48 protein-coding genes and 1 pseudogene are annotated in these 47027 nt (G+C 67.7%); 20 read left to right on the forward strand and 29 right to left on the reverse strand.

Annotated features, from left to right (window positions below; genetic code table 11):
• The 6 genes and pseudogenes from ACMZ91_RS17560 to ACMZ91_RS17585 all read right to left on the reverse strand — a co-directional run.
• Positions 1 to 147 (reverse strand): annotated as a pseudogene (locus ACMZ91_RS17560) (hypothetical protein); the annotation flags it as partial.
• A 3-nt stretch (positions 148 to 150) separates the two neighbouring features.
• On the reverse strand, positions 151 to 1497 hold the full coding sequence (locus ACMZ91_RS17565) for a peptidylprolyl isomerase (RefSeq protein WP_032129906.1): 1347 nt from the start codon (positions 1495 to 1497) through the stop codon (positions 151 to 153).
• Positions 1494 to 3995 carry an LPS-assembly protein LptD gene (gene lptD, locus ACMZ91_RS17570; protein WP_080291831.1) on the reverse strand — a complete coding sequence of 834 codons (2502 nt, stop codon included), beginning with the start codon at positions 3993 to 3995 and terminating at the stop codon, positions 1494 to 1496. Before lptD ends, ACMZ91_RS17565 begins: the two co-directional genes overlap by 4 nt.
• 89 nt (positions 3996 to 4084) lie before the next feature.
• Positions 4085 to 5023 (reverse strand): histone deacetylase family protein, encoded by a 939-nt coding sequence (locus ACMZ91_RS17575; RefSeq protein ID WP_049460914.1) that lies wholly within the window; start codon positions 5021 to 5023, stop codon positions 4085 to 4087.
• Positions 5024 to 5032: 9 nt separating this feature from the next.
• Positions 5033 to 5587 carry a cob(I)yrinic acid a,c-diamide adenosyltransferase gene (locus tag ACMZ91_RS17580; RefSeq protein ID WP_049460916.1) on the reverse strand — a complete coding sequence of 185 codons (555 nt, stop codon included), beginning with the start codon at positions 5585 to 5587 and terminating at the stop codon, positions 5033 to 5035.
• Between the two features lie 8 nt (positions 5588 to 5595).
• A complete protein-coding gene (locus ACMZ91_RS17585) occupies positions 5596 to 6180 on the reverse strand; it encodes a hypothetical protein (protein ID WP_019338105.1) in 585 nt (194 codons plus the stop codon).
• A gap of 105 nt (positions 6181 to 6285) precedes the next feature.
• Between ACMZ91_RS17585 and ubiH the strand changes: the two genes are divergently transcribed.
• Positions 6286 to 7494, forward strand: coding sequence for a 2-octaprenyl-6-methoxyphenyl hydroxylase (gene ubiH, locus ACMZ91_RS17590; protein WP_049460918.1), 1209 nt, complete (start codon positions 6286 to 6288; stop codon positions 7492 to 7494).
• Entirely contained in the window at positions 7491 to 8672 is a 1182-nt protein-coding gene (locus ACMZ91_RS17595) for a UbiH/UbiF family hydroxylase (RefSeq protein ID WP_049398145.1), read from the forward strand. Before ubiH ends, ACMZ91_RS17595 begins: the two co-directional genes overlap by 4 nt.
• A gap of 211 nt (positions 8673 to 8883) precedes the next feature.
• Here the strand turns inward: ACMZ91_RS17595 and ACMZ91_RS17600 are convergent, their stop codons facing one another.
• The 6 genes from ACMZ91_RS17600 to ACMZ91_RS17625 form a co-directional block, all read right to left on the reverse strand.
• Entirely contained in the window at positions 8884 to 9279 is a 396-nt protein-coding gene (locus ACMZ91_RS17600; RefSeq protein ID WP_049460920.1) for an EF-hand domain-containing protein, read from the reverse strand.
• A 49-nt stretch (positions 9280 to 9328) separates the two neighbouring features.
• Positions 9329 to 10396: a 23S rRNA (cytidine(2498)-2'-O)-methyltransferase RlmM gene (rlmM, locus tag ACMZ91_RS17605; RefSeq protein WP_049460923.1), complete on the reverse strand. Its 1068-nt coding sequence runs from the start codon at positions 10394 to 10396 to the stop codon at positions 9329 to 9331.
• Positions 10380 to 10940: a nucleoside deaminase gene (locus tag ACMZ91_RS17610; RefSeq protein WP_004154307.1), complete on the reverse strand. Its 561-nt coding sequence runs from the start codon at positions 10938 to 10940 to the stop codon at positions 10380 to 10382. The genes rlmM and ACMZ91_RS17610 overlap by 17 nt, the downstream gene beginning before the upstream one ends.
• A 98-nt stretch (positions 10941 to 11038) precedes the next feature.
• Complete coding sequence (locus ACMZ91_RS17615) at positions 11039 to 11761, reverse strand: DUF6348 family protein (protein ID WP_049460925.1); 723 nt, start codon at positions 11759 to 11761, stop codon at positions 11039 to 11041.
• Between the two features lie 46 nt (positions 11762 to 11807).
• Positions 11808 to 12461, reverse strand: coding sequence for a membrane protein (locus tag ACMZ91_RS17620; protein ID WP_049460927.1), 654 nt, complete (start codon positions 12459 to 12461; stop codon positions 11808 to 11810).
• Positions 12462 to 12504: 43 nt separating this feature from the next.
• On the reverse strand, positions 12505 to 14253 hold the full coding sequence (locus tag ACMZ91_RS17625) for a glutamine--tRNA ligase/YqeY domain fusion protein (RefSeq protein WP_049460929.1): 1749 nt from the start codon (positions 14251 to 14253) through the stop codon (positions 12505 to 12507).
• A 258-nt stretch (positions 14254 to 14511) separates the two neighbouring features.
• Here ACMZ91_RS17625 and ACMZ91_RS17630 point away from each other — a divergent pair, with 258 nt between their 5' ends.
• Both ACMZ91_RS17630 and msrA read left to right on the forward strand, forming a co-directional pair.
• The gene (locus ACMZ91_RS17630; RefSeq protein WP_049460931.1) at positions 14512 to 14775 is read left to right on the forward strand and encodes a putative signal transducing protein; all 264 of its coding nucleotides are present in this window, start codon (positions 14512 to 14514) and stop codon (positions 14773 to 14775) included.
• A gap of 30 nt (positions 14776 to 14805) precedes the next feature.
• On the forward strand, positions 14806 to 15471 hold the full coding sequence (gene msrA / locus ACMZ91_RS17635) for a peptide-methionine (S)-S-oxide reductase MsrA (protein ID WP_049460935.1): 666 nt from the start codon (positions 14806 to 14808) through the stop codon (positions 15469 to 15471).
• Between the two features lie 591 nt (positions 15472 to 16062).
• On the opposite strand, the gene ACMZ91_RS17640 is transcribed toward msrA, so the two are convergent.
• From ACMZ91_RS17640 to ahpC, 5 genes are all read right to left on the reverse strand, one after another.
• Positions 16063 to 17019, reverse strand: coding sequence for a transaldolase (locus ACMZ91_RS17640; RefSeq protein ID WP_049463648.1), 957 nt, complete (start codon positions 17017 to 17019; stop codon positions 16063 to 16065).
• Between the two features lie 50 nt (positions 17020 to 17069).
• Complete coding sequence (rnk, locus tag ACMZ91_RS17645) at positions 17070 to 17474, reverse strand: nucleoside diphosphate kinase regulator (RefSeq protein ID WP_005408156.1); 405 nt, start codon at positions 17472 to 17474, stop codon at positions 17070 to 17072.
• 123 nt (positions 17475 to 17597) lie between these two features.
• Positions 17598 to 18560 carry a LysR substrate-binding domain-containing protein gene (locus tag ACMZ91_RS17650; protein ID WP_032129919.1) on the reverse strand — a complete coding sequence of 321 codons (963 nt, stop codon included), beginning with the start codon at positions 18558 to 18560 and terminating at the stop codon, positions 17598 to 17600.
• Positions 18561 to 18645: 85 nt separating this feature from the next.
• A complete protein-coding gene (ahpF, locus tag ACMZ91_RS17655) occupies positions 18646 to 20238 on the reverse strand; it encodes an alkyl hydroperoxide reductase subunit F (protein ID WP_049463647.1) in 1593 nt (530 codons plus the stop codon).
• A gap of 225 nt (positions 20239 to 20463) precedes the next feature.
• Positions 20464 to 21027 (reverse strand): alkyl hydroperoxide reductase subunit C, encoded by a 564-nt coding sequence (ahpC, locus tag ACMZ91_RS17660; RefSeq protein ID WP_005408159.1) that lies wholly within the window; start codon positions 21025 to 21027, stop codon positions 20464 to 20466.
• A 349-nt stretch (positions 21028 to 21376) separates the two neighbouring features.
• On the opposite strand from ahpC, the gene prmC reads away from it, so the two are divergent.
• Together prmC and pip are read left to right on the forward strand one after the other, a co-directional pair.
• Positions 21377 to 22234 (forward strand): peptide chain release factor N(5)-glutamine methyltransferase, encoded by an 858-nt coding sequence (gene prmC, locus ACMZ91_RS17665; protein ID WP_049463646.1) that lies wholly within the window; start codon positions 21377 to 21379, stop codon positions 22232 to 22234.
• Positions 22235 to 22282: 48 nt separating this feature from the next.
• Positions 22283 to 23224: a prolyl aminopeptidase gene (gene pip, locus ACMZ91_RS17670; protein ID WP_014646006.1), complete on the forward strand. Its 942-nt coding sequence runs from the start codon at positions 22283 to 22285 to the stop codon at positions 23222 to 23224.
• A gap of 197 nt (positions 23225 to 23421) precedes the next feature.
• On the opposite strand, the gene ACMZ91_RS17675 is transcribed toward pip, so the two are convergent.
• Positions 23422 to 24306, reverse strand: coding sequence for a LysR family transcriptional regulator (locus ACMZ91_RS17675; RefSeq protein WP_049463645.1), 885 nt, complete (start codon positions 24304 to 24306; stop codon positions 23422 to 23424).
• 105 nt (positions 24307 to 24411) lie between these two features.
• Between ACMZ91_RS17675 and ACMZ91_RS17680 the strand changes: the two genes are divergently transcribed.
• Together ACMZ91_RS17680 and ACMZ91_RS17685 are read left to right on the forward strand one after the other, a co-directional pair.
• Positions 24412 to 25830 carry an MFS transporter gene (locus ACMZ91_RS17680; RefSeq protein WP_049463643.1) on the forward strand — a complete coding sequence of 473 codons (1419 nt, stop codon included), beginning with the start codon at positions 24412 to 24414 and terminating at the stop codon, positions 25828 to 25830.
• Positions 25827 to 26498 carry a hypothetical protein gene (locus ACMZ91_RS17685; RefSeq protein WP_071229183.1) on the forward strand — a complete coding sequence of 224 codons (672 nt, stop codon included), beginning with the start codon at positions 25827 to 25829 and terminating at the stop codon, positions 26496 to 26498. Before ACMZ91_RS17680 ends, ACMZ91_RS17685 begins: the two co-directional genes overlap by 4 nt.
• 83 nt (positions 26499 to 26581) lie before the next feature.
• Here the strand turns inward: ACMZ91_RS17685 and ACMZ91_RS17690 are convergent, their stop codons facing one another.
• From ACMZ91_RS17690 to ACMZ91_RS17705, 4 genes are read right to left on the reverse strand one after another with little or no spacing between them, the layout of a single operon-like run.
• Positions 26582 to 27379 carry an N-formylglutamate amidohydrolase gene (locus ACMZ91_RS17690; RefSeq protein ID WP_049463512.1) on the reverse strand — a complete coding sequence of 266 codons (798 nt, stop codon included), beginning with the start codon at positions 27377 to 27379 and terminating at the stop codon, positions 26582 to 26584.
• Positions 27372 to 27926: an NUDIX hydrolase gene (locus ACMZ91_RS17695; RefSeq protein ID WP_010481791.1), complete on the reverse strand. Its 555-nt coding sequence runs from the start codon at positions 27924 to 27926 to the stop codon at positions 27372 to 27374. Before ACMZ91_RS17695 ends, ACMZ91_RS17690 begins: the two co-directional genes overlap by 8 nt.
• Entirely contained in the window at positions 27923 to 28873 is a 951-nt protein-coding gene (locus ACMZ91_RS17700; protein ID WP_049463514.1) for a 5'-3' exonuclease, read from the reverse strand. The genes ACMZ91_RS17695 and ACMZ91_RS17700 overlap by 4 nt, the downstream gene beginning before the upstream one ends.
• On the reverse strand, positions 28870 to 29451 hold the full coding sequence (locus ACMZ91_RS17705; protein WP_049399990.1) for a nitroreductase family protein: 582 nt from the start codon (positions 29449 to 29451) through the stop codon (positions 28870 to 28872). Before ACMZ91_RS17705 ends, ACMZ91_RS17700 begins: the two co-directional genes overlap by 4 nt.
• Before the next feature lie 331 nt (positions 29452 to 29782).
• On the opposite strand from ACMZ91_RS17705, the gene pacR reads away from it, so the two are divergent.
• Positions 29783 to 32104, forward strand: coding sequence for a PacR family protein (pacR, locus tag ACMZ91_RS17710; RefSeq protein ID WP_049463516.1), 2322 nt, complete (start codon positions 29783 to 29785; stop codon positions 32102 to 32104).
• Between the two features lie 52 nt (positions 32105 to 32156).
• Positions 32157 to 33236 (forward strand): NAD(P) transhydrogenase subunit alpha, encoded by a 1080-nt coding sequence (locus ACMZ91_RS17715; RefSeq protein WP_032130088.1) that lies wholly within the window; start codon positions 32157 to 32159, stop codon positions 33234 to 33236.
• A gap of 100 nt (positions 33237 to 33336) precedes the next feature.
• On the opposite strand, the gene ACMZ91_RS17720 is transcribed toward ACMZ91_RS17715, so the two are convergent.
• Genes ACMZ91_RS17720 through ACMZ91_RS17730 form a run of 3 tightly spaced genes read right to left on the reverse strand, consistent with a single transcriptional unit; the run spans position 33337 to position 34709 of the window.
• Positions 33337 to 33798 (reverse strand): DUF3106 domain-containing protein, encoded by a 462-nt coding sequence (locus ACMZ91_RS17720; protein ID WP_049463518.1) that lies wholly within the window; start codon positions 33796 to 33798, stop codon positions 33337 to 33339.
• Positions 33799 to 33801: 3 nt separating this feature from the next.
• Complete coding sequence (locus ACMZ91_RS17725; RefSeq protein ID WP_032130086.1) at positions 33802 to 34128, reverse strand: hypothetical protein; 327 nt, start codon at positions 34126 to 34128, stop codon at positions 33802 to 33804.
• Positions 34125 to 34709 (reverse strand): RNA polymerase sigma factor, encoded by a 585-nt coding sequence (locus ACMZ91_RS17730; protein WP_080356593.1) that lies wholly within the window; start codon positions 34707 to 34709, stop codon positions 34125 to 34127. Before ACMZ91_RS17730 ends, ACMZ91_RS17725 begins: the two co-directional genes overlap by 4 nt.
• A 98-nt stretch (positions 34710 to 34807) precedes the next feature.
• Between ACMZ91_RS17730 and ACMZ91_RS17735 the strand changes: the two genes are divergently transcribed.
• Both ACMZ91_RS17735 and ACMZ91_RS17740 read left to right on the forward strand, forming a co-directional pair.
• Positions 34808 to 35128, forward strand: a complete 321-nt coding sequence (locus ACMZ91_RS17735; RefSeq protein ID WP_005408173.1) for an NAD(P) transhydrogenase subunit alpha part 2 — start codon at positions 34808 to 34810, stop codon at positions 35126 to 35128.
• Positions 35125 to 36585, forward strand: a complete 1461-nt coding sequence (locus tag ACMZ91_RS17740; protein WP_005412324.1) for an NAD(P)(+) transhydrogenase (Re/Si-specific) subunit beta — start codon at positions 35125 to 35127, stop codon at positions 36583 to 36585. The genes ACMZ91_RS17735 and ACMZ91_RS17740 overlap by 4 nt, the downstream gene beginning before the upstream one ends.
• Positions 36586 to 36903: 318 nt before the next feature.
• Here the strand turns inward: ACMZ91_RS17740 and ACMZ91_RS17745 are convergent, their stop codons facing one another.
• A complete protein-coding gene (locus tag ACMZ91_RS17745) occupies positions 36904 to 37323 on the reverse strand; it encodes a hypothetical protein (RefSeq protein WP_049463520.1) in 420 nt (139 codons plus the stop codon).
• 122 nt (positions 37324 to 37445) lie between these two features.
• Here ACMZ91_RS17745 and sufT point away from each other — a divergent pair, with 122 nt between their 5' ends.
• From sufT to ACMZ91_RS17775, 6 genes are all read left to right on the forward strand, one after another.
• Positions 37446 to 37997, forward strand: coding sequence for a putative Fe-S cluster assembly protein SufT (gene sufT / locus ACMZ91_RS17750; RefSeq protein ID WP_005415385.1), 552 nt, complete (start codon positions 37446 to 37448; stop codon positions 37995 to 37997).
• Positions 37998 to 38056: 59 nt separating this feature from the next.
• Positions 38057 to 39151, forward strand: a complete 1095-nt coding sequence (locus ACMZ91_RS17755; RefSeq protein ID WP_049463521.1) for a branched-chain amino acid aminotransferase — start codon at positions 38057 to 38059, stop codon at positions 39149 to 39151.
• 174 nt (positions 39152 to 39325) lie between these two features.
• Entirely contained in the window at positions 39326 to 39982 is a 657-nt protein-coding gene (locus tag ACMZ91_RS17760) for a hypothetical protein (protein ID WP_049463522.1), read from the forward strand.
• Positions 39979 to 40314, forward strand: coding sequence for a transcriptional regulator (locus tag ACMZ91_RS17765; RefSeq protein ID WP_012510131.1), 336 nt, complete (start codon positions 39979 to 39981; stop codon positions 40312 to 40314). Before ACMZ91_RS17760 ends, ACMZ91_RS17765 begins: the two co-directional genes overlap by 4 nt.
• A 1-nt stretch (position 40315) precedes the next feature.
• Entirely contained in the window at positions 40316 to 41338 is a 1023-nt protein-coding gene (locus ACMZ91_RS17770) for a M23 family metallopeptidase (protein ID WP_049463523.1), read from the forward strand.
• Positions 41339 to 41716: 378 nt separating this feature from the next.
• On the forward strand, positions 41717 to 43456 hold the full coding sequence (locus ACMZ91_RS17775) for a S8 family peptidase (RefSeq protein WP_004144921.1): 1740 nt from the start codon (positions 41717 to 41719) through the stop codon (positions 43454 to 43456).
• A gap of 120 nt (positions 43457 to 43576) precedes the next feature.
• On the opposite strand, the gene ACMZ91_RS17780 is transcribed toward ACMZ91_RS17775, so the two are convergent.
• The 3 genes from ACMZ91_RS17780 to wrbA form a co-directional block, all read right to left on the reverse strand.
• Positions 43577 to 44062: an asparaginase domain-containing protein gene (locus tag ACMZ91_RS17780; RefSeq protein ID WP_049463528.1), complete on the reverse strand. Its 486-nt coding sequence runs from the start codon at positions 44060 to 44062 to the stop codon at positions 43577 to 43579.
• A gap of 79 nt (positions 44063 to 44141) precedes the next feature.
• A complete protein-coding gene (locus ACMZ91_RS17785) occupies positions 44142 to 44477 on the reverse strand; it encodes a DUF2069 domain-containing protein (protein WP_032130425.1) in 336 nt (111 codons plus the stop codon).
• Positions 44474 to 45067: an NAD(P)H:quinone oxidoreductase gene (gene wrbA / locus ACMZ91_RS17790; protein ID WP_049463524.1), complete on the reverse strand. Its 594-nt coding sequence runs from the start codon at positions 45065 to 45067 to the stop codon at positions 44474 to 44476. The genes ACMZ91_RS17785 and wrbA overlap by 4 nt, the downstream gene beginning before the upstream one ends.
• 77 nt (positions 45068 to 45144) lie before the next feature.
• On the opposite strand from wrbA, the gene ACMZ91_RS17795 reads away from it, so the two are divergent.
• Positions 45145 to 46419: a YihY family inner membrane protein gene (locus tag ACMZ91_RS17795; RefSeq protein WP_032130426.1), complete on the forward strand. Its 1275-nt coding sequence runs from the start codon at positions 45145 to 45147 to the stop codon at positions 46417 to 46419.
• Positions 46416 to 46988 carry a TlpA family protein disulfide reductase gene (locus tag ACMZ91_RS17800; RefSeq protein WP_049463525.1) on the forward strand — a complete coding sequence of 191 codons (573 nt, stop codon included), beginning with the start codon at positions 46416 to 46418 and terminating at the stop codon, positions 46986 to 46988. The genes ACMZ91_RS17795 and ACMZ91_RS17800 overlap by 4 nt, the downstream gene beginning before the upstream one ends.
• Positions 46989 to 47027 lie beyond the last annotated feature (39 nt).

A 47027-nucleotide genomic window follows, 5' to 3' on the forward strand; every position in this document is an offset into this window, starting at 1 on the left:
CCCCCCCCCCCCCCCCCCGCGCAGGGTATCCGGGTCGGCGAAGGCCAGCAGCCGGCAATCTTCACGCGGCTGCTGGACGAGGCGGACACACAGCTCCGGGCCGATCCCGGCGGGCTCGCCCGGTACCAGAGCGAGCTCGGGGCGCATCGGTCAGGACTGCGGCGGCGTGGCGGTGTTTTCCGCGCGGTCGCCGCTGCGGAAGCTGACGTAGGCTTCGCCACGCAGTTCCTGCAGGAAGCGGTTGTACTCGTCTTCCAGCTTGCGGCGGCCGATGGTCTCGCGGACCTGGGCACGCTGGTTGTCAGTGGTCACGTCGGTCTGGCGGGTGCCCACGCGCTGCACGATGTGCCAGCCGGCATCGGTGCGGAACGGCTGGCTGACGCCACCGTCCTGGATGCCGGACACCTGCTGGCCGAACGCCGGACCGAACGCGTCGGCCGGGAACCAGCCCAGATCGCCGCCCTGGCCCTTGCTGTTGTTGTCCTCGGAGGACTCCTTGGCCACGGTCTCGAAGTCCGCGCCACCGGCGATGCGGGCACGCAGGGTATCGATCTTGGCCTTGGCGGCAGCGTCGGTCTGGTGATCGTCCACGCGCACCAGGATGTGGCGGCCGTGGTACTCGGTGACCGTGTGCTCGCCACCGCTGGCGGCGCTGGCATCACGCACTTCCACCAGCTTCAGCAGCTGGAAGCCGCTGGGGCCGCGGATCGGGCCGACCACTTCGCCGGGCTTCATCTTTTCCATCATCTGCGCGAAGGCCTGCGGGATTTCGTCCAGGCTGCGCCAGCCCAGGTCGCCGCCTTCCAGCGCGTTGGGGCTGTCCGAATAACGCACGGCGGCGGCGTTGAAGTCCAGCTCACCCTTGTCCAGCAGGGCCTTCACGCCTTCGGCCTTCTTCTGGCCGGTGGCGATCTGGTCGGCGTTGGAGCCGTCGGGCAGGGCGATCAGGATGTGCGCCAGGTGGTACTGGTTGCCAACCGTGGCCTGCTGCTTCAGGGCGGCGTCGACTTCGCCCTCGCTGACGCTGATGCGGCTCTGCGCGAAGCTCTGGCGCAGGCGCTGCACGGTGATTTCATCGCGCACTGAAGCGCGGAAATCGTTGAAGTCGATGCCGTCGTGGGCCAGGCGCTGGCGCAGTGCATCCAGGTTCGAGCCGTTCTGCTGAGCGATGGCATTCATCGCCTGGTTCAGCTCCTGGTCGCTGACGCGGATGCCGCTGCCCTGTGCGCGGGCCACCTGCAGCTTGACCAGCACCAGGCGCTCGAGCACCTGGCGGCTGAGTACGTCTTCCGGCGGCAGCTGGTTTTCACGGCCGGCGTACTGCGCCTTGATGTTGGCGATCGCACGCTGGAGCTCGCTCTGCAGGATCACGTCCTCGTCGACGACGGCGGCGATGCGGTCCAACGGCTGCGCCTCCTGCGCGAGCACCTGCAGGGGGGCGGACACGCTGGACACCGCCAGCAGGGAGGCGAGAAGAACGGGGAAGCGCTTGGTCATGGGATCTGATTCGGATCGTAGTCATCCCGGGTCGCCCCGGTGTTGCTGGGCGGCACGAGATAGAGGTCGTCGCGGTTGTAGCCGAGGATAGCACGGCGCAGCGTACGGTCCGTGTCCTGGCCGATGGAGCTGAGGCCCTTGAGGACGAACTCCAGCTGGATGGAATTGTTCATGTCGCCTTCGCGGTTGCGCACGTAGCGGCGGGCCACTGCACGCACGGCCAGGCAGCAGCTGTCCCACTGCACGCCGGCGATGATCTCCAGCGGTTCCTTGTCCTGCAGCGAGTAGTAATACCGGCCCACCAGGCTCCAGCGCGCATTCAGCGGGTACAGGAACGACAGGTCGGCCTGCTCCAGCAGGGTCCGGTCATGCTTGTTGGCGGTTGCCGGGGCGCCGGCATTGATGCGGTAGCGGTAGCTGAGGTTGATCACGCCATCGTTGGGCATCAGATAACGGGCGCGGACGCTGGCCAGATCCTCGCGCTTGTACTTCGGGTCCCACTGGTAGGTGGCGCCCAGGGTCCAGCGGTCGTTGATCATGTAGTTGCCGTCGGCGATCCACGCCGACTTGCCCTTCTCCACCGGCGCGCCGCCCGGCGTGGTGCTCACCCGCGATTCGTCGAAGTACTGGATCTGGCCGATCGCGGCCGAGAAGCGTTCCTTGCCGGTGGTCTGGTCGATGAAGCGGGTGCCCAGTGCCAGGGTCAGCTGGTTGGCATCGTTCTGGCGGTCGGCGCCGGTATAGCGCGAGTCGCGGAACAGCTGGCCCCAGCTGAAGGTGAAGTCACGGGTGTCGAAGATCGGCAGCTCGTCCTGGTTGCGGTAGGGGGTGCGCAGGTAGAACAGGCGCGGCTCCAGGGTCTGCAGGAATGACTTGCCTCCGATCGACGTCTCGCGATCGAAGAACAGGCCGGCATCAAGGCTGCCGATCGGCAGGCTGCGGCTGGGCGAGGTATTGCCGCGCAGCTGTTCCGGAGTGGCCGTGGCCGGGTCGATGCCCTGCGAGCGCAGGATCTGGGCCTGGATGCCCCTTACCCCATCCACTAGACCACGGTCCAGTTGATAGGCGGTGTAGCGGTAGGCCAGGGTAGGGGTCACATACCAAGCTGCGCCACTGATCGGGAACGACACATACGGCTTCACGTCCAGTCGCGAACCGCCGCTGACACCGACGCCGTCGGTCCACTGCACTCCATTACGGGTGTACTGCAGATCCTCGCCGGCGCCGACGGCATTCTTGAAGTTGATGTCGTCATGCGTGAAGCGCACCGCTTCGGTGTAGATGCCGGTTTCCAGCCACGGCAGCACCGGCTTGTTCCAGTTGAAGAACAGGCGTGGCTCGCGGTTGTAGGGCAGGGCGCGCTCGTCGAGGGTGTAGTCGGTCAGCTGCCAGCGGTCGGCCATGATGCCGGCCGTCCAGTTCTGGCCGGTGCCGTACAGGCCGATGGTGCTCTGCAGGTTGGAGGCGGTCACCCCCACCAGGCGGTTGGCGAAGTCCTCGACATAGCGTTCGTCGCTCACCCAGGCCAGGTTGGCGCGGGCCTGCCAGTGGCTGTTCACGTTGTGGTAGCCGTCGAACATCACCCGGCCGCGGTCGCGGTCGCGCAGCTTGTCGTTGGGCATGTAGCTGGTCAGCACCTCGCCACGGCCGCCGTTGTAGAGGTAGCGGAACTCGTTGTCGAGCAGCAGGCCGCGCCGGCTCATGTAGCGCGGGGTCAGGGTATCGTCGTAGTTCGGCGCCAGGTTGAAATAGATCGGCTGCGCATAATCGAAGCCATTGCGCCCGGACATGCCCAGCTGCGGGAACAGCAGGCCGGTCTTGCGGCGGTCATCGATCGGGAACTTGAAGTAGGGCGCCCACAGCACCGGCACCTTGCCGATCCGCAGCACGGCGTTGCGGGCCGTGCCGAAGCCTTCGTCGTTGTCCACTTCGATCTGCGGCGCCGACAGCTTCCACACCGGCTGCGACGGGTCGCAGGTGGTGTAGGTGGAGCGGTGCATCTGGCCGACCGCGCCCTGCAGGTCGACCGACTCGGCATCACCGTTGCCCCGGCGCGATACCAGCTGGTACTTGATGTCGGAGATCTTGTGGGTGTCGCTTTCCTGGTTGCCTTCGGCGCGCTTGGCGACCATCCGGATCGACCCGTCCTGGTAGCGGACATTGCCGTCGGCGATGTAGTTGCCGGTCTCGGTGTCGAAGCTGAGCTTGTCGGTACCGACGAACTGGTCACCCCGGCGCAGCGCCACGTTGCCCTCGTACTGCGGCACCGTGGTGGTGCCCAGCAGCTGGTCGCCTTCGATGTCGGTCGGCTGGTTCTCGCGGGCGGCTGCGGCAGCAGCCTTGTCCTGGGCCGGGACCGGGGTGGGGGCGTCGGTGAACGCGGGAATGACGTCGGTGGCCGGGCACAGGCCCCAGTTGAGCGGCTTATCATCGGCCATCGCCGGCAGGCTGATGGCGATGCTCAGAGGCAGGGGAAGCAGGCGGAGGGCTCGGCGCACGCGGTTCGGATTCGGGCGAAAACGGACGGTAGCTTGCCCCATCCCTTGCATAGGGGCAATGAAGGGCGCCGGAGCCTGCCGGTTCGGGTTCATCCGGCGGAGGCACCCGCAGAGGGGGTGATCAGGGCCTGGACATGGGCCATGCTGCACTCGGCCAGGGCCTGCAGGTCGTAGCCGCCCTCCAGCATCGAGACCACCCGGCCGGCGGCGTGACGGCGTGCCAGCGCATGCAGTTCACGGGTGATCCAGGCGAAATCGTCGGTCTCCAGCATCAGATCGGCCTGCGGGTCGCGCAGGTGGGCGTCGAAGCCGGCGGAGATCAGCAGCAGCTGCGGACGGAAGTCGTCGATGGCTGGCAGCATCTCGTCGGCCCAGACGTTGCGGAAGCGGAAGCCGCCGCTGCCCGGTGGCAACAGGATGTTCATCAGGTTGCCGGCACCGCGGTCGCGGCGCAGGCCGGAATTGGGGAACAGCCCGGCCTGGTGGGTGCTGTAGTAGGAGACCCGGGCATCGTGCTGGAAGATGTCCTGGGTGCCATTGCCGTGGTGGACGTCGAAATCGACCACCGCGATCCGCTCCAGGCCATGGCGGTCACGGGCATAGGCGGCAGCGATGGCGATGTTGTTCAGCAGGCAGAAGCCCATCGCCGTGCTGCTGGTGGCGTGGTGGCCCGGCGGGCGTACCGCGCAGAAGGCCAGCGGGTCCTCGCCCAGCATTACCGCATCGACCGCGGCCACACCGGCACCGGCGGCGTGCACGGCGGCGCTGGCCGAACCTGGCGAGGTCCAGGTGTCCATGTCCAGCTGGCGCAGCGGCGCGGTCTGCGGCTGCAGCACGAAGTCGAGCAGGGCGCTGTCGTGGACCCGGGTCAGTTCGCCGAACTTGGCCGGCGGCGCCTCGCGCCAGTCCAGCTGATCAGGGAAGGCGGCGTGCAGTGCGTCGAGTACGTACTGCAGGCGCTGCGGGCACTCCGGATGGCCGGGGCCGGGGTCATGCAGCAGGCAGGACGGGTGGGTATAGACCAGCATCGTGCCGACTCAGCGCTGGCGCTGCTGTGGCTGCCACAGCGCTTCGCCGTGGCCATCGGCTCGGGCCAGCACCCGGGCCAGCACGAACAGCAGGTCCGACAGCCGGTTGAGGTACTGCAGCGCCTCGCTGCGCACAGCCTCGTGGCGGGCCAGGGTGACCGTTTCGCGCTCGGCGCGGCGGACAATGGTGCGGGCCAGATGGCAGCGCGCGGCGGCTTCGCCGCCGGCCGGCAGGATGAATTCCTTCAGCATCGGCAGGTCGGCGTTGTAATGGTCCAGCTGCTGTTCCAGGGCCGAGACGTCGGCGGCGTGGATCGCGGCATGGCCGGGAATGCACAGCTCGGCGCCCAGGTCGAACAACTGGTGCTGCAGATGCACCACCAGCGCGCGCACATCCTCGGGCAGGGGCGCGGCCAACAGCAGGCCGAGCGCGGCATTGGCCTCGTCGACGGTGCCGTAGGACGCCACGCGGGCGTCATCCTTGGCTACGCGCTGGCCGTCGCCAAGGCCGGTACTGCCGTCGTCGCCGGTGCGGGTGTAGATGCGCGAGAGGCGATGACCCATGGCGCGGCTCAGTGGCGGATGTCGCGGCGGGCCTGCTGGAGCTTCAGCACCTGCTCCACGGCCAGCTGCAGGGCGGCGGCCAGCGCCACATAGATCGCCGTGGTGCGAAGGTAGGGCCCGAACCACTGCGCGTAGTTCTGTGCCCAGCCGGCCAGGGTCGGCTCGGCCACGTTGCGGCTGCTCCAGTAGAAACCGCCCTGTGCCAGCAGGTGGCAGACCGCCACCGAAGCGACCAGCAGCAGTGCGCCCTTGGCCAGTACCGGCCAGCGCGCGCTCTGGTAGTTGCGGCCCAGCAGCATGCCGCCGGCCCACAAAGAGAAGTAGGCCGGCAGCAGCAGCCAGTAGCCCGGCGACACGCAGTAGTGCTGCCAGAAATCCAGACCGCTGCTGCGGATCACGATCCAGTCCACCAGCACCGCGAACACCATCAGCAGCGGGAACGCCCAGCGCGTCCAGCGCGCCAGGTAGAAGCCACCGATGAAGAACACGGCCCAGGAGGCATCCGGAATGGCCGCGAAGTGATTGACCCGGGTCGCCGCCAGCAGCAGTACGAGTACGGACAGGACGAAGGCGCGGTTGGCGGTATCGGACATGGTGGGGCCCGGAGCGGATTCAGGTTTCATTCTAGCCCGCCGCGCAGGTTGGCGCAGGTGCCGCCCGTTCGGCGTACAGTCGGGGCGAGCGCGTATCATGAACACATGAGTGAACGACATGACGTGCTGATTGTCGGTGGTGGCCTGGTCGGTGCCAGCCTGGCCATCGCCCTGGACCGGCTGGGCCGCGACGTGGGCCTGCTTGAGGCCAGCCCGGCCGGCGAGCTGCCTGCGGTGTTCGACCAGCGCAATCTCAGTTTCGCCGCTGCCACCGTCAATGCGCTGACCGCGCTGGGGGTGATGCAGAAGCTGGCGATGGCACCGGGCCCGATCCGGCGCATCCATGTCAGTCGTGCCGGCGATTTCGGCCGTGTGCAGCTCGAAGCGGCCGATTACGACCGGCCGTGGTTCGGCCAGGTGGTGGTCGCGCGCGATTTCGGCCAGGCGCTGGAAGCGCGCCTGCAGGAACTGCCGCGCCTGCGCCGTTACCGGCCGATGCGGTTCCTGGGGCTGGGTGAGGTGGTCGATGGTTACCGCCAGGTACGGGTGGCTGACGAGGCTGGCGAACGCGTGCTGCTGGCACGGTTGGTGGTGGGGGCCGATGGCACCACCAGCGGCGTGCGTGGCGCGCTGGGCATCGAAGTCGACCGCCATGATTTCCAGCAGACCCTGTTCGTGGCCCGCGTGCGCAGCCAGCGCGCGCCGGATGGCACCGCCTGGGAACGCTTCACCGATACCGGCCCAACCGCCCTGCTGCCGCGTGGCGATCGTCACTTCGGCACCGTGCACGGGGTAGCGCGCGACCAGGCCGATGCGGTGATGGCGTTGGACGATGCGGCCTGGCTGCAACGCCTGCAGAGCGCGATCGGCTGGCGTGCCGGCCGCCTGCTCGAGTCCGGCCCGCGCAGCGCCTACCCGCTCATCCAGGTGCTGGCGCGCGCGCTGGCCGGTGAGCGCACGGTGCTGCTCGGCAATGCCGCGCAGACCATCCATCCGCTGGGCGCACAGGGCTTCAACCTGGGCCTTCGCGATGCGCTGACCCTGGCCGAACTGCTGGAGGATGCGCATGAGGATGCCGGCAGCGATGCGCTGCTGAAGGCCTACGTCGCGCGGCGCGAGGAAGATCGCCGGCAGACGGTGGCGTTCTCCGGTGGGCTGGCACGATTGACCAGCAACCCGGCACCGCTGATGCGGCCGCTGCGCAGCCTCGGCCTGGTGGCCGCACAGCGCGAGTCGGTGCAGTCGATGCTGGTCGGTGGTGCGATGGGCTTCCGTGGTGACGTGCCGCGCCTGTGCCGCGGAGAAGCCGCATGAGCCGGCGCACGCGTCTTGATGTGGCCATCGTTGGTGGTGGCGTGGTCGGTGCCGCGTGTGCGCTGGCGCTGGCCGATGCCGGCCTGTCGGTTGCGCTGGTGGAAGGCCGCGAACCGGCACCGTGGCAGGCCGCACAGCCGGACCTGCGCGTGTTCGCCTTCGCCGCTGACAACGTGCAGCTGTTGAACCGCCTGGGTGTGTGGCCGGCGATCGCGCAGGCCCGCGCCTGGCCTTACCGGCGCATGCAGGTGTGGGATGCGGCCGGTGGCGAGGATCTGCTGTTCGACGCCGATCGCTTCGGCCGTCGTGAGCTGGGCTACATCGTCGAGAACGGCCTGCTGCAGGATCGTCTGTGGGCGGCGCTGCCGGCGGCGGGCGTGCAGCTGCACTGCCCAGCACGGGTGGAAGCGCTGGAACAGGATGAAGACGGCGTGCGCCTGCGGCTGGATGACGGGCGCCGCCTGGAAGCGGCACTGGCGGTGGCCGCCGACGGTGCCGAGTCAACCCTGCGCCAGCTGGCCGGGATCGAGGTTGAAAAGCATGACTACCACCAGCGTGGCGTGGTGGCCTATGTGGACAGCGATCTTCCCAACCAGGCCACGGCCTGGCAGCGCTTCCTGCCGACCGGGCCGCTGGCGCTGCTGCCGGTGGCCGAGCGTCGCAGTTCGATCGTCTGGACCCTGCCCGAGGATGAAGCGGCTCGCGTGCTGGCCCTGGACGAGGACGCCTTCAACCGCGAACTGACCCGTGCCTTCGCTGCGCGCCTGGGCGAACTGCGATTGGCGTCACCGCGTGCGGCCTTCCCGCTGCGTCGCCAGCTGGCCCGTCACTACGTGGCTGGCCGCGTGCTGGCGCTGGGTGATGCTGCGCATGTGGTGCATCCGCTGGCCGGGCAGGGCGTGAACCTGGGCCTGCGCGATGTCGCCGCCCTGCAGCAGTGGCTGGCGCCGTCGGCCGAACGCCGCGGCCAGCCGCGGCTGTCGCCGCAGCGCCTGCAGCGCTGGGCACGCGAACGGCGCAGCGACAACCACATCGCCGCCTACAGTTTCGATGCGATCAACCGCCTGTTCTCCAACGACGAAATGCACCTGACCCTGGCCCGTGGACGCGCGCTGGGCTGCGTCGGCAAATGGCCGCCGCTGGTGCAGGCGTTCTGGAAGCGCGCCGCCGGGGTCTGACCGGAATACAGGTCGCTCTGGCAGGTGCCAACGCCGCTCTGGTAGGTGCCAACCTTGGTTGGCACAAGGCTGGAAATACCCTCGCCTCATCTGGGCCCAGGATGCCTGATGGATGTGCCAACCAAGGTTGGCACCTACCAGAAGCGGGCTCCGCTACCGCCGTTGATCCAGTAGATCCACGCCATGCGTGGATGAAGATCGCGCCGGTGGATCAATCAACCAGCCAACCAGCCAGGTCGGCACGATCCAGCTTGCCGCGACGCTTCACGTCCAACGCATTGAACTCATCGGCCAGCGCCGGATTGGCCTGCGCTTCCTCGCGGCTGATGAAGCCATCACCGTTCACATCCAGCGCGGCGAAGTGGATGCGGTACTGGCCGACCACGCTGCTCGGTTCCAGCGAACGCACGGTCACCTGTGCCTCGCCGGCCGGCCGTGCAATCTCGACGCTGCCGGTGACCTGGCCGGCGCCCAGTGGCTGCTGGCGGATGGCGCCGCCGGTCGGGCCCAGCGGCTGGACCTGCGCCGGCATGGACGGCAGCTGCTGTGCAAGGGCCGTTGCAGTTGCCAGCAGGGCGATCAGTATCGGAATCGAGCGGTATCGCATGGTCCCATTCCTCGGTAGCGCCGGGCCACGCCCGGCGGGCACGACGGCCTCAGCGCAGCGGCGACGCCAGCACGGTGATCTCTTCACGATCGTGATAGAGCTGCTTGGCGCGGACCACCAGCGGCTTGCAGGCCTGCTCCTGGAACAGGTCCAGGCACAAGCGGGTTTCGTCCCAGCGCTTCTTCATCGGCAGTTTCAGGTTGAAGATCGCGTGCCTGCACCAGCCTTCGCGGAACCAGGTGGCCATGCGTTCGGCCACGCGCCGCGGCTGCTCGACCATGTCGCAGACCATCCAGTCCAGCGGCTGTTCCGGGAGCCAGTGGAAGCCATCGGCACGCAGGTGCTCGACCAGGCCGGTGTCCAGCACGTGCTGGCGCAGTGGGCCGTTGTCGATGCTCAGCACGTGCATGTGCTGGCGGGTCAGCACCCAGGTCCAGCCGCCGGGTGCGGCACCCAGGTCAGCCGCGCGCATGCCGGGCCTGGCCAGCGCTTCGCGTTCTTCCGGCGCCAGCAGGGTCAGCAGGGCTTCGTCCAGCTTCAGTGCCGAACGCGACGGCGCTTCGGGCAGCAGCTTCAGGCGCGGAATGCCCAGTGCCCACGGTGCGCTGTCGGCCGGGTCGGCTACGCAGACGAAGGCGTGGGTGCCGTCGACGAACACCACGTGCAGGCGCGGCAGACGGTCGTTCGGCTTGTCGGTGAGCTTGCCGGCCTTGCGCAGCGCCGGGCGCAGCGCATTGCCGAAGGCACGGGCCAGCCCGGACAGCGGCTTGCCGGCGTCCGAATCGGGATGTTCCACCCACAGGTCGCCGAAGCGCGGCGCATCGGCCAGCACCTCCAGCATCGGGGTGATGCGGTCGGCTGGGTCCAGCTGCGGCAGCTCGGCCAGCACCACCAGCTTCTGCCGCGCGAAGATCAGCTCGCGCCAGCGCAGGCGCGGTGCCAGGGCGGCGGCTTCGTCGCACATGAACAGCACGTAGCCATCATTGCGCTGGGTGCGCGCATAACCGGCGAAACCGGCTTCACCGGCGCGGAACTGCAGTTCGCCGGCCAGCTCGGGCTCGAAGCCCTGCCGGCACAGGCACAGCAGGCCGATGCCGGCCTCAGTAACGGGCGCCATCGCTTTCCCCATAGGCACGCAGCACGCTGCGCGCGGCGTCGCGGTTCAGGCCCTGCACCACTTCGATGCCGCGCTTGTTGAGTTCACCCACCCAGTCGGCCGGCAGCGGGCCTTCATCGAACGGGGTCAGCTCTTCGACGTCGGCCGAGTTGGCACCGATCAGCAGGCGGTCGATGCCGGCCCACACGGTGGCGCCGTAGCACTGGCAGCACGGCTGCGAACTGGTGGCCAGGGTGACCGGCGACAGCACTGCGTTCAGGCGCGGGGTCTGCAGGCGCTGCTGGGCCAGCATGTAGGCCATGTTCTCGGCGTGCGCCAGCGAGGTCGCGTGCGGCATCACCCGGTTCACGCCGGCGGCGATGACCTTGTCATCCGGGCCGAACACCACTGCACCGAACGGGCCGCCACTGGCGTGCTCGACGTTCAGCCGCGACAGCTCGATCGCCAGCGCGACCTTGGCCTCATCGCCCGGATATCGACGATCCAGGTCGATCTGGTCGTGGATCCAGGCGGGAAGGGTCAGGTGGACTTGCGCGTACAGCATCGCGGGGGTGCCTCGTAATGGGATGGAAGAAGGTGCGGTTGCTTGGGAAACCGGCGCGCAGTGTAGCCGCACCGGCCTGTATCGGGTGTGGCGGTGGGTCAGCCCGGCGAGCCGGTGCGGATCACTACGTACTGCTTGCGGAACTCCAGCCCGGCCTGCGGCCAGCTGGCCGCGTAGGCGCGCAGCAGGGGCAGGGCGGCGGCGAAGTCGTGGCCGTTGACCCGGCAGTCGGCTTCGCACAGGCCGTCGGCATCGCGCGAGGCGAACAGGCGGATGGCGAGGAACTGGCGGGCTTTCAGCAGCTCATCGAAGGCCTCCATGCTGCGGGTGAACAGGCAGCAGGGGCAGGAACCGTGGTCGTCCTCGCTGCAGGTGGAGGCATCCACCTCCTGTGCGCGGTAGTGCGCCAGCGGCCCCAGCACTACGGTGCGCTGGTGTTCCTCGCCGTCATCGCCGGCCGGATAGGTCAGGCCCATCATCGGCAGGCCCTGCGCGTCTTCGGCGCCGATCGCGGTCTGCAGCGTGGCCAGGTCCACCCGCACCCAGGCCTGGAAGCCGGACAGCAGCGATGCCTGCTCATCGGCACCGTTGGCGTGCTGGTACTCGAACAGGCCATCGGCGAACAGCACCGGATGCTGGCTCTCGATGACGGTGGAGGTCTGCCAGCCGCCGTTGTCGCGCGCGTGCGCGGCCATCGCATGCGGGGTCAGGTGCAGGCCGCTGTCCAGCAGCAGCGCGTCGCCGTCGACGTGGCTGGCGATGCCGGCCTCCTGCAGGACCTGCTGCAGCAGCGGGAGGAGGGCGGTGGAGGTCGTGGTCATGTCAGGCCTGTGGATGGGGTGGAACATCCAGGCAAGGCCTGGGGATCTAGCGGTCGAGCGCGTCAAGTTCGGCGCGATATCGCTGCGCGTCGGACTGCTGCTGCGGATCGTTGCCGTGGTCGCGCAGCCAGGTTTCCAACTCGCGGCGATAGTCCGCGCGGAAATCGGCGTTGCCGGGGCTGAAATGCAGCTTGCGTGCCGCCACTTCCACCCGCTCGCGCGCGCTGGCACGGGCCTGGGCGATGCCGTGCGGGGATTCGTTGGTGAGGATGACGAAGTTGCGCGGGAAACCCGGCGTGTACTTGACCACGAACGGCTGGTCGGGCGCCGGGATGCGGATCGCGTTCTCCAGCGGCCACAGCGAGGCGGTGTTGGTGTGGAACACCACCTCCACGTCGCGGCCCTCGGCGGTGCGCAGCACCCCTTCGTAGCGCCAGATGTACTGCTCGTTCATCGTCGAACTGGTGCGCTCGGACTTCACGATCACCGCTTCACCACGCTCGCCCACCACGTTGAGGAAGGCGGCGTTGAGGAAGTGGCCGAGGAAGATGTTGAGCATCGCCAGCGGGAACACCACGATGGCGTAGCCCGGAAAACGCCGCCACCACGAGACCAGCCCGGCCAGCACCATCGCCGAAAAGAACGTCAGCAGCGGATGCTGCGAGATGAACCAGAACAGGACGGAAAGGGCGGTGATCATCGTCGGAGTCATGCGGGCGCCGTGCTGGCGCCCGCGCAGGTCCTCAGGCCGACCAGGTGTCGCGCAGGGTCACGCTGCGGTTGAACACCGGCTTGGCTTCGGTGTGGTCGCGGCGGTCGGCCACGAAGTAGCCGGTGCGTTCGAACTGGAACGACTGCTCCGGGGCAGCGCTGGCCGCGGCCGGCTCGACATAGCCGGTGACGGTGCGGCGCGATTCCGGATTGAGGTAATCACGATAGGTCTTGCCTTCCGATTCGTCGTCGGGGTTCGGCACCGAGAACAGGCGGTCGTACAGGCGGATCTCGGCCGGCACGCCATGTACGGCGCTGACCCAGTGGATGGTGCCCTTGACCTTGCGGTTGGCGCCTTCCATGCCCGGACGCGATTCCGGATCCAGCCAGCCACGCAGCTCGGTGATGGTGCCGTCGGCATCCTTGATCACTTCATCGCAGCGGATGATGCCGGCACCGCGCAGGCGCACTTCGCCACCCGGGACCAAGCGCTTCCAGCCCTTCGGCGGCACTTCGGCGAAGTCCTCGCGGTCGATCCACACTTCGCGTGCGAACGGCACTTCGCGGCTGCCGAAGCTCTCGTCCTTCGGGTGGTTGCTGAAGGTGAGCTGCTCTACGTGGCCTTCCGGCAGGTTGGTCAGCACCAGCTTGACCGGGTCGACCACCGCCATGCGGCGCGGCGCGGCGCTGTCCAGGTCTTCGCGCAGCGCGCCTTCCAGCACGCTGAAGTCGATCAGCGAATTCTGCTTGCTGATGCCCACGCGCTCGGCGAACAGGCGCATCGCGGCCGGGGTGTAGCCACGGCGACGCAGGCCCTGCAGGGTCGGCATGCGCGGGTCTTCCCAGCCGTCCACCAGCTGCTCGGTAACCAGCGCCATCAGCTTGCGCTTGCTCATCACCGTGTAATTGATGTTCAGGCGCGAGAACTCGATCTGGCGCGGCTTGGCGGCTTCGCGCGGCAGGCCGGCGTCGACCAGCGGCTGGGTCAGCGTGTCGTCATGGGCGAAATCGACGTTGTCCACGCACCAGTCGTACAGCGGGCGGTGGTCTTCGAATTCCAGCGTGCACAGCGAGTGGGTGATGCCCTCGATCGAGTCGCCCAGCGCGTGCGCGAAGTCGTACATCGGGTAGATCGGCCACGCGTTGCCGGTGTTCTGGTGCTCGACGTGCTTGATGCGGTACAGCGCCGGATCGCGCAGGTTGATGTTGCCGCTGGCCATGTCGATCTTGGCGCGCAGGGTGCGCGCGCCATCCGGGAATTCACCGGCGCGCATGCGGCGGAACAGGTCGAGGTTTTCCTCGACGCTGCGGTCGCGCCACGGCGACGGGCGGCCCGGCTCGGTCAGGGTGCCGCGGTAGGCGCGCACTTCCTCGGCCGACAGGTCGCAGACATAGGCCTTGCCCTGTTCGATCAGCTTTTCGGCGGCCAGGTAATAGGTCTGGAAGTAGTCAGAAGCATGGCGCAGTTCGTTCCAGCTGAAGCCCAGCCAGCGCACGTCGTCCTGGATCGCGGCCACGTATTCCGGGTCTTCCTTGGCCGGGTTGGTGTCATCGAAGCGCAGGTTGCACACGCCGCTGAACTCGCCGGCGATGCCGAAGTTCAGGCAGATCGACTTGGCATGGCCGATGTGCAGGTAGCCGTTCGGTTCCGGCGGGAAACGGGTCTTGATCGCCTGGTGCTTTCCGCTGGCCAGGTCCTCGCGCACGATCTGGCGGATGAAATCGCGCTTTTCGTGGCTGTCGGCGGGGGTCTCGGGGCTGGCGGGGGTGTGCTCGGACATGAGTCGGCGAAAAGAAAGGCAGAAAGATCGCCAGTCTAACGCGTACGGGGCAGGGCTGCCCGGTAGGGTGTGGGGATGCCGGCCAGCGGCCGGCACTACCCAACTGCACGGCGATCCACATTCCGCCGGCCCGCTGCCGGCGCTACCGGAAAGTGGATGGGTAGTGCCGGCCGCTGGCCGGCAGAACGGTCATGCGCCGTCACCACCACCATTCAGCCCCCGGGCGTATGCTGGAACCCTGTCCCACGGAGCTGCCGCATGCACATCGTGTACAAGGCCGACAACCTGTTCGACGCCCACCTGGTCAAGCACGCGCTGGAGGATGCCGGCATCCCGGCCTTCGTGTTCGGCGAGTCGTTGCTGGGCGGCATGGGCGAGCTGCCACTGTTCGGCGTGCTGCGGGTGGGCATCCCTGGTGCGGCACGGCCGCAGGCCGAGGACATCGTGGCGGCGCTGGACTTGGGCCACGCGCCGGACGCCCCCATTTCCGATGCAGACGACATAGCCGGCCTTCCGGCGTAGGAGCGCATCATGTTGGGAATTGGCCAGGGCATCCTCGGCATCGGCGCCTTCAAGCAGCGCCTGCCGCGCCCGGAAGAAGCACTGCCGGGGCGTGACCAACCGCTGCCGCTGCACAGCAACCAGCACTTCGTGAACAGCCATCCGCTGAAGGACCGTTTCGCCGGCCTGCAGCAGATCCGCTTCGCGCTGGGCTGCTTCTGGGGCGCCGAGCGCAAGTTCTGGACCGAACCGGGCGTGTACAGCACCTCGGTGGGCTACGCCGGCGGCATCACCCCGAACCCGACCTATGAAGAGGTGTGCTCGGGCCTGACCGGCCACACCGAAGTGGTGCAGGTGGTGTTCGACCCGGCGGTGGTGAGCCTGGAGCGGCTGCTGCAGCTGTTCTGGGAAAGCCACGACCCGACCCAGGGCATGCGCCAGGGCAACGACACCGGCACCCAGTACCGTTCGGCGATCCACGCCACCGACGAGGCGCAGTACGCCGCCGCGCTGGCCAGCCGCGAGGCCTACCAGGCGCAGCTGGCCGCAGCCGGCTACGGGCCGATCACCACCGAGATCGTGTACCCGGCACCGGCGTACTACTACGCCGAGGACTATCACCAGCAGTACCTGGCGAAGAACCCGAACGGTTACTGCGGCATCGGCGGCACCGGGGTGAGCTGCCCGATCGGATTGGATGTGGAGGCGCCGCGCTGACGCGCGGTGGTCCGCCTGCGGCGGGCAACGTCAAAATCAACGTCAACAGCCAAAGCGGCTCTGGGTTGTTGTGAGTTTGGCGGGACGGGTACAGATGGCGGGACACGCCGTAAACCCGTCCATGGGGGCTCGGCCACGGCATCCATGCCGTGGACGGTCCCGCCATCTGCACCCGTCCCGCCTTCGACAGTTTCCCGGTGACGGGGGGCAAGAGCATTGGGTTACTGACGAACTGAAGGAAAACAAAAAGGACGCGGCGTTCGCCGCGTCCTTTTTGTTTGATCCTGCAGTGCTTTCTGTAGAGCGGAGCCATGCTCCGCTCCGAGCAAGCGAAGCGCGCGACCCGCTTTGCTCTTCTTTCTTTCATCCGTGGCGCGCGGCCACCGGAAACTGTCAGAGGGCGGGCGGGTTGGGTTCGCGGGAGTGTCCGCGGCATGGATGCCGCGGCCAAGCCTCCAGGGACGGATTCACGGCGTCTCCCGCGAACCCAACCCGCCCGACCCAGCGCGGCTTTTGCTTTAGCAGTCAGTCGAGCAAGCTCGACTCTACAAATCGATCCGCCACGAGGGGCTCAGCCGTTGGCCGAAATCCTCACAGTTCCGAACGAATGCGCTCGCGCAGCGCCTGCAGATCCTTGGCAAACGCATCGATACCGGTCGCCAGCTTCTCGGTCGCCATCGGATCGGCCGCCAGATCCGATGCGAACTTCGCCGCATCGATCGGCGTCACCGCCACGCCATCCGCCGCACCGGCCACCAGCTTGCGCGGCAGCTCGCCGTGGTCGGCGTCCAGCTTCTCCAGCAGGTCCGGCGAAATCGTCAGGCGGTCGCAGCCGGCCAGCGCTTCGATCTGCGCGGTCGAACGGAACGAGGCGCCCATCACCACCGTCGGCGAACCGCGGCGCTTGAATTCGGCATACACGCCGCGCACGAACTTCACGCCCGGGTCTTCATCGATGTTGGCCGGGGTCTGGCCGTTGGCCACGTACCAGTCCAGGATGCGGCCGACGAACGGCGAGATCAGGAACGCGCCGGCTTCGCTGCAGGCCAGCGCCTGGGTCGGGTTGAAGATCAGGGTCAGGTTGCAGTCGATGCCTTCGGCCTGCAGGATGCGCGCGGCTTCCACGCCTTCCCAGGTCGCGGCGATCTTGATCAGGATCTTCTCGCGCGGCACGCCGGCATCGGCGTACATCTGGATGAACTGGCGGGCCTTGGCTACGGTGGCAGCGGTGTCGTGGGCCTGGTCGGCATCCACTTCGGTGGACACGCGGCCCGGCACCAGCGTGCTCAGCAGCGCGCCGACGCCGATGGTCAGGCGGTCGGCCACGGCGTGCACCACGGCTTCGCGGTCGCCACTCTGCTGGCGGCCCCAGGCCAGTTCGCGTTCGATCAGCTCGGCGTAGACCGGCAGGTCCAGCGCCTTCTTCACCAGGGTCGGGTTGGTGGTGCAGTCCACCGGCTGCAGGCGCTTGATCGCCTCGTAGTCACCGGTATCGGCAACGACCACGGACAGTTCGCGCAGCTGGGACAGTTTGGACGGGGTACTCATTACGGCTCCTGGTGCAGGGGGATCGAATCGCGCGCGGTGCGCAGCGGTAATCAGGGGCGGTCGTTGTGGACCGCGGTCACGCGCAGGCGCAGCTTGCGGCCGCCGGGCGCGTTCCAGTCGATGCTCTGGCCGATCGAAAGGCCGAGCAGGGCACTGCCGACCGGGGCCAGCACGGAAACCTTGCCTTCATCGACGTTGGCTTCGCGGGGGAAGACCAGGGTCAGGACGTGCTTCTCGCCCGACACTTCATCTTCGCACTCCACGCGCGAATGCATCATGACGATGCCTTCGGGAATCTGGTCCGGTGCCAGCACGGTGGCACGGTTGAGTTCTTCAGCAAGCGCGAGCGCGGCAGGCGTCTGGCTCAGCGCAGGGGATTCGAGCATGGCGTCCAGGCGGTCCATGTCGAAGGTGGAAACGGTGATCGACGGCGGCAGGCCGCTGGCGGTACTCATGGTGAAGCTCCTTGGTTGAAAGCCATGCAAAAGGCGGCACCTGCTGGCGCCGCCTGTCTGTATTGTGGGGACAAATGCGACCGGAATCGACTCCTGCCGATTCCAGGCCGGTGCTGCGGGGGTTCAGCCGTTCAGCGCGGGGCCGGGCAGGGCGGTCGTGTCGCCGGCGGCGTTGACCGCTTCCAGGGTGAACAGCGCCTGCGGCAGGCGCTTGAACTGATCGGCCAGCTCCATCAGGAAGTCGTTCATGGCCGAGCTGCGGCGCCAGATCATCGCGATGCGGCGGCTGGGGCGTCCTTCGCCGGTGAAGTCGAGCAGGCGGATGTTGTTCGAGCGCGGCACCGGCGGCTGCACCGACAGGCTTGGCAGCAGGGTGATGCCGACGTCGGCGGCGACCATCTGCCGCAGGGTTTCCAGGCTGGTGGCGCGGAACTCGGACTTCTCGTTGGCACCGAACAGGCGGCAGACTTCCAGTGCCTGGTCGCGCAGGCAATGGCCATCTTCCAGCAGCAGCAGCTTCTGCGTGGCCAGCTCCTGCACGTCCAGGTGTTCGCGACGGGCCAGCGGGTGGCGCCCGGATACGGCCAGCAGGAAGGGTTCCTCGAACAGGAACTCGGCATGCAGCTGGTCGTCGATCACCGGCAGGGCCAGCAGTGCAGCGTCGAGCTTGCCTTCGCGCAGGCGGTCCAGCAGCACATCGCTCTTTTCCTCGACCAGCAGCAGTTCCAGCTCCGGGAAGCGATCGCGGATGCGCGGAATCACATGCGGCAGCAGGTACGGGCCCAGGGTCGGGAAGATCCCCAGGCGCACCGTACCGGCTTCCGGATCGCGACTGCGACGTGCCGCTTCCTTCAGCTGTTCCACTTCGGACACGATCACCCGTGCCCGTGCTGCTGCTTCCTGGCCGGCCGGGGTCAGCATCACCTTGCGCGGTGCACGTTCCACCAGCGGCAGGCCCAGCTCTTCTTCCAGCTTGCGGATCTGCGTGGACAGCGTCGGCTGGCTGACGAAGCAGGAGGCGGCAGCCCGGCCGAAATGCTTGTGGTCGGCCAGGGCTACCAGGTACTTCAGATCACGTAGGTTCATCCTTACACCCCAGGGGTAACGGACCGGCTGACGGCATGGTTACCCGACAGGCAGACAATGTTCCCGGTGATCTGGGAACGATGGATCAGGCAGCTTCAGCAACAGCACCACTGCTGCTGCTCACCGACGAGCGGATCAGGTGGTCGAACGCGCTCAGTGCGGCGGTCGAACCGGCGCCCATGGCGATGATGATCTGCTTGTAGGGTACCGTCGTGCAATCGCCAGCAGCGAACACGCCCGGCAGGTTGGTCTGGCCGCGGTCATCGATGACGACCTCGCCACGCGGCGACAGCGCCACGGTGTCCTTCAGCCACTCGGTGTTGGGCAGCAGGCCGATCTGCACGAAGATGCCTTCCAGCTCGACGCGGTGGGCGTCGCCGCCGACACGGTCCTTGTAGACCAGGCCGGTGACACGGCTGCCGTCGCCCAGCACTTCGGTGGTCTGTGCGCTGGTCAGCACGGTGACGTTGGCCAGGCTGCGCAGTTTCTTCTGCAGCACTTCGTCGGCGCGCAGGCTGGAATCGAACTCCAGCAGGGTTACATGCGACACGATGCCGGCCAGATCGATGGCCGCTTCCACGCCGGAGTTGCCGCCGCCGATCACCGCCACGCGCTTGCCCTTGAACAGCGGACCATCGCAGTGCGGGCAGTAGGCCACGCCCTTGTTGCGGTACTGGTCTTCGCCCGGCACGTTCATCTGGCGCCAGCGTGCGCCGGTGGACAGGATCACCGAACGCGACTTCAGCACCGCGCCGTTCTCCAGCTGCACCTGCACCAGGCCGTCTTCACCGGCCGGCACCAGCGCACTGGCGCGCTGCAGGTTCATGATGTCCACCTCGTACTCGCGCACGTGCTGTTCCAGCGCCGTGGCCAGCTTCGGGCCCTCGGTCTCCTTCACCGAGATGAAGTTCTCGATCGCCATGGTGTCCAGCACCTGGCCACCGAAACGCTCGGCGGCGATGCCGGTGCGGATGCCCTTGCGCGCGGCGTAGATCGCCGCTGCTGCGCCGGCCGGGCCACCGCCCACCACCAGCACGTCGAAGGCGTCCTTGGCGGCGATCTTCTCGGCATCGCGCTTGCTGGCATTGGTGTCCAGCTTGGCGACGATCTGCTCGAGGGTCATGCGACCCTGGTCGAAGACTTCACCGTTGAGGTACACGGTCGGCACCGACATGATCTCGCGCTTCTCGACTTCGTCCTGGAACAGGGCACCGTCGATGGCCACGTGCTGGATGCGCGGGTTGAGTACCGCGGCCAGGTTCAGCGCCTGCACCACGTCCGGGCAGTTCTGGCAGGACAGCGAGAAGTAGGTTTCGAACCTGTATTCACCTTCCAGGTTCTGCACCTGCTCGATCAGCTCGGCGGTGGCCTTGGACGGGTGGCCGCCGACCTGCAGCAGCGCCAGCACCAGCGAGGTGAACTCGTGGCCCATCGGCAGGCCGGCGAAGGTCAGGTGGATATCCTGGCCCGGGGTGCCCAGGTCGAAGGACGGCACACGGCCCTGGCCATCGCGCAGCACCTGCAGCGAGATCTTGTCCGACAGGCTGTCCAGGGTCTGCAGCAGTTCCAGCATTTCCTGCGACTTGGCGCCGTCGTCGGCGTGCGCGGTGATCTGGATCGGGCGGGTCACGCGCTCCAGATAGGTCTTCAGCTGCGACTGCAGGTTGGCGTCCAACATCGGGTCATCTCCTGGCTTCAGGCAAACAGGGGGCGTGGCACCGCTGTAGAAGGTAGCGGACCAGCAGGGGGTAGGGGTGAACCCAAGACAGCGACCGTGGAAGGGGCTGGCTGGCCAAGGCGGGCGAGCGTTGGCTGTCTTGGGTTCACCCCCACGCCGGCGGGGGGACCGGCACGGGGATGAAAGGCGCGCCGTGGCGTGGGGCCACGGCAGGCCGGTACTGCTTTAGATCTTGCCGACCAGGTCCAGCGACGGGGTCAGGGTCTTCTCGCCTTCCTTCCACTTGGCCGGGCACACCTGGTTCGGGTTGGCGGCGGTGAACTGGGCAGCCTTCAGCTTGCGCAGGGTTTCGGAGACGTCACGGGCGATCTCGTTGGAGTGGATCTCCAGGGTCTTGATCACGCCTTCCGGGTTGATGATGAAGGTGCCGCGCAGGGCCAGGCCTTCTTCCGGAATGTGCACGCCGAAGGCGTTGGTCAGCTGGTGGGTCGGGTCGCCGACCAGCGGGAACTGGGCCTTGCCGACGGCCGGCGAGGTTTCGTGCCACACCTTGTGCGAGAAGTGGGTGTCGGTGGTGACAATATAGACCTCGGCGCCGGCCTTCTTGAACTCGGCGTAATGGTCAGCGGCGTCTTCGATCTCGGTCGGGCAGTTGAAGGTGAAGGCGGCCGGCATGAAGATCAGGACGGACCACTGGCCCTTCAGGCTGGCGTCGGAAACCTTGATGAACTCGCCATTGTGGTAAGCGTTGGCTTCGAACGGCTGGATCTGGGTGTTGATCAGGGACATCGTTTTTCCTCTGGTGAAGGGGAGTGGGTGAATCGACAGGAGCTAGGTTACCGACTCGCTGGCGATAAGAACAATCCATTGATTGCATCTATTTGATAGATGGAATCTATCATTTGGTCATGAGCAGGCACTGAACCTTGCCGCTCCCATCCTGCAACTGGCTGTGTGACAAGGGAAATCTTCCGGAACGGCTGAATAGGGCCAATAGTCCCTCCTTATCCCCTCGGGCAGAACCTGAACGGATTGCAGCCTTTTGTAGAGTCGAGCCATGCTCGACTGCGGACCTGTGGATGTGTAGCTCGACTGCGCCAGAAGCAGCCGAGCATGGGCTCCGCTCTACAATTGCGGCATGTTTTCCCAAACCGAACCCTCCCTGCGCCAGATCGTGGCCGAGGCCAGTGCCCGCCTCGGCGGCGTCGAGGCCCGCCACGAGGCCGAACTGCTGCTGCTGCATGTGCTGGAGCGCCCGCGCAGCTGGCTGTTCGCGCATGCCACCGATCCGCTGGCCGCCGCCGACCTGGCCGCCTTCGAAGCGTTGCTGGCCCGCCGCGTGGCCGGTGAGCCGGTGGCCTACCTGACCGGCCGCCGCGGTTTCTGGACGCTGGACCTGGAGGTCGACCCGGCCACGCTGATCCCGCGTCCGGAAACCGAGCTGCTGGTCGAGCTGGCGCTGGAGCGGCTGCCGCCAGACCAATCGCTGCAGCTGGCCGACCTCGGCACTGGCACCGGCGCGATCGCCTTGGCGCTGGCCAGCGAACGGCCCCAAGCGCAGGTGCTGGCCACCGATGCCAGCCCGGGCGCGCTGGCCGTGGCCGCGCGCAATGCTGCGCGCCATGAACTGCGCAACGTCCGCTTCGCCGAGGGCGGGCAGGACTGGTATGCGCCGCTGCAGGGCGCGCGGTTCGACCTGATCGCCAGCAACCCGCCGTACATCGCCAGCGACGATCCGCACCTGGCCCAGGGCGACCTGCGCTTCGAACCGGCCACCGCGCTGGCCTCCGGCGTGGACGGGCTGGATGACATCCGCCGCATCGTCGACGGTGGCCAGGCCCACCTGCTGCCCGGCGGTTGGCTGCTGATCGAGCACGGTTGGGACCAGGGCGTGGCGATCCGCGCGCTATTCGACGCGGCGGGTTTTGCGGAAGTGCAGACCGTGCAGGATCTGGAGCAGCGCGACCGCATCACCCTGGGCCGGCGTCCGGCCTAGAATGGAGGTTCTCCTGCCCCGGCAGGGCATCACCCTGGAGCTGCAAGCATGCGTACGCTGTACCCCGCCATCACCCCCTACGACGTCGGCACCCTGAAGGTCGACGACCGCCACACGCTGTACTTCGAACAGTGCGGCAACCCGGACGGCAAGCCGGTGGTGATGCTGCACGGTGGCCCGGGCGGCGGCTGCAGCGACAAGATGCGCCAGTTCCACGACCCGTCCAAGTACCGCATCATCCTGTTCGACCAGCGCGGTGCCGGCCGTTCCACCCCGCACGCGGACCTGGTGGACAACACCACCTGGGACCTCGTCGCCGATATCGAGAAGCTGCGCGAGCACCTGAAGGTGGATCGCTGGCAGGTGTTCGGCGGCAGCTGGGGGTCGACCCTGGCGCTGGCCTATGCCGAGACCCACCCGCAGCGCGTGACCGAACTGGTCCTGCGCGGCATCTTCATGCTGCGTCGCTGGGAGCTGGAATGGTTCTACCAGGAAGGCGCCAACCGCCTGTTCCCGGATGCGTGGGAGCATTACCTCAAGCCGATTCCTTCGGTGGAGCGTCATGACCTGATCTCGGCCTTCCACCGCCGCCTGACCAGCGACGACGAAACCACCCGCCTGGAAGCGGCCAAGGCGTGGGCGGTGTGGGAAGGCGCGACCAGCTTCCTGCACGTCGATGATGACTTCATCAACAGCCACGAAGACCCGCACTTCGCGCTGGCCTTTGCCCGCATCGAGAACCACTACTTCGTCAACGGCGGCTTCTTCGAAGTGGAAGACCAGCTGCTGCGCGACGCACACCGCATCGCTGACATTCCCGGCGTGATCGTGCACGGCCGCTACGACGTGGTCTGCCCGCTGGCCAACGCCTGGGACCTGACCAAGGTGTGGCCGAAGGCGAAGCTGGAAATCACGCCGGCGTCGGGTCACTCGGCGTTCGAAGCCGAGAACGTGGACGCGCTGGTGCGCGCCACCGACAGTTTTGCTTGAGGCAAAACTATCCACGCATTCCACCTTATCCCCGCGCCTGTCGGCGCGCCCCCTTGAACAACAAGGGGGCTCTGCTCCAGACCGGGTTCGGTGCACTGATCAGTAGAGCCAGGCCACGCCTGGCTGCGGTAGTGCCGGCCGCTGGCCGGCGCCTCCAGGAATCCAACCGTCTCAGGTTTGCCGGCCAGCGGCCGGCGCTACCACTCCCCAGCCAGCAACGCGTCGGCCAGTACCTGCAGCTTCGGCGAGCATTGCCGCGAGGGCGGATAGATCAGTGACAGTGCACGGCTGCGGCCTTCAAACGGCTGCAGCACGCGCTGCAGGCGGCCATCGGCCAACGCATCGGCCACGGCGAAATCCATCACCTGCACGATGCCGATACCGGCGATGGCCGCTTCCACCAGCGGATCGCCGCTGTCGAACACCATCCGCGTCGGCGGCGTGAACTCGCGCAGTTGCCCGTCCTGCAGGAACTGCCAGTCCACCAGCCGGCCACTGCGCAGGTTGCGCACCGCCAGGCAGGCATGGTCCTGCAGCGCGGCCACATCGTCCGGTGCGCCACAGCGGGCCAGATAGGCGGGGCTGGCCACCGTCACCCAGCGCAGCGGCCGCAATGGCCGCGCGACGATGCGCTGGTCGGCGATGACGCCGGTGCGCAGCGCGGCATCGAAGCCTTCCTCGACCAGATCGACCAGACGGTCGCTGAGCACCGCTTCCACCTGCAGCTGCGGATGCTGTTGCAGCAACGGCGCCAGCATCGGCACCAGCACCTTGCGCCCGAACATCGACGGCGCACTGATCTTCAACGTGCCCGAGGGCGTGCACGGGCGGTCGGCCAGTTGCCGTTCGGCATCGTCCAGGCCGGCCAGCAGTGGTGCCACCTGTTCCACGAACTGGCGGCCATCCGGGGTCAGCGCCACGTTGCGGGTGTTCCGCTGCAGCAGCTTCACCCCCAGCGACACTTCCAGCCGCCCGATCGCGCGCGACAGGCCGGATTGGCTCAGGCCGAGCTGGCCGGCGGCCACGGTGAAACTGCGGGCTTCGGCCACCTGCACCAGCATGCGCACCGCATTGAGGTCCATCGAGGCTCCATTCATGCCGAAAATCATGACAGATATGGTCGGGGAGGGGTTTATTGATTGGCTCGCATCAATGAGACTGCGCTCCCCCACCGCGCCAGACCGCCGATGCCTCCCCTCAAATACCCGCGCTGGGCGCTGACCCTGCTGGCCACCGCCCAGCTGATCATCGCCCTGGATGCCACCATCATCTTCGTTGCCCTGCATGACATGGGCCGCGCGCTGCAGATCAACGCGCAGCAGCTGCAATGGGTGGTCAGTGCCTACACCGTGGCCTTCGGCGGCAGCCTGCTGCTCGGCGGGCGCGCCGCCGACCTGATCGGCCGCCGCCGCTTCTACCGGCTGGGCATGCTGCTGTTCGCGCTGGCCTCGCTGCTCGGTGCGCTGGCGCCGAACGCCACGCTGTTGATCATCGCGCGCGCCGCACAAGGCGTCGGGGCGGCGCTGCTGTTCCCGGCCACGCTGGCGCTGATCAACACGCTGTACGCCGAAGGCCCGGTACGCAATCGTGCGCTGGCGATCTGGAGCATGGCCAGCGCGGTCGGCCTGGCGCTGGGCACGCTGCTCGGTGGCGTGCTGACCCAGGCGTTCGGCTGGCCGGCGGTGCTCGCGGTGATCGTGCCGCTGGCCACGGCGTGCGCGGTCGCGGCCGGTACATGGCTGCCGGCCGATGGTCCACGCGTGCAGGGCCGTTCCTTCGATCTGGCCGGTTGTCTCACTGTCACCGCTGGCGGCAGCCTGCTGGTCACCACCCTGGTGCAAGGGCCGGAGTGGGGCTGGACGGCGCCGGCTACGCTCATCTGCCTGCTGCTTTCAGCCGTATTGTTGACGGTGTTCGTACAGATCGAAAAGCGCAGCCGTGACCCGCTGATGCAGTTTTCGCTGTTGCGCCTGCCCGGCCTCCGCGCCGCGCTGGGTCTGACCTTCGCTTTCATGAGCAGCTATGGCGTGCAGTACTACTTCCTGGCGCTTTACTTCCAGGATGGCTATGGCTGGAGCCCGCTGCAGGCCGGTATGGCCTTCCTGCTGCCGACATTGGTGTGCACCTTCGGCATCCGGATTGCCGAACGCATGCTGCGGCGCCGTTCGCCACGGCAGGTGCTGGCCTGGGGCTTCGCCGCAGGTGCCGTCGGCATCGCCGCGGTTGCGTTGGCGATGCCGCATGGCGCCAGCTACTGGCCGCTGTTGCCGGGCATCGTGGTGCTCAGCATCGGCCAGGGCATGAGCTGGACGGCGATGTGGATCGTGGCCGGGCAGGGCGTGCCGGGTCCGCAGCAAGGCGTCGCGTCCGGCATGGCGGCCACCGCCCAGCAGATCGGCGGCGCCTTGGGATTGGCGGTACTGGTGATGGTCGCCAACGCTGCGCGCGGCACGCAGGCGGCAACCAGCCCTGATGCGTTGCAGGGCATGGTCAATGCACAGTACGGCGCCGCGCTGTTCGCCGCGCTCGGCGTGGTGATCGCGCTGGGCCTGCGCCCGGCGCCGGTAGACTCGGCAGCGACTGCCTGCCTGAGCACCGACGCATGATCGAACTGCTGGATCTGCAACAGACCCTGCATGCCTTCGCTGCCTGCAACGATGACGATGAGGTGTGGAACGCCTTCGGCTGGGTGATGGCCAGCGACGAGGACCTGCTGGCTGCGCGGTTGTGGTTGCCGTCATCCAGTGATGAAGCGCTGGATGACGACGGCGAGCGATCGGCCGCTTCGGCAGCGATGGGGCTGTTCCCGTATCTGGAACCGGCCATGTTTGCCGACGTGCTGGATGTGCAGAAGCGGCAACGCCCGCTGTCGTCGCTGCAGGACTACGCGCAGGCGCTGGCGTACTACACCGAGTACGACGCATTCCAGCAGGTCGAAGGTATCGACGAGGCCCTGGGCGAAGCGGGTGCTGAGGAACAAGCGGAGGCGCGCGAGGCAGGGCTGGGCGCAGGCATCTTCGCTTCCTTCGATCTGACGCTGAAGGCGTGCTCGGAGGGGCAGATCAAAGCCGCAGCGCAGCGCGTGGCGCGCCTGCTGGAGATGCCGGTGGGCGAGGCGTTGGCGCGCTGCCGTGCGTTGCCGCTGGTGCTGGGTGAGGCGCTGGATCGTCGCCGCGCGCAGGCGATCAAGGATGATCTCGAAGCGATCGGTGCGACCGTGCAGGTGCACGGGGTCAAGCCGTTCCCGTGGATGGATGCGCCCGTATTGCGGTAGTGCCGGCCGCTGGCCGGCAACCTCAGGTTCGTTGGATCATTGCAGTTGCCGGCCAGCGGCCGGCACTACCAAGCCTGGGTAAATCACCCGGCGGCCAGCAACTGCGGTTGCAGCGCGCTGAAGATCCGCGCCAGCCGCTGCGCCCATGCCAGCTGCCCGGCGGCATCGGCGATCAGGTCCTGGCGGATCTCCAGTTCCACGTGCACCAGCCCGCGGCCTTCGCCATGCACCGGCACCGCGTAGTCGCTGGTACTGCTGACCGAATACGGTTCGTTGTCGCCCACCACCAGGTCGCCTTCGTCGCGCAGTGCCTGCAGCAGTGCATGCGCAAAGCGCGTGTCCTGGTGGTACAGCACGCCGGCATGCCACGGCCGCTGCGCGCCGTTCATCGCCGGGGTGAAGCTGTGCATCATCACCAGCAGGGTGGGGCGACCGGCATCGCGGCGTGCGTCCAGTTCGGCGTCGATGCGTGCGTGGTACGGCGCGTGGATCGCATCGATGCGCTGTTGCCGCTGTGCCACTGACAGACCGGCATTGCCCGGGACCACGGTGTGGTCGCTCACTTCCGGAATCAGCGTGGGCGAGGCCAGTGGGCGGTTGCAGTCGATCAGCAGCCGCGAATAGGTCTGTTCGATCGCCCAGGCATCCAGCCGTTCGGCCAGCGCGCGGGTGGTGCCGGCAATGCCGATGTCCCAGCCGATGTGGCGGTCCAGTTCGACCTGTGGCAAGCCCAGGCCGGCGAGGGCACCCGGCACCTGTTGGCCGGCATGGTCGGCCAGCAGCAGGTACGGCGAAGCGCCCTGCGGCCGGTGAATCGCGTAGATTGCCGGATCATCGGCGCCGAGCAGCGCCGGCAGCGCATGCAGGTCGGCGTCAGCCACGCGGGCGCCCGTCCAGGTGGTGCTCGATCATCCACAGGCCGGCCCAGAGCTTGGCGTCCAGCTCGTAGCCTTCGCCCATCTTCTGCACCAGCCAGGCCGCGGCCTCACTGCGTGGAATCTCGTGCACGGTGATGTCCTCGCTGTCATCACCGCCACCTTCGCCGATCCGGCGCAGGCCGGTAGCGCGGACGAAGGCGATCTTCTCGCTGCTGGCGCCGGACGACGTCGGGCCGATCATCAGCACTTCGGCGTGATCGGCGGTCCAGCCGGTTTCTTCTTCCAGTTCGCGCACGGCCGAGACTTCAATCGATTCGCCGGCGTGGATGTCGCCGACCAGGCCGGCCGGCATCTCGATGGTGGGTGCCTGCAGCGGCACGCGGAACTGCTCGACGAACAGCACCTTGTCCTCAGGGGTGACGGCGATGATGATCGCGGCCAGGCCACCGGCGTGGGTACGTTCGCTGTATTCCCAGGTGCCGCGCACCAGCATGCGCTGGTACTTGCCTTCATAGACGACACGCGGGGCTTCGGTGTTGCGCTGGCTCATGCGGGCTCGCTGGAATTGGAAAAGGATGGAGTGGGAACGGGGTCGGCCACACCGGCGGCATCGAACAGCCGGCGGCGGGTCATCGGGCCGAAGCGCAGGGTCTGGCACAGGCCACCGAGCAGCTCCGGGTCGGCCGCCTGGCGCAGCAGACCGGGTTGGCTGCCTTCCAGCGGCGCGTCCAGCGCGATGGTGGTCAGCTGGCGCCAGAGCTGGGCGTGCTCGCGCTGTTCGCGCAGGCGCACCGCCATCTGTGCCGCGCCGCGCAGGCGCAGGAACGGCACTTCGTCCAGGCGTTCGTACAGCGCATCCATGCTGCCGAAGTGGGCCAGCAGCACGGCGGCGGACTTGCTGCCGACACCACTGACACCGGGAATGTTGTCCACCGCATCGCCGCACAGTGCCAGGTAATCGGCGATCTGGTGCGCGTGCACGCCGTGCCGCGCCTTCACTCCGGCTACGTCCCAACGCTGGTTGCGTGCGTAGTCCCACTGCTCGTCGTGATCCAGCAGCAGCTGCGACAGGTCCTTGTCGGCGGAGATGATCACCCCGCGGTGGCTGCCACGGTGCACGTGCAGGGCGCTGCCGATCAGGTCATCGGCTTCGAATTCGTGGTGGGCCAGCACCGCAAGGCCCAATGCCGCGCACAGCGCCTTGCAGTGTACGAACTGGCGCTTGAGCGCCTCCGGTGCCGGGTCGCGGTTGGCCTTGTAGGCCGGGTACAGGCGATGGCGGAAGCCGCTGTCGAGCGCTTCGTCGAAGGCGATGGCGATGTGCCGGGGGCGCTCGCGCTCCAGCAGGTCCAGCAGGAAGCGGGCGAAGCCGTGCACGGCGTTGGTCGGCCAGCCCTGCGCGTCCTGGAACTGGTCCGGCAGCGAGTGCCAGGCGCGGAACACGTAGATGCTGGCGTCGACCAGATACAGCGACGGCGGCGGAGCCGGCAGGCTCATGCCGGCGGCGTCCAGTCGCGCAGCAGGGCCGCCGGATCGGGGCGCTCGCGCTCAGGTACATCAGCCTTGGGTGTACCGATGTGGATGAAGCCGGCGATGCGTTCGCCTTCGACCAGGCCCAAGTGGGCCTGTACCGCCGGATCGAAGGCCATCCAGGCGGTCAGCCACTGCGCGCCGAAGCCCAGCGCCTGCGCGGCCTGCAGCAGGGCGAAGCAGACGCAGCCGGCGGTCATCAGCTGTTCCTGCTCGGGCACCTTCGGGTCCGGCCGCGGGCTGGCCACCACCACGATCACCAGCGGCGCATGGCTGAAACGCTGGCGGTCCTTCTCGAATACCGCCTCGCCCGCATGCGGGTCGCGCTGGCGGCTGCGCTCGGCCAGGAAGTCGCCCAGAGTGTGACGTGCATCGCCGGCGATCTTCAGGAAGCGGAACGGTACGCGCTTGCCGTGGTCGGGCACGCGCACGGCCGAGGCCAGCATGCGCTGCAGGGTGGCTGGATCCGGTCCGGGCTCGCCCAGTTGCCGCGAGGGCACCGAGCGGCGGGCATCCAGGGCAAGCAGGGCAGCGGGGTCGGGCATGGAGTCTGAACCGGTCATCACGGGTGTTTGATTATAGTCGGGGTGGTCAATGACGCCGTCTGTGTCGCGTCCCGCCCCTGAATATCAAACTGTGATGAACATCATGCCACTGGCGGGAAAGGGACGACCGCTTCCTCTCGCCTCGTGGGCCTCGCACGGCTTACGATATCTATCTTGCCGGGCCGCCGGTCATGAGGTTTGAAGTGAGGACTGTTTCACTGTCCGTGACGGGCTGGCCGGCCTACCATCGACGTACCGGCACATGGGGTGTGCCGGCCGTCGCGATGTCCATGCTGTCTGTCGTACCAGAGAAGGTGGGGAGCCTTCCCGAATGATGAGCGCGCCCACACCGATGGGATCGCCGGGCCGTGACCCGGTCCAGCTTCAGCGTGCCCGGGACATGGTCCTGCCGGCGCTGTGCCAGGCGTTCGGGGCCGCACTGGCGCGTTTCGACGATGCACTGTTCGACCGCGCCGGCAATGCTGGCTCGTCGCAGCTGCTGTTCCTGGATGCGATGCGCGAGCTGCGCCGTCGCCGTGAGGACATCGCCGCCGCCTTCGCCGGCCACCTGCAGCGGGCCTGGGATGCACTGGCCAGTGGCGAGCCGTTGTCGGCCGAAGCCACCCTGTCCGGGCCGGCCGAGGATGGCCTGAGCCTGCTGGCTGAACATGTACTGGAATCGCGGCTGGCGGTGCGCAATTTCGCCACCGTGCTGCTGCGTGACTTCAAGCCGGTGCTGGCGCGGCTGGACCGCCGCCTCGGCCGCCTGATCGGCGGCGCCGAGCTGGATGCCGATCACAACCCGGTCAGCCCCGAACATCTGGGCGTGGCCATCCATGAGGCCTTTGCCGGCTGCGAACTGGCGCCGGAAGTGCACCTGGTGCTGATCAAGCTGTGCGAGCGTGACCTGCGCGCGCCGGTGGGCCGCATCTACGAGAAGCTGGACGAGCAGCTGGCCGCCGCTGGCGTGATGTCGCAGATGGGGGCGCCGCGGCGTCCAATGTCTGCCGCGCCCGACCCGCGCATGGCGCCCGGGTCGGACGATCTGGTCGAGCCGCGCCACGCGGCGGGCTTCGAATCCGAATTCAGCGATGATGAACAGGCCGCGCCGGCCTGGGCACAGCGCTTCGCTGCGCGCTGGTCCGAGCGCCGTGGCCACATGCAGCAGCACCTCGGGAGCGAGGATGCCGGCAACGGCGAGGCGTATGCCGGCCAGCAGGGAATGCTGCTGGAGGCCCTGCATGAGCTGCTGCAGCAGACCCGTCACGTTCGCGAGGACGCCACCTCGGCAGCGCAGGTCGCGGTCGGCCAGCACCGCCCGTTGAGCCAGCGCGAGATGATGTCGGTGCTGTCGCTGCTGCAGGCCACGCCCAGCGCCACCCTGCGTGCGGCCATCGGCGAGGACGGCGAATCACTGGCGCAGCGGCTGAAGAGTGAAGTGCTGTCCAGCGCCACCCGTCTCGGCGTCGATCCTGGCCAGACCCGGCTGGACCCGCAGGACGAAGATGCGATCGATCTGGTCGGCATGCTGTTCGACGTGATGCTGGACGAACGCGAACTGGAAGGTCGCTCGCGCGAGCTGATCGGCCGCCTGGTGGTGCCCTTCGTCAAGGTGGCGATGCTCGACCGCCGCATGTTCGTGCAGAAGACCCACCCGGCCCGCAAGCTGCTCAACTCGCTGGCCGAAGCCTGCGAGGGCAATACCGGCGAAAGCCAGGCCGAGCGCATGCTGATGGCCAAGGTCGAGGAAATCATCGAGCGCCTGGTGGCCGAGTTCAACGAGAACCTGGCGATCTTCCTGACCCTGGAAGAAGAATTCCGCGAGTTCCTGGTGCAGCATCGCCGCCGCGTGGAGATCGCCGAGCGCCGCGCCGCCGAAACGCAGCGCGGCCAGGAGAAGCTGGAAATGGCCCGCAGCCGGGCGGGTGCCGAACTGGATCGCCGCATCGGCGATGCCACCCTGCCGCCGGCCATCGCTGAGTTCCTGCGCCAGCCATGGCAGCACCACCTGACCCTGGCGCTGCTGCGCGAGGGCGAGGAGGGCGCGTCGGTGGCCGAGGCACTGAGCCTGGCTGACGGCCTGCTGGAGGAAGTGGCCGAGGCCCGCCGCCAGATCGTCGGCAAGCCGTGGCTGCAGGCCTGGCAGCCGGTGCTGGCCAAGGTATTTGCCAGCGTCGGCGTGCACGGCGATGCCGCCACCGGTGCCATCGACGCCCTGCACGACACCCTGCAGGGCATTGCGGAATCGCGACCGGAACTGCAGCGCGCGCTGCCGGAGCTGCCGCAGGTTGCCTTGCCGGCGCCGCCGGTGGCTGAGTCGCCAGCGGTGGAGCTCGGCGGGCAGATCGACGCCGACGATTTCGACAACGCCGACGCCGACCGCTTCCGCCGCATGGAAATCGGCAACTGGCTGGACTTCGTCGACAAGGACGGCAAGGTGCAGGCCGGCAAGCTGTCCTGGGTCAGCCCGATTTCCTCGCGCCTGCTGTTCGTCAACCGCCGCGGCGTGCGCTTCTGCGTGGCCTCGCCGGAAGAACTGGCAGTGATGGTGCGGCTGGGCCGCCTGCGCGCCCACGTCGACGATGGCGCCTTCGACAGCGCGATGCAGGGTGTGATCGATCGGCTGGACCCGGGCAGCGCAACACTGCACTGAGCCGTGGCCGCCTGCTAGGATCGGGAAAACTCACCGATCAGCGGGGACCTGCATGGCCGTGGCGTTGCTGGGGATCAAGGAGACCGCGCCGGGCGAACGGCGCGTGGCGTTGACGCCGGAAACCGCGCGCAAGCTCGGTGCCTTGGGCATCACTGTCTGGTATGAGGCCGGCGCCGGTCTGGCGGCGGGATTTACCGATGCTGCCTATGACGACGCCGGTGCACGTGTGTTCGATGTAGGTCGCTGGGCCGAGATCGATATCCTGCTGTGCGTGCAGGCACCGCCGGTGGCGGTGCTGGAGCAGCTCAAGCCCACTGCCAGCGTGGTCGGCCTGCTGACCCCGGCCAGCGATCCGGCGCTTGCGGCATTGGCCGCTGGCGACCGCCTGCACCTGTTCCCACTGCAGCAGCTGCCGCGCACCACCCGCGCGCAGGCGATGGATGTACTCAGCTCGCAGGCCGGCATGGCCGGTTACAAGGCGGCACTGATCGCGGCCGAGCGTGCGCCGCGTTTCTTCCCGATGCTGACCACCGCCGCCGGTACCGTGCGCCCGGCCAAGGTGCTGGTGATCGGTGCCGGTGTGGCCGGTCTGCAGGCCATCGCCACCGCGCGTCGTCTCGGTGCACAGGTGGAAGGTTTCGACGTGCGCCCGGAAACCCGCGAGCAGATCCAGTCGCTGGGCGCGCGCTTCCTTGATCTTGGTGTGAGTGCAGCCGGTGAAGGCGGCTATGCGCGTGCGTTGACCGATGAGGAACGCGCCGAGCAGCAGCGCCGGCTGGCCGACCACCTGCGCAGCGTGGATGTGGTGATCTGCACGGCAGCGGTACCGGGGCGACCGGCGCCGACGATCGTGACTGCCGCGATGGTGGAAGGCATGGCCACCGGCAGCGTCATTGTCGATCTGGCGGCAGAGAGCGGCGGCAACTGCGCACTGACCCAGCCGGGGCAGTGCATCGAACATCAGGGCGTGACCATCGATGGCCCGCTTGGCCTGGCCAGCCGCGGCGCGACCCAGGCCAGCGAGATGTACGCGCGCAACCTGCTCAACTTCGTCGCCTTGTTCGTGCGCGAAGGGGAGCTCAGTTTCGACTGGGACGACGAGTTGCTGGCGAAGACACGCTGGCAGGCGTGAGCCGGTAGCGCCGGTTGCCTTCCCGGTAGATCCACGCCATGCGTGGAGGAACGGCCCAGCGTGCGGACCAGGGTCCGCACCCACCCTGCGGATGCCGGCGTTACCGCGGCTTCGCCGGCGGCGGGTTGTCGCGCACCCAGTCCTTGCGTTGTTCCGGCGTCATCTGCGACCAGCGCTCGCGCAGGGCGTCGCGCTGTTCCGGCGGCATGTTCCGCATCTGACCGAACAGGGCCCGGGCCTGCTCACGCTGTTCCGGGTTCATGTGCTCGAAGCGGCGCAGGCCACGGCGGGCCTTGTCGCGCTCCTCCGGGCTCATCGATTGCCAGCGCTGGCCATGCGAAAGCATGCGCTGGCGCTGGCCGGCATCGGCGCTGTTCCAGCGGTCGCGCAGCGGCGCCAGCAGGGATTCGCGCTGCGCTTCGCTGAGGTGTTCCCACGCCGGCAGCGGTGCGGCCGGCGCAGGGCGTGCGGCAGGGGCGGGCGCGGCGCTCTGCGCCAGGGCCGGGAAGGCCGGCAGCAGCAACAGGGTCATCAGCAGGGGCAGGGTGTGCAGTCGGGACATGATTCACTCCATCGCCAGGTCGGTATCGCCCAGCCACAGGTACAGATCGGGATTTTCGTCGTAGAGCGCGCTGTTGTCTTCCGCCGAGGCAAGCACAGGTGCCGGCGCAGGGCCCGTCAGGGTGCCGTGGCCGGTGAACTGCAGGCCGATACCCAGTGCCACCACCAGTGAACAGGCACTGGCCAGCCACCAGCGCCAGCGCCCGCGATGGGCGGCCGTGGCGCCGTGGCGAGCCTGGCGCAGCCGGGCCAGCGTTGCCGGCGACAGCGCGTGCAGCGACTGCGCGTGCAGGCTGCGCAGGGTGTCATCGGAAGGCAGGGAGCGGTTCACGGGTGGGTCTCCAGATAATCCTGCAGCGCCTGGCGGGCGCGTGCCAGATGGGTTTTTACCGCGCCTTCGCTGCAGCCCATGGCGCGGGCGGTGGTGGCCCCGTCCAGGTCCTGCAGCACGCGCAGGGTGAAGGCCTCGCGCTGGCGGGCGGGCAGGCGGCGCAACGCGTCCACCAGCTGTTGGTACTGCTGGCGCTGTTCGTGCGCCTGTGCCGGGTCCGGGCCGGGGTCGGCCCAGTCGATCTCGCCGCCGTCGGCGTCCTGGTTGTCGCGCCAGAACGGCAGTCGGAAGCGGCGCCGGCGCTGCACGTCGATCACGCGCCGGCGCAGGATGCTCCAGAACAGCGGGGCCCATTCGGCAGCCGGCTTGTCGGCGTAGTCCAGCATGCGCAGCAGCGCGTCCTGCACCGCGTCCATGGCGTCTTCGCGCTGGCGCAGGCCGGCCTCGGCGAAGCGGAACGCGCGCGGGCCAACACTGGCCAGGAACGCCTCCAGCGACGCCGGCAGGGCATCGGTCTCGGCGCTCGGGGGGACGGGGCTGCTCACCAGCACAGGGTACGGTTCCTCGCTCGGGGTCACCATCGACAACGCGTGAGCGCGGCTTCGGTTGACGCCGGGCGCGCACCGGGTTCAGCCCATGGTTATGATGGGACGACGAAGACAGAGCAGGAGCGTTGCCGGTGAGTGACGGGTTCGTAGCGCTGTACATCTTCATGCTGGCAGCCATCGCCGGCCACGTGATCATTTCGCGGGTGCCGGTGATCCTGCATACCCCGCTGATGTCGGGCTCCAACTTCATCCACGGCATCGTGCTGATCGGTGCAATGGTGGTGCTGGGGCACGCGCAGACACCGCTGGAGAAAGCTCTGGGCTTCCTCGCCGTGGTGCTTGGTGCCGGCAACGCCGCCGGTGGCTACGTGGTCACCGCGCGCATGCTGGAAATGTTCAAGCCGAGCGCGCCCAAGGGCGGCAAGGACGAGCCGAAGGAGCCGCAGGCTTGAACATCAGCACCGTCGAACTGCTCGATTGGCTGGTCAAGGCCAGCTACCTCGTCGCCGCCACGCTGTTCCTGCTGGGCCTGCAGCGCATGGCCTCGCCACTGACCGCGCGCAGCGGCATCCGCTGGGCCGGGCTGGGCATGCTGCTGGCCACGGCGGCGACCTTCTTCCTTCCCGAACTGCACAACGTGCCGCTGATCCTGGTGGCGCTGCTGCTCGGCGCGGGCCTGGCCTGGTGGTCGGCCGGCAAGGTTGCCATCACCGACATGCCGCAGATGGTGGCGCTGTACAACGGCATGGGCGGTGGATCGGCGGCGGCGATCGGCGCGGTGGAGCTGCTGCGCTACGCCTTTCTTGCCAACCGCGATACCAGCCACTGGAGCGCGCAGGCGCTGGCCGACCTCGCCGCGCGCCAGCCGTCGGGCACGGTGCTGCTGCTGGCGGTGGTCGGCGCAGCGATCGGCGCGGTGTCGCTGTCCGGCTCGGTGATCGCCTGGGCCAAGCTGGATGGACGCCTGGACAAGCGCGTGACCTGGCCGGGCCAGCAGGTGATGAACCTGCTGGTGGCGCTGGCGGTGGTGGTACTGGCGATCATCGCCGCCAGCACGCTCAGCACCTGGGCGATCGTTGCCTTCTTCGTACTTGCGCTGGCGCTGGGCGTGCTGATGACGCTGCCGATCGGTGGCGCCGACATGCCGGTGGTGATCTCGCTGTACAACGCGTTCACCGGCCTGGCGGTGTCGTTCGAAGGTTACGTGCTGGGCAACGAAGCATTGATCATCGCCGGCATGATGGTCGGCGCGGCGGGCATCCTGCTGACCCGGCTGATGGCCAAGGCGATGAACCGGCCGATCCGCAACGTGCTGTTCTCCAACTTCGGCGGTGGTGCTGGTGGCGAAGCGCAGGCGATCAGCGGCTCGCAGAAGCCGATCGAAGCGGCTGACGTCGCCGCGATGATGGCCTTCGCCGAGCGCGTGGTGATCGTGCCTGGCTACGGCATGGCCGTGGCGCAGGCGCAGCACAAGATCTGGGAGCTGGCGCAGCGGCTGGGCCAGCGCGGGGTGAAGGTGAAGTTCGCGATCCACCCGGTGGCGGGGCGCATGCCGGGGCACATGAACGTGCTGCTGGCCGAGGCGGGTGTGCCCTACGACCTGATCGCGGACATGGACGACATCAACCCGGAATTTGCCAACACCGATGTGGTGCTGGTGATCGGCGCCAACGACGTGGTCAATCCGGTCGCACGAACCGATCCGGCCAGCCCGATCTACGGCATGCCTGTGCTGGACGTGGTCAATGCGCGCAACGTGGTGGTGATCAAGCGCGGCAAGGGCACGGGCTTCGCGGGCATCGAGAATGCGCTGTTCTACGCCGACAACACCCGCATGCTGTATGGCGATGGTGCGGAAGCGGCGGCCTCGCTGGTGAGCGAACTGAAGGCGCTCGACGGCGGGCATTGAGCGGCGGCTGCATCGGGTAGGTGCGGACCTTGGCCCGCACGCATTTGCCGGCCAGCGGCCGGCACTACCCCCATCCACGCATGGCGGCTGTGCCCGGTAGGTGCGGACCTTGGTCCGCACGTTTCTGCCGGCCAACGGCCGGCACTACCGAATCCCTGCGTGGTGGTTGCATCTGGTAGGTGCGGACCATGGTCCGCACGGTTCTGCCGGCCAGCGGCCGGCACTACCCCCATCCACGCATGGCGGCTGCGCCCGGTAGGTGCGGACCTTGGTCCGCACGCATTTGCCGGCCAGTGGCCGGCACTACCTGCCGGTGGGTCAGCGCGCCAGCCAGGCGCCCACGGCCAGGCCCAGGGCCAGCCACAGCCACTCCACCGCGCCATTGGCCAGGGTGATCAGGGTCCAGGCCAGGTGCGGGCCCATCCGCATCGTGGCGTCCCACAGGTCCAGCCCGATCGAGCCGCCCATCCAGGCGCTGGCGATGGTCCAGTTGGCCACGGCCGCCACCAGCAGGGTGCCCACCACGACCAGCACGATGCGCAGCCGGCCCGGGCCGAGCGTACCCATGCGCAGCATGAACACCAGTTCCAGGGCGGTCAGTACCGCCATCCAGCCGACCTGCCGGCCGGTCATCAGCGCCAGCACCATCCAGGCAAGGGGAGCAACAAGCAGACCCAGCAACAGCATGATGGGCCAGAGCCAGGTCACGGTCCTGGCACGCGCGGCATTGGAGGACATCGAAGCTCCCTGAAGATCACCCACAGGATACTGTGGTTTGCCGCAGTGCACCGGCGGCGGCAGGGCGGCTGGGCTAGAATGCCGTCTTGCGTGGCCTTGGCCACGGCCCCATATCGGTCCCCATGTATTCCCGTAGCAGCGAACCTGTCCACTTCGAACGCGATTGCGAGGCCGTGATGGTCCCGCAGGGCGACACCGTGACCCTGCCCGCCGGCAGCTATGGGTACATCACCCAGGCGCTGGGCGGCAGTTATTCGGTGTTCGTCGAGGGCAACCTGTTCCGCATCGCCGGCAAGGACGGCGACGCCATCGGCAAGGAGGCACCGGCACCGCTCGAGCTGCCGGCTGACGCCACCGATGAACAGGTGGAACAGCTGGTGTGGCAGCAGCTGCGCACCTGCTTTGATCCGGAAATTCCGGTGAACATCGTCGAACTGGGCCTGGTCTACGAGGTCGAGATCAAGCACCTGGACGAAGGCAAGCGCGAGATCGACGTGAAGATGACCCTGACCGCACCGGGCTGCGGCATGGGCGAGATCCTGGTCGACGACGTGCGCAGCAAGCTCGAAATGATTCCGACGGTGGCCGAGGCCGACGTCGACCTGGTGTTCGACCCGCCGTGGAACCAGCACATGATGTCCGAGGCGGCCCGGCTCGAGACCGGCATGCTTTGACCCACGGCCCGCAGTGGCGCGGGCCGGGCATTACCCGCAACCAGAACAGGAAATCTCCGGTGTCCCAGTCCATTCCCAGCTTCGCCGTCACCCGTTCGGACCACCCGCGCAGCGCTGAAGAGCGCGCCCAGATCCTGGAGAAGCCGGGTTTCGGCCTGCACTTCACCGACCACATGGTGGAAGTGCGCTGGGACAAGGACACCGGCTGGCACAACGCCAACGTGCGCGCCTATGGCCCGCTGCAGCTGGACCCGGCCGCGGCCGTGCTGCACTACGGCCAGGAAATCTTCGAGGGCATCAAGGCCTACCGCCATGCCGACGGTTCGATCTGGACCTTCCGCCCGGATGCCAACGGCCGTCGCCTGCAGCGTTCGGCGCAGCGCCTGGCGCTGCCGGAACTGCCGGTGGAGATCTTCGTCGAATCGCTGAAGCAGCTGATCGCCGTCGACAGCGCCTGGGTGCCGTCGGCCGATGAGTCGAGCCTGTACTTCCGTCCGTTCATGATCGGCGACGAAGCTTTCCTCGGCGTGCGCGGCGCGCACAAGGCCGGCTACTACGTGATCGCCAGCCCGGCCGGCCCGTACTTCGCCAAGGGCGTCGCCCCGGTGTCGATCTGGCTGTCGACCGAGTACGCACGTGCGGCCAAGGGTGGCACCGGTGCCGCCAAGTGCGGTGGCAACTACGCCGCCTCGCTGCTGCCGCAGCAGAAGGCACAGGCACAGGGCTGCTCGCAGGTGCTGTTCCTCGACCCGGTCGAGGGCAAGTACCTGGAAGAACTGGGTGGCATGAACGTGTTCCTGGTCTACAAGGACGGCACGCTGGTTACCCCGCAGCTGTCGGGCAGCATCCTCGAAGGCATCACCCGCGAGAGCATCCTGCAGCTGGCCCGCGACCGCGGCATGAAGGTCGAAGAGCGCAAGGTCAGCATCGACGAGTGGAAGGACGGCGTTGCCTCCGGCGAGATCACCGAAGTGTTCGCCTGCGGCACCGCGGCGGTGGTCACCCCGATCGGCCAGCTGAAGGGCGAAGGCTTCTCGGTGGGCGACATCAACGCACCGGCCGGCGAAGTGACCATGTCGCTGCGCAAGGAATTGACCGACATCCAGTACGGCCGCCTGCCGGACCGCCACAACTGGCTGGTCAAGCTGGGCTGATCGCCCGCGTTGAACCGGTAGCGCCGGGCCATGCCCGGCGGCTCTTCTTGAAAGCCCGTTCCAGTGACGGGCTTTCTGCGTTGTGGGCCCGCCCGTCGACGGCAGCAGACGGGCGATTGACGCAAATAGGTTTGCACTGCAAACTAAATTCAAGCGACCCCGATGGAGCGTGTCATGCAGCAGCCGTCCGTCATTGATCCTTCCTCGCGCCTGCAGGCGCTGACCCGTGAATATTCGCGGTACTCGCGAAGTGCCGGGGGCCTGTCGGCGATGGCAGGCGGCATTGCCTGCCTGGCCTCGTTCCTTGCCGGCGCGCTGCTGCCGACCACCCTGGCGCTGCGCATCGTGCTGATTGCCGTGCCGGTGCTGTGGATCGTCGGCAAGCAATGGCTGGCACGCCGTTACTACCAGCGGCTGGGACAGGTCGAGGAGCAGGTCACGCCGGTCGAGCGCAATTTCCAGCGCTTCTTCATTGCCTTCACCGCGCTGGTAAGCGTGCTGGTGATCGGCAGCGTGCTGACCCGGCTGGCGCCGATGGGCGAGCTGCCCTGGGACCTGCGCGCCATCGGTTACCTGGCCGTGGTAGCGCTGCTGCCCTGGGTGGTGTGGCGCTGGCTGCGTACACCGCTGGAGTTCATCGTGGGCGTGTTCCTGTTGTGCCAGGCCGCGCTGGCCTTCACCGGGCAAACGTATGGCTTCGGCCCGAGCACGGCGGTGTTCCCGCTGGCATCCATCGCACTGATCGTGGTCGGCTGGCGTGACCACCAGCGCTTCCACCGGCTGCAGGTAGAGATGCGCGCGTTCATGGCGGCGCGGACGAACGCCGAATGACCCAGCTGCCTGACTCCAGAGCGCTGCTCCAGCTCGACCGCTTGATCCACGAGCCGGCACGCCTGCTGATCCTGTCGATCCTGGCAGGTGCCGAATCCGCCGAGTTCGGTTTTGTCGAACATCTCAGCGGGTTGAGCAAGGGCAACCTGTCCAGCCATCTGAGCAAGCTGGAGGCTGCTGGACTGGTCGCCATCGACAAGTCGTTCCGCGGCAAGCGCCCGCTGACCACCCTGCAGTTGACGCCGATGGGCCGCACTGCCCTGGCCGAGTACCGCACACAGCTGGCGGCGATCGTTGCCGGCATTCCCGATCCGGATCGAAAGGACGCCTGACATGACATTGCTCCCGCGCCTGTTTGCAGTTCTGGTTGTTTCCTTCTCTGCCCTCATCGGCGCGGCTGCGGCTGCAGATCCGCGCCAACAGGGAGCTGCGCTGACCACGCAGTTCTACGAAGGGCACATCGACGCACTGTGGGAACGGATGACGCCGCAGATGCAGGCGGGGCTGCAGTCCCCGCAGAACCTGGTGGCGCTGCGCGAGCAGGTGCTGGCGGGCTGGGGCGCAGAAACCGAGCTGGTCAGTGAGAAGGTCGAGAAGGTTGATGGATTCGACACCTATCTGCGGCAGGCGCGCTTCGCCAGGAGCCCGGACCTGATCCAGGTGCTGTGGGCCATCGATGCCGACGGGCGGATTGGCGGCTTCTACATCCGCCCGCTACAGACCACGCCGCCGCAGGCCGCAGCGAGCGGGTTCCTCGACTACCAGACCCGCACACGGCTGCAACTGCCGTTCGACGATGAGTACTTCGTGTTCTGGGGCGGGCGTACCGTCGAACAGAACTACCATGCGGCCCATGCCGGCCAGCGCTTCGCGCTGGATCTGCTGGTGGTCCGCGATGGCCGGTCGCACCGTGGCGATGGCCTGCGCAACGATGATTACTACTGCTTCGGTCGCCCGATCCTCGCGCCCGCCGACGGCACGGTGGTGGAGGTGATCGAGGGTGTCGCCGACAACGTGCCGGGCCAGATGAATGCCGCCCAGCTCACCGGCAACCGCGTCATCCTCGACCACGGCAACGAGGAATACTCGGTGCTGGCGCACCTGCGCCAGGGCAGTGTGCGTGTGGCGCAGGGACAGGCTGTCCGCAGCGGCGCGCACCTCGGTGACTGTGGCAACAGCGGCAACTCCTCCGAGCCGCACCTGCACTACCAGCTGCAGGCCGGGCCCGTGTTCGGTGTCGGCGAAGCGCTCCCGGCACAGTTCTCCGGTTATGTGGCCGATGACCAGCCAGTTGCACGCGGCGAGCCGGTCAAAGGTCAGCGGATCCGGCCGGCGCGCCTCCCGCAGGCAAAGTAGTCAGCGCGTCCGACGCGATGGGCAGGCACGCCGCGGGCACGCTGCGCCGTCGTTGGTGTCAGCAGTGGACGCCGATGTCGGCAAAGTCATCGCAGGACACGTGATGACCCAGTCAGGTGCGTGCAGGGCAGGAGAAAGTTCCTTCACCTTCACAAACCCTCGACCCGAAAAGTCTCAGAACGAACATTTCATCTTGCTGAAAAGACGCTGAAAATCTTGTGGTGTCCGGTTTTGGTCATTAGCGTCATCTGCACGGCGGATCGTTAGGGGGATCCGCTGGCTCGCCGGACTTCGAACCTCGCCAACGCAAGCCAGCCCAGGGTTCGGGCCGGTGCTTCTGCCGATTCCGGCATTCACACCACAAGAAAGGGAAATACGATGTCCCAGGTAACGCAACCGCGTGTGCGTCGAGTGTGGGTGGTCCTTGGTGCGTCCGTTCTGTCATCGCTGCTGCTGGCCACGCCTGCGCTGGCCGGTGATGTCCAGCTCAGCGGCCTGCAGTCCGCACAGACCCACCAGCGTTTCATCGTGAAGTACCGCGACGGCAGCGCGCCGGTGGCCAACACCACCGCACTGGCCTCTTCGCTGAAGAGTGCCGCCGCCGGCCTGGCCAGCAGCCAGGGCCGCGCGCTGGGCCTGCAGCAGGTCCGCAAGCTGGCCGTCGGCCCGACCCTGGTCAAGACCGATCGTCCGCTCGACCAGGCCGAATCCGAGCAGCTGATGCGCAAGCTGGCCGCCGACCCGAACGTGGAATACGTTGAAGTCGACCAGATCATGCGTGCCACCCTGACCCCGAACGACACCCGCTTCAGCGAGCAATGGGGCTTCGGCACCTCCAATGCCGGCATCAACATCCGGCCGGCCTGGGACAAGGCCACCGGCACCGGTGTGGTCGTGGCGGTGATCGACACCGGCATCACCAACCACGCCGACCTCAATGCCAACATCCTGCCGGGCTACGACTTCATCAGTGATGCGGCGATGGCGCGCGACGGCAACGGCCGCGACAACAACCCGAACGATGAGGGCGACTGGTACGGCGACAACGAGTGCCAGGCGGGCTACCCGGGTTCGAACTCCAGCTGGCACGGTACCCACGTGGCCGGCACGGTAGCGGCGGTGACCAACAACAGCACCGGCGTGGCAGGTACTGCGTTCAACGCCAAGGTCGTGCCGGTGCGCGTGCTCGGCAAGTGCGGCGGTTACACCTCCGACATTGCCGACGCGATCGTGTGGGCGTCCGGCGGCAGCGTCAGCGGCGTGCCGGCCAATGCCAATCCGGCCGAGGTCATCAACCTCTCGCTGGGCGGCGGCGGCAGCTGCTCGACCACCTACCAGAACGCGATCAATGGCGCTGTCGGGCGTGGCACCACCGTGGTGGTCGCCGCCGGCAACAGCAACACCAACGTGTCCTCGTCGGTGCCGGCCAACTGCCCGAACGTGATCGCAGTGGCGGCCACCACCTCGGCCGGTGCACGTGCCAGCTTCTCCAACTATGGCAACGGCATCGATATCTCGGCACCGGGCCAGGGCATCCTGTCCACCCTCAACAGCGGCACCACCACCCCGGGCAGCGCCAGCTACGCTTCGTACAACGGCACCTCGATGGCAGCACCGCACGTGGCCGGCGTGGTCGCGCTGATGCAGTCCGTAGCCCCGAGCCCGCTGAGCCCGGCGCAGGTGGAGAGCATCATCAAGAGCACCGCACGTCCGCTGCCGGGCGCCTGCTCGGGCGGCTGCGGCGCAGGCATCATCGACGCCGACGCGGCCGTGGCTGCGGCGATCAACGGTGGCGGCCCGAACCCGGGTGGCAACGTGCTGCAGAACAACGTTCCGGTGACCGGCCTGGGCGCTGCCAGCGGCGCTTCGCTGAGTTACACCGTGAACGTTCCGGCCGGCAGCACCCAGCTGCGCGTGGCGATCAGTGGCGGCAGCGGTGATGCCGACCTGTACGTGCGCCAGGGCAGTGCCCCGACCGATACCGCCTACACCTGCCGCCCGTACCTGAGCGGCAACAGCGAGACCTGCACCATCAACAGTCCGGCTGCCGGCACGTGGTATGTGCGGGTGAAGGCCTACAGCACCTTCTCGGGCCTGACTCTCAACGCCCAGTACTGAGCCCAAGCCCCTCTCCATGGGCACGCCCCGGCTCCGGCCGGGGCGTTTTTGCATGGGGACGCGCGGTGATGCGAGCCGCCGCGTCGTGGTAGGTGCCGACCTTGGTCGGCACGCTGTTCCTCAGACCGATTCGAAGCGGTTCGCGGCGACGTTCTTGCGCACGTGCTGCGGGTCGAAAATCCGCCCGTTCATCGCGATGTACACGCCGCTCGGCAGCGACTGCACCGCACCGATCGCGCAGCCGATGTTGAACTCCGCATCCGAGCCGCGGAAACGCGCCGGGCTCAGCGCGCCGGTCATCACGATGGTCTTGTCCGCGATCGTCGCCAGCACCTTGCCGGTCTGCACCATCGAATCGGTGCCGTGGGTCACCAGCACGTGGCGGGTCGGCTGTGCGGCGATGGTGGCGCGGATCAGTTCGCGGTCCTCATCGTTGATGTGCAGCGAATCCTTGCGCAGGATCGGAATCACGTTGAAGCGGAACGTCACGCCCAGCTCGCGCAGGATCATGCCGATCTGGGGGTCGCCGATCTGGTAGTCCGACTTGTCGTCGAAGTAGATCTTGTCGATCGTGCCACCGGTGGTGACGACCAGGAGCTCTTCCATCATGTGCATGCGCGAAACCAGGACAGGTACAGCGGCGCGGGGCCAGGAACACAGATGATACGGCCCGGCGGCCGCAGCGTCAGCGTCGCTTGCCGAAGCGGGCGCGCAGCCCGGGGAGGCTGGCGCTGAAGATCACCAGCAGGGCCAGCGCGATCTCGATCAGCGCCAGCCAGCGTGTTTCCGGGTGGCTCCAGGCACTCATCACCCCGTGGCTGAACCAGCCCAGGGCCAGCACCGAGGCCCAGAAACCGGCCTTGCGCCAGCCCAGTCGCAGGGCAACGGCCAACGCCAGCGGCGGCGCGGTGAACACCAGCTGGGTGGCCAGCCAGTGTTTGTCATTGATGAACCAGCCGGCGAACAGCGCGGCCAGCCCCATCAGGGCCAGCAGCAGGACCGTGCGCGGCGCCGCGCTCATCGGGCCAACCGCTGTGCGATGTCGGCCACCCGGCGGCCCAGCGCGCGCGCCAGCACGGCTTCATCGTCGGTCGGCTGCGGGTCGTCGGCTGCACCGGCCACATGGCTGGCGCCATACGGCGTGCCGCCACTGGTGGTGTGGCTCAGCGCCGGCTCGGTGAACGGGATGCCGACGATCACGCAGCCATGGTGCAGCAGCGGCACCTGCATCGACAGCAGGGTCGATTCCTGGCCGCCATGCATCGAGGCGGTGGAGGTGAACACGGCGGCCGGCTTGCCGGAGAGGGTGCCGTTGACCCATTCGGCGCCCAGCCCGTCCAGGAAGTGCTTGACCGGCGCCGCCATGTTGCCGAAGCGGGTCGGGCTGCCGAGCAGCAGACCCTGGCATTCGACCAGGTCCTGCACGCTCACGTAGGGGGCACCATCGTCGGGGACCGGCGGCTGTGCGGTCTGGGTCACGGCGGCCACCGGCGGCACTGTGCGCAGGCGCGCGGTCATGCCCGGCACTTCGCCGATGCCCCGCGCGATCTGGCGCGCCAGCCGTGCCACTGAACCGCCCCGGCTGTAGTACAGCACCAGAATCTCGCCCATCGTGCCCGCTTCTCCTCGTCGTGTGGCCACCAGTATGGCTATCCTGCGAGCATTCCGCATCGGGTACCCTTTCGCCGATGGAACCTTTGGATACGCTCAACCTGTGGATGGAGCGCGCGCGGGATCGCGCACGGGCCATCAGTTTCGGCCGCTTCCTGTGGCATCGCTTCCTCGACGACCGCCTGTTCCAGGCGGCGGCGGCGCTCGCGTACACCACGGTGTTCGCGCTGGTGCCGCTGGCCATCGTGGTGTTCGGCGTGCTCTCGGCCTTCCCTGTCTTCGACCGCTGGAGCGACCAGCTCAGCGATTACGTCTTCTCCAACTTCGTGCCCAACGCCGCGCGTGCGGCCGAAGGCTACCTGCGGCAGTTCTCGGCCAGTGCCGGGCAGCTCACGGCTGCCGGCTTCATCGCACTGGTGGTCTCGTTGCTGATCACCCTCAACAGCGTTGAAGAGACCTTCAACCAGATCTGGCGGGTCGGCTCGACCCGGCCCAAGCTGACCCGCTTCCTGGTCTACTGGACCGTGCTGACCCTGGGCGCAATGCTCGCTGCCGCTTCGCTGGCGGTGTCGGCGCGGGTGTTCGCGATGCCACTGTTCGGCACCCAGGAGGGCCGCTGGCTGGCCGAGTTCGCGCTGCGGCTGGCGCCGATCCTGATCGAGTTCGTCTGCATCACGCTGATGTTCCGGGTGGTGCCGCACCACACCGTGAAATGGCGGCACGCGGTGCCCGGCGCGATTCTCGCGGCGGTCATCCTGGAACTGGTGAAATGGGGCATCGGCGCCTACCTGGGCAGCTTCCAGTCCTACCAGAAGCTCTACGGCACGGTCGCCTTCGTGCCGATCCTGCTGCTGTGGATCTACCTATGCTGGGTGGCGGTGCTGCTGGGCGCGTCGCTGTCCTCGTCGATGGCCGCCTTCCGCTACCAGCCGGTGGAACTGCGCCTGCCGCAGGGCTACGAGTTCTATGGCCTGCTGCGCCTGCTCGGCCGCTTCCACCATGCCCGAGCCAAGGGCAAGGGCCTGGCCGATGATGAAATCCTGCGGCTGGAGCCGATGCTGACCGATTCGCTGCTGCAGGACCTGGCCTGTAACCTGCAGGAGATCGGCCTGCTGCGCCGCGATGAACGTGGCGAATGGCTGCTCTCGCGCGACCTGGACCAGGTCAGCTTGGCCGATCTGTACGAATGTACCCAGTTGCGCATTCCGGTAGCCGAGCAGCATCTGCCATACCGCGACGACACACTGGGCCGTGCTGCGCTGGCGGCACTGGACGATCTGCGGCTGCCCCTGCGCGAACGCCTCAAGCGCAAGGTCAGCGATATCTACACCGATTCCGGAGACATGCCATGACCCGCAAGACCCCGTTGCTGCTGCTTCCGCTGGCCCTGCTGCTGGCGCTGTCGGCCTGCAAGCCGGCGCAGGAGCCGACCCCCGCCAGCAGCCAGCCGCCGGCACAGGCTCCGACGCCGACCACACCGGCACCGGTCGAAGAGACCCCGGCCGAGCGCACCACTGCCGAGTTCCCCACGCTGAGGATGAAGGCGGTGGATGGCAGCGACTACGACCTGGCGGCGCACCGCGGCAAGTGGGTGATCGTGAATTTCTGGGCGACCTGGTGTGCCCCGTGCCGCAAGGAGATGCCGGAGCTGTCGGCGCTGCATGCGATGCGCAGCAACATCGAGGTGGTTGGCCTGGCCTATGAGGATATTGAGGTGCCGGAGATGCAGTCGTTCCTGACCAAGCATCCGGTGACCTATCCGATCGTGATCGTGGACCCGTTCGATCCGCCGGCGGACTTCGCCACGCCGCGAGGCCTGCCGTTGACGCATCTGCTGGATCCGCAGGGCAAGCTGGCGCACACCTTCCTCGGCCCGGTGACGGCCGCCGACATCGAAAAGCAGATCGCTGCTGCCAAGTAATGGGGTTGGGCGGCAGGGCCTGCGGCCCGGCCCCCGCCG

The organism is Stenotrophomonas sp. FR024, assembly GCF_047500745.2.
GTDB classification, from domain to species: domain Bacteria; phylum Pseudomonadota; class Gammaproteobacteria; order Xanthomonadales; family Xanthomonadaceae; genus Stenotrophomonas; species Stenotrophomonas maltophilia_A.

Coding starts and splice junctions, on each gene's coding strand:
- ACMZ91_RS17565 (WP_032129906.1), bottom strand. CDS start 1,497: ATGACCAAGCGCTTCCCCGTTCTTCTCGCCTCCCTGCTGGCGGTGTCC.
- ACMZ91_RS17575 (WP_049460914.1), bottom strand. CDS start 5,023: ATGCTGGTCTATACCCACCCGTCCTGCCTGCTGCATGACCCCGGCCCC.
- ACMZ91_RS17580 (WP_049460916.1), bottom strand. CDS start 5,587: ATGGGTCATCGCCTCTCGCGCATCTACACCCGCACCGGCGACGACGGC.
- ACMZ91_RS17585 (WP_019338105.1), bottom strand. CDS start 6,180: ATGTCCGATACCGCCAACCGCGCCTTCGTCCTGTCCGTACTCGTACTG.
- ubiH (WP_049460918.1), top strand. CDS start 6,286: ATGAGTGAACGACATGACGTGCTGATTGTCGGTGGTGGCCTGGTCGGT.
- ACMZ91_RS17595 (WP_049398145.1), top strand. CDS start 7,491: ATGAGCCGGCGCACGCGTCTTGATGTGGCCATCGTTGGTGGTGGCGTG.
- ACMZ91_RS17600 (WP_049460920.1), bottom strand. CDS start 9,279: ATGCGATACCGCTCGATTCCGATACTGATCGCCCTGCTGGCAACTGCA.
- rlmM (WP_049460923.1), bottom strand. CDS start 10,396: ATGGCGCCCGTTACTGAGGCCGGCATCGGCCTGCTGTGCCTGTGCCGG.
- ACMZ91_RS17610 (WP_004154307.1), bottom strand. CDS start 10,940: ATGCTGTACGCGCAAGTCCACCTGACCCTTCCCGCCTGGATCCACGAC.
- ACMZ91_RS17615 (WP_049460925.1), bottom strand. CDS start 11,761: ATGACCACGACCTCCACCGCCCTCCTCCCGCTGCTGCAGCAGGTCCTG.
- ACMZ91_RS17620 (WP_049460927.1), bottom strand. CDS start 12,461: ATGATCACCGCCCTTTCCGTCCTGTTCTGGTTCATCTCGCAGCATCCG.
- ACMZ91_RS17625 (WP_049460929.1), bottom strand. CDS start 14,253: ATGTCCGAGCACACCCCCGCCAGCCCCGAGACCCCCGCCGACAGCCAC.
- ACMZ91_RS17630 (WP_049460931.1), top strand. CDS start 14,512: ATGCACATCGTGTACAAGGCCGACAACCTGTTCGACGCCCACCTGGTC.
- ACMZ91_RS17640 (WP_049463648.1), bottom strand. CDS start 17,019: ATGAGTACCCCGTCCAAACTGTCCCAGCTGCGCGAACTGTCCGTGGTC.
- rnk (WP_005408156.1), bottom strand. CDS start 17,474: ATGAGTACCGCCAGCGGCCTGCCGCCGTCGATCACCGTTTCCACCTTC.
- ACMZ91_RS17650 (WP_032129919.1), bottom strand. CDS start 18,560: ATGAACCTACGTGATCTGAAGTACCTGGTAGCCCTGGCCGACCACAAG.
- ahpF (WP_049463647.1), bottom strand. CDS start 20,238: ATGTTGGACGCCAACCTGCAGTCGCAGCTGAAGACCTATCTGGAGCGC.
- ahpC (WP_005408159.1), bottom strand. CDS start 21,027: ATGTCCCTGATCAACACCCAGATCCAGCCGTTCGAAGCCAACGCTTAC.
- prmC (WP_049463646.1), top strand. CDS start 21,377: ATGTTTTCCCAAACCGAACCCTCCCTGCGCCAGATCGTGGCCGAGGCC.
- pip (WP_014646006.1), top strand. CDS start 22,283: ATGCGTACGCTGTACCCCGCCATCACCCCCTACGACGTCGGCACCCTG.
- ACMZ91_RS17675 (WP_049463645.1), bottom strand. CDS start 24,306: ATGGACCTCAATGCGGTGCGCATGCTGGTGCAGGTGGCCGAAGCCCGC.
- ACMZ91_RS17680 (WP_049463643.1), top strand. CDS start 24,412: ATGCCTCCCCTCAAATACCCGCGCTGGGCGCTGACCCTGCTGGCCACC.
- ACMZ91_RS17685 (WP_071229183.1), top strand. CDS start 25,827: ATGATCGAACTGCTGGATCTGCAACAGACCCTGCATGCCTTCGCTGCC.
- ACMZ91_RS17695 (WP_010481791.1), bottom strand. CDS start 27,926: ATGAGCCAGCGCAACACCGAAGCCCCGCGTGTCGTCTATGAAGGCAAG.
- ACMZ91_RS17700 (WP_049463514.1), bottom strand. CDS start 28,873: ATGAGCCTGCCGGCTCCGCCGCCGTCGCTGTATCTGGTCGACGCCAGC.
- ACMZ91_RS17705 (WP_049399990.1), bottom strand. CDS start 29,451: ATGCCCGACCCCGCTGCCCTGCTTGCCCTGGATGCCCGCCGCTCGGTG.
- pacR (WP_049463516.1), top strand. CDS start 29,783: ATGATGAGCGCGCCCACACCGATGGGATCGCCGGGCCGTGACCCGGTC.
- ACMZ91_RS17715 (WP_032130088.1), top strand. CDS start 32,157: ATGGCCGTGGCGTTGCTGGGGATCAAGGAGACCGCGCCGGGCGAACGG.
- ACMZ91_RS17720 (WP_049463518.1), bottom strand. CDS start 33,798: ATGTCCCGACTGCACACCCTGCCCCTGCTGATGACCCTGTTGCTGCTG.
- ACMZ91_RS17730 (WP_080356593.1), bottom strand. CDS start 34,709: ATGGTGACCCCGAGCGAGGAACCGTACCCTGTGCTGGTGAGCAGCCCC.
- ACMZ91_RS17745 (WP_049463520.1), bottom strand. CDS start 37,323: ATGTCCTCCAATGCCGCGCGTGCCAGGACCGTGACCTGGCTCTGGCCC.
- sufT (WP_005415385.1), top strand. CDS start 37,446: ATGTATTCCCGTAGCAGCGAACCTGTCCACTTCGAACGCGATTGCGAG.
- ACMZ91_RS17760 (WP_049463522.1), top strand. CDS start 39,326: ATGCAGCAGCCGTCCGTCATTGATCCTTCCTCGCGCCTGCAGGCGCTG.
- ACMZ91_RS17765 (WP_012510131.1), top strand. CDS start 39,979: ATGACCCAGCTGCCTGACTCCAGAGCGCTGCTCCAGCTCGACCGCTTG.
- ACMZ91_RS17770 (WP_049463523.1), top strand. CDS start 40,316: ATGACATTGCTCCCGCGCCTGTTTGCAGTTCTGGTTGTTTCCTTCTCT.
- ACMZ91_RS17775 (WP_004144921.1), top strand. CDS start 41,717: ATGTCCCAGGTAACGCAACCGCGTGTGCGTCGAGTGTGGGTGGTCCTT.
- ACMZ91_RS17780 (WP_049463528.1), bottom strand. CDS start 44,062: ATGGAAGAGCTCCTGGTCGTCACCACCGGTGGCACGATCGACAAGATC.
- ACMZ91_RS17785 (WP_032130425.1), bottom strand. CDS start 44,477: ATGAGCGCGGCGCCGCGCACGGTCCTGCTGCTGGCCCTGATGGGGCTG.
- wrbA (WP_049463524.1), bottom strand. CDS start 45,067: ATGGGCGAGATTCTGGTGCTGTACTACAGCCGGGGCGGTTCAGTGGCA.
- ACMZ91_RS17795 (WP_032130426.1), top strand. CDS start 45,145: ATGGAACCTTTGGATACGCTCAACCTGTGGATGGAGCGCGCGCGGGAT.
- ACMZ91_RS17800 (WP_049463525.1), top strand. CDS start 46,416: ATGACCCGCAAGACCCCGTTGCTGCTGCTTCCGCTGGCCCTGCTGCTG.